The organism is Buchnera aphidicola (Macrosiphum gaurae), from assembly GCF_005080965.1.
Lineage (GTDB): Bacteria > Pseudomonadota > Gammaproteobacteria > Enterobacterales > Enterobacteriaceae > Buchnera > Buchnera aphidicola_S.
This window is the reverse complement of record NZ_CP034867.1, coordinates 1-57,671: the sequence shown is the minus strand read 5'-3', so window position 1 is coordinate 57,671 and position 57,671 is coordinate 1. Positions and strand designations below refer to the sequence as shown.

Here is a 57,671-nt window from a genome sequence, read left to right as displayed (position 1 = left end):
CTTGGTCTATATCACATAAAAAAATTAAATCTTCTTTAATTTTTACTACAACTCTTACTTTTAAAATAATTTCAAAAATATCTTTTTCTATTTTTTTAGCACTAGTATTTAAATTAAATTTAATATCGGGTGTCCAATTAATATGAAAAACATTTGGTGTATTTGGAGCTTCAAAAGAAGCGTCTTTTATATAAATACGTTGAATTTCAAAGAATTCTTGTTTTTTTTTTTCTTCTGACATAACTCATCCTAAAAAGTAATAAATACATATATCTTGATATTTTTTAATTTTTTTAATTTATTAAAAAATTATTCCGTAATTTTTTTAAGTTATTTATCTTTAGTAACAAGCGGAAGATGATCTGCGTTCCAACAATATATACCATTATTTAAAATATAAACATGTTTAAATCCATGTTTAAAGAATTCTTTAATGCACGAATTATCTCTATATGTTTCATATAATATAAGAATGATAGGAGAAAATTTATATATCTGTATTTCTTGAATCTCTCCTAAGAAAATATTTTTTAATGGAATATTAATAGAATTAATAATATGCCCTTCTTTAAAAGATTCTGGAGAACGAGTATCGATGACAATAGCTTTTTCTTTATTAATTAACTTAATTGCTTGAAAATTATTAATTATTTTAGATTGTAAAAATATATTTTTAATAACAAAAGAAATTAATGCAATAAGACACAACAACCATATACTGAAAAGTATGATATGTTCACTAATAAAAAATGCTATATTCTGCATAAATTATATTTCCTATATTTTATATTTTAAAAAATTATTAACTCAGCATTTAAATTATTTTTAAATGCTAGTTAATAAACACAAATAAAAAAAAAGTTTTATACTGATTAAAATATATTAAAAAATATTTAATCTTTTTTTTGCTTTTGTAATTTCTTCATAAACTTGATCTGGTGCTACACCACCCTTAGACAGTCTCTTTTCAAGACAGGATTCTAAGGTAATATTGTTATATATATCATTTTGAATCAGTGGACTATACATTTGAAATGTAGATAATTCTAAATTATTTAAAGATTTTTTTTCACTAATTGCTTTTAGTACTAATTGACCAGATATATTATGTGCCTCACGAAAAGTTACACCTTTTTTCACTAAATAATCTGCAATTTCTGTTGCATTAGAGTATCCTTCTTCTGCGGCTTTGCGACACGATTTATTTTTTATTTTAATATTATTTAATACTAATATTGCCATGCATAAACAATCATTCCATGTTTTTATTGCATCAAATAAACCTTCTTTATCCTCTTGCATATCTTTATTATAAGATAGAGGTAGAGATTTCAATATAACCAAAATAGAAATTAATGATCCATGAACACGACCACATTTAGCACGAATCAGTTCCAATGCATCTGGATTTTTTTTCTGAGGCATTAATGATGAACCTGATGTAATTAAATCCGATAACTCAATAAAATTAGCTTCACCAGAATTAAAAAAAATTATATCTTCAGAAAATCGTGATAAATGCATCATACTGATTGATGCAGATGATAATATTTCCACAACATAATCTCGATCGGAAACGCTATCAAGTGCATTATTAGTAGCAGAACTAAAACCCATAGATAAAGCAAGTTCTTCACGATTAATATTCCATGCGGTACCAGAAAGAGCACCAGATCCAAGCGGACTAATGTTCAATCGTTTTAAAACATCTTTCAAGCGACTAACATCTCGTCTTAACATTTCCACATAAGCCAAACACCAATAAGAAAAAGTAATAGGTTGAGCTCGTTGTAGATGAGTATATCCCGGCATGATAACACTATGATTAAATTCAGCAGTTATAATAAAACTCTTTTGTAGTTCAATTAGATTTTCTAATAGAACGTTAATTCTATTTCTGCACCATAATTTTAAATCAGTTGTGATCTGATCATTTCTACTTCGACCTGTATGTAACTTTTTACCTAATTTACCGATTTTATTAATCAGTTTTTCTTCTACCCAACTATGAATATCTTCGCAATTACTTTTAAGAATATTTTTAATGTTATTTTTAATTTCTATTAGTAATTCAAAAAGTGCAGATTCTATTATTGTTTGTTCTTTTTTGCTAATAATTCCACTTTTCATCAATGTTTTAGACCAAGCGATGGAAGCAGTGATATCTTCTTCTGCTAAAATATAATCAAAAGATAAAGATTTATTAAATTCTTTAAATAATTTATGAGATTCATTAATGAATCGTCCACCCCAAAGTGTCATATATTGTCTCTATAAAAAAACTGTAAAAAGAAAATTAAATGTAATATTTTATTATGAATGTGTTTTAACATTTTTTAAAAACTATTTTAATTTATTTCGTGCACGTATTCTTGAAGACAAGGAAAAAAGACGAATAAATCCGTCTGCATCAGATTGTTTGTAAACACCATCTTCACTAAAAGTAGCATATTCTTCAGAATACAATGAATTTGGAGATTTTTTCTGAATAGCTATTACAGTGCCTTTGTATAATTTTAATATAACTTCTCCATTTATTTCTGATGATAATGAGTCAGAAGCAGCTTGTATAGATTTGCGTATTGGGGAAAACCAACGTCCATCATAAATAATAGATGACATTTCTAAACCTATTTTTTCTCTCCATTTAAAACTTTCACGATCTAAAACTAATTGTTCAATTGCTTTTATCGCTGTAGTAATAATAGTACCACCAGGTGTTTCATAACAGCCTCTAGATTTCATTCCAATTAATCTATTCTCAACAATGTCAATTCTGCCAATACCATGTCTGGAACCTAAATTATTTAATTCCTCTACACATTGCAATGGATTTAATTTTTTATTATTGACAGATACTACTGAGCCTGATTTTAATATTAACGAAATATATTCAGGTTCTTCTGGTGCATCTTCTGGGTCTACTGTCCAATTCCAACAATCTGCATTAGATCGATTCCAAGGATTTTCAAGCAATCCTCCTTCTGTTGAAATATGCCAGGAATTCTCATCTTTGCTATATATTTTTTCTAATGTTGCAGTTGTAGGAATGTTTCTTGCATCTAAATATTTTAATAGTGATTCTCTTGAATTAAGATCCCATTCTCGCCATGGTGCTATTACATTTAAATCTGGAGCTAATGCAGCGTAAGCCATTTCAAATCGCACTTGATCATTTCCTTTTCCAGTAGCGCCATGACATAATGCATTTGCTCCAATATTTAATGCTAATTCTACTTGTTTTTTTGCAATAATAGGTCTAGCCATAGCCGTTCCTAATAAATAACTACCTTCATATAAAGCACCAGTTTTTAAAACAGGATAAACATAATCTTCTATAAATTCTTCTTTTAAATCAAAAACATGGCAACTAGATGCACCAGAATCTAGTGATTTTTTTTCAATACCATTTAAATCTTGTTTAGATTGTCCTATATCCGCAACAAAAGCAATAACTTCAAAATTATAATTTTCTCTGAGCCATGGAATAATAGCTGAAGTATCTAAACCACCAGAATATGCTAAAACAACTTTATTGTGTTTTTGTCTAATCATTTTTGAAATCCATTATATTTATTATAGAATTATATGCAGACTCGAGTCCCAATGTTTGTACCATTAAACAACAATTTTAAATCTTCTGTATTTTGCCAACTTGCTATATCTACAGGGCGATGCAAAACACGTGCAGCTTCTAAAGCTGCATTTACTTTAACAATCATACCATTGGTAATAATACCTTGTTTAATTAATCTTTGAGCTTTAATACTATTAATCTCTTTAATTCTTTGTCCTTTTCCATCTAGTATTGAACTTATGTCAGATAATAAAATTAAATGAGCTTGCAAAGTAGTGGCTAAAGCTGTTGCTGCTAAATCAGCATTGACATTCATTAACAAACCATCATTAGTAATTCCTATAGAACTAATAATTGGCAAAATACTTTCTTCACAAAGTTTTTTTAAAAATAATGGTGACCCTGGAAATGCTTTTCCAACATGACCCAAATCTTGATCTAACTTTTCTACATGTACACTTTTTCCATCTGCTAAACATAATCCAACAGCATTTATATTGTATTTTAAAGCCCATGCAAGTAAAGTTTTATTGGCAGTTCCAGCTAATGCACCTGTAATAATATTAATATGTTCAGATGGAGTAATACGTAGACCATTCTTTTTTTTAACTGGAAGAGAAAGTTTTTTCATTAAATCATCAATTAAACGACCTCCTCCATGAATTATTAACATATGACGTTTATAAGAATGCCGATAATGAACTAAAGCTTCAAATAGACGCATCATAGCATTATCACTTTCTAAAAGAACTCCACCTAATTTAATTACTAAAGGATTCATTATACATACTCATCATTAATTAAATAATTGATTCCGTTTCAGAAAAACCAAAACGAATATTAAAACACTGTACAGCTTGAGCAGCAGCACCTTTTAATAAGTTATCTTCCGCTGTTACAATTACTATATAATTATCTTTTACTACAAATCCAATGTCACAAAATGGTTGTTTTTCAACTGATTTAATACTTGGTAAATATTTTTTATATATACGCACTAAGGGTTTGTTCTCATAAAACTTATAAAAAATATTATATATATCTGCAGATTTAATATTATATTTTAGTTTGCATGTGATAGTAGCTATTATACCCCGAGAAAAAGAACCTAAATGTGGAATAAAAATCACTGGAATACCTAATTGCTCTATAATTTCAGGAGTATGACGATGAGTAAAAATATTATATGGTTGCAAACTCACTTCACAAAAACTATTCTTTACATTAGTCTTTCTGCCAGCACCACTTACACCACTGATAGCATTAATAATTGGTATATTGATATCACAAAGAACATTTTCTTCAATAAGAGGTTTTAACGCTAATTGAACACAAGTTGCATAACATCCGGGTACTGCAATTAGATTTGCTTGTTTAACTTTTTTCTCCTTCCATTCTGCTAATCCATAAACAGATTTTTTTAAAAGTTCTTCATATTGATGCACAAAACCATAATAATCTAAATATGATGTGCTTTTTTTAAACCTATAAGCACCAGAAAGATCAAAAACAATACAACCTAAAGATAAAAAAGAAGGCACGAGAACATGACTGACACAATGATCTGTTGCTAAAAAAACAGCATCAATATTTTTATCAATTAAAGTAGAATTTTCTATAGCTTCGAACCGTAGATCCATAACACCTGTAAATTGTTGATGAACATCTGAAAATAACTTGCCTATATCTAAACTATTATTTGAAACAAATATTTTTTTTATATTAACAAATCTATGACGATTCATATAGTTGACTAATTCTGCACCAGCATATCCACTAGCACCAACAATTAATATATTCAACATAAAATTAATAAACCTTAAACAAAGAATTACTATTTATAGATAGAATAATGTATTAAATTTTATAAAAAATACATTTTAAATTATTAATATATTGATCAATTATCTATTTGCGAATAAAATATTTTAAATTTCATTGACAAAATGTACTTAAAAAATTCTAATATGATAAAAAAAATATCTTCTTTTGTTGAGGTCTATAAATCACTGATAAAAATCCCTACAATTAGTAGTGAAAATAAAGCTCTTGATCACAGCAATAAAAATTTTATTGATTTATTATCTAATTATTTTTCTGATTTAAATTTTTCTATAAAAAACTATCAAATTTCATATACTAATAAATTCAATATGCTGGCTTCTATTGGTTCAGGAACTGGAGGAATTTTATTATCTGGACATTCAGATACAGTAGATTTTGATGAAAAAAAATGGACAAAAGATCCTTTTACATTAACTGAAACTAATGATAGATTTTATGGATTAGGAACAGTAGATATGAAAGGTTTTTTTGCTTTTATATTAGATGTAATATCTTCCATAAACATAAAAAAGATCATTAAGCCTATTTACATTCTTGCAACTGCTAATGAAGAAACAGATATGTCTGGAGCCAGACATTTTATAAAATCTACTGATATTAAACCAGATTGTATAATAATTGGAGAACCAACATCTTTAAAATTAATTAATGCACATAAGGGGCATGTGTCCTATTCAATTGAAGTTATTGGAAACACAGGACATTCTAGCAATCCCGATTATGGCGTTAACAGTATTGAAATTATGTACCATGTTATTCAAGCGTTATTACTTTTAAAAAAACATTTAAAACAAAAATATCGACATCAAGATTTTTCTATTCCATATCCAACTATGAATTTAGCTTCTATACATGGTGGGAATGCAATTAATCGAATTTGTTCTTCATGTGTATTAAATTTTGAAATACGACCTATACCAGGTTTGACTTTAACACAAATTGAAATTTTAATTGAAGAAAAATTAGCATTCATCAAAAAAAAATGGTCTGATAATCGTATTTTTATAAAAAAACTTTTTTTTTCTGTTCCTGCTTATGAATGTTCTCATCAAGATAATATTACTAAAACAATAGCAAAATTATGTCAATTAAATCGTACAACAGTAAATTACTGTACAGAAGCTCCTTTTCTTAAAACAATTGCACCTACCTTGATACTAGGGCCAGGTTCTATTGAACAAGCACATCAGCCAGATGAATATTTAGAAAAATTTTTTATTCAACCAACTAAAAATATTATTGGTAAATTAATACATAAATTTTGTTATTAAACTGAATTTTTTTATAAACCTAAAATATGACAAATGGCATAAGTGATATCAGATTGATTTAAGGTATAAAAATGAAAGTTTTTTACTCCTTCAAAGGATAGTTTTTTTACCATTTCTATTGCTATGCTAGAACCTATAATTTTCTGTGTAACTAAATCATCATCTAGACCGTGGAACATCTCAAACATCCATTTGGGAATTTTAATATTAGTCATTTTTGAAAAACGTTGTAATTGCTTAAAATTACAAATGGGCAAAATGCCAGGTATAATTTCAACATTTATTCCACTTTTAATGCAATTTTCTCGGAAACGCAAATAACTTTCAATATTAAAAAAAAACTGGGTAATTGCTCTATTCGCACCTGCATCAATTTTTTTTTTTAAATTAAGAATATCTAATTTAGAACTTTTTGATTCTGGATGTAGTTCGGGATAAGCAGCTACAGAAATATCAAAATCAGCAATTTTTTTCAATAAAATAACTAAATCTAAAGCATACATATTATGTTTATAATCTTTTTTTAACGTATCTCCTCTTAATGCAACAATACTTTTAATACCGTTATTCCAATAATTCTCTGCTATTTTTTTTAATTCAGAAGGTGTCGAATCAATACAAGTCAAATGCGCTGCTGTAATAATACCTGTTTTTTTGTATATCTTATTTACAATGTTAAATGTTTTTTCACGTTCCCCAGAATTTGCACCATAGGTAACAGAAAAAAATTTTGGTTTTAATTTACTCAGACGTGTTACTGAAGACCATAAATTTTCTTCTAAAGAAGAATTTTTAGGTGGAAAAAATTCAAAAGAACAGTGTATACTATTTCGAATATTTTTTAATTTTTGATTCATTATATCTTGATGATATTCGGAAAAAAAATTCATCTTTAAACTCCATTAACATAATGTTAAATAAAAAATTACTATATATGCTAAAAATTTTATAAAATAAACAAATAATATTATTGTGCAATATTCCATGTGTAAGAAAAAAGATCTTTCTAATCAATCATTAAAAGATTTAAACACATTTGCAATAGATGTAACAGCAAAAAAAATTATTTTTGTAAAATCAATTAAATCACTAATTAATATATCGGACATCTGCAAATTATCCAATATTCCTTATATAATTTTAGGAGAAGGAAGTAACATATTATTTTTAGAAAACTACAAAGGAATAGTAATTATTAATCGTATTAAGGGAATAAGAATAATAGAAAAAAAACACACTTGGTTATTATATGTTTTTTCGGGAGAAAAATGGCATGATTTAGTGAAATTAACTTTAAGTTTAGGGATTTTTGGGTTAGAAAATTTAGCATTAATTCCAGGTTGTATAGGATCTGCAGCAATTCAAAATATTGGTGCATACGGTTTAGAATTTAAAGATATATGTGAATATGTTGATGTATTATCTTTAAAGAATAATACTATAAAAAGAATTCATAAAGAATTTTGTAAATTTTCTTATCGAAATAGTATTTTTAAAAATCAATATAATCATGATTATGCTATTATTGGAGTCGGAATAAAACTATCAAAGACATGGAATCCAATAATTTTTTCTTCATTAGAAAACTATATTAAACCAATAAATATAACTGCATATAATATTTTTAATATAATATGTAAAATACGCAAAAAAAAAATTCCTGATCCAAAAAAAACTGGTAATGCCGGTAGTTTTTTTAAAAATCCTATTATTAAAGAAGAAAAAGCAGAAAAACTTAAATATTTATATAAGATACCATGTTATCCAGAAAAAAATGGTTTAGTAAAAATTTCTGGCGCTTGGTTAATTGAAAATTATAAATTTAATAATATCAAGATTGGTGATGCAAGTATTCACACAAAACAAAAACTAATTATTATTAATCGAAAAAATGCTACTCCTAAAGACATTATAAAATTATCAAAAATAATACATATATGTATTTTAAAAAAGTTTGGTGTACTCTTAGAACCAGAAATAGACTTTATTGGATCAGTTGGAAAAGTAAAAGCATCACATATTTTTAAATTTTAAAAAAAAATAAAAGTTGTATTGCTTGTAAAAAGCAAAATATTTTCCACAAGCAAGATTATTTTAATAAAAAACTTGCAATACGAATGAAAAATTATATAATATAATTTATTTAGAACTAATCTTTTTAATATTTCTTACGATTTTCAATAGAAAAGCCGGCTTAGCTCAGCAGGCAGAGCAACTGACTTGTAATCAGTAGGTCACCAGTTCAATTCCGGTAGCCGGCATAAAAATTATTTTTAGGTGGGATTCCCGAGCGGCCAAAGGGAGCAGACTGTAAATCTGACGTCATAGACTTCGAAGGTTCGAATCCTTCTCCCACCAACATGAAAATATAAATCCTATAAAATGCGGACATCGTATAATGGTTATTACCTTAGCCTTCCAAGCTGATGACGCGGGTTCGATTCCCGCTGTCCGCTAAAAAAATTAATATTGCTGATATGGCTCAGTAGGTAGAGCACACCCTTGGTAAGGGTGAGGTCCCCAGTTCAATTCTGGGTATCAGCATAACTAAACATTTTAATTAATTCAATTACATGTATGATCAAAATAATTTTTTAAAAAAATATTTTCAAATCATTTTCATAAATCTCACCTAATACTTTATTTTAAAATATTCTATATTTTGAAATTTCTATACTTACTTCATAACGAATTGATCTATTTTAAAAATAAATAGTTTATTTTAAGAGTTTTTAATTTTAAAAAATAACGAAAAATTTTTTATCTGAACAATATAATTTTTATAAATCCAAAAAAGAAAAAGACATTTAATTTATTAACATATTTTTTCTATATTATTTTATAATTTTAGGAGAAATTATGAATAAAAATAATTACAAGCGCCACAAATTTAAAATTTTAGAAAAAATAAAATGGTTATTTATATCTATATTTTTAATTTTATCTTTTTTTATTAATTGCTATTTTTATAAGAAAAAATTATTTATTCGCATATTGATTATATCTTTTTTAATTTTGTCTGCAATAGTAACTTTAATGTATACAAAAATAGGTAAAAACATATTTTCATATATAATTATGTCAAAAAAAGAGATGCAAAAAATAATATGGCCTAAATATAACGAAACTTTATATACTACATTAATTGTTATTTCTGTAACAATTATTATGTCTCTTCTTTTGTGGGGTGTAGATAGTATAATATTTCATTTAATAGCATTTATTATTAGTTTAAGGTTCTAAAAATGCATCAAAGTCAAAAAAAAAAATGGTATGTATTGCAAGCTTTTTCTGGATTCGAAAGTCGAGTAGCACAATCAATACGAGAATATGTAAAATTAAATGAAATGGGAGATTTATTCGGAGAGGTTATGGTACCTTCTCAAGAAGTTATTGAAATTCGAGGTGGACAACGTAGGAAAAGTGAATACAAATTTTTTCCTGGATATGTTTTAATCCAAATGACAATGACAGATTCAACTTGGCATTTAATTAGAAATATTCCAAGAGTTTTAGGATTTATAGGTGGAAAATCAGATAAACCTTCTCCTATTAGTGATAAAGAAGTAGAAATTATTGTTAATAGACTGCGTAAGATTGGTGACAAGCCAAGACCTAAAACCTTATTTGAACCAGGAGAAATGATTCGTGTTAATGATGGTCCTTTTTCAGATTTTAATGGTGTTGTAGAAGAAGTAGACTATGAAAAAAGCAGATTAAAAGTCTCCGTTTCCATTTTCGGAAGATCTACTCCGGTAGAACTAGATTTTAGGCAAGTTGAAAAAAATTAATAAACTGATAAATATTAATATAAAATGAGAAAAAAAATGGCTAAAAAAATACAATCATATATTAAATTACAAGTTTCAGCTGGTACAGCTAATCCTAGTCCACCAATCGGACCTGCTTTAGGTCAAAAAGGTGTTAATATTATGGAATTTTGTAAATTATTTAACAAAAAAACAGAAAATATAGAAAAAGGATTGCCAATACCAGTAATTATTACAGTTTATTCTGATCGTTCATTCACATTTATTACAAAAACACCTCCTGCTTCTATTCTGTTAAAAAAATTGTCTGGAATCAAAAAAGGTTCTAGTAAAACTAAATTAGAAAAAATAGGAAAAATTAAGCGTTCACAGATCAAGGAAATAGCAACTATCAAAAATAATGACATGACTGGTTCTAATATTGAAAATATGATGAGATCTATTGAAGGTACTGCTAAATCTATGGGTCTAATTATTGAGGAATAATAATGAACAAAACAGCCAAACGTATAGAAAACATCAAAAAAAATATTAATTTTGAAAAATTATACCACATTGATGATCTGATAAATTTCTTGAAAGAATCATCTAAAGTAAAATTTAATGAAAGTGTTGACATCGCTATTAATTTAGGAATAGATTCTAAAAAATCAGATCAAAATATTCGAGGTTCAGTAGTACTGCCAAATGGCATTGGACGTTTTATTCGCGTAGCTGTATTTACACAAGGAAATAATGTTGAAATAGCTAAAAATGCAGGTGCAGAATTAATAGGAATGGAAGATTTAGCTGAAAAAATAAAAAAAGAAGGTGTTAATTTTGATATTGTTATTGCTTCACCTGACGCGATGAAAGTCGTAACACAGTTAGGACAAATACTTGGTCCTCGCAATTTAATGCCTAATCCTAAATTAGGAACAGTAACTACGAATATCGCTAAAGCAATTAAAAATGCAAAAACAGGACAAGTACGCTATCGAAATGATAAAAATGGAATTATTCATGCTACAATTGGTCGAATTAATTTTAATAAAAACCAAATAAAAGAAAATGTTAATGTATTTTTAGAAGCTATAAAAAAATCAAAACCACCACATTCAAAGGGCATATATATAAAAAAAATAGTTTTGTCAACAACGATGGGTGTAGGATTAATTCTTGATCAATCTACTTTGTCTCCTTAACAAAATGATTTTCACTTTACGCTATAATAAAAATTATTTATAATGATATCCCTTTTTTGAATTATCAGCTAAATCTTTTTAGTTAAAAACACCTAAAAAATAATCTGATTCTAATGCCAAAATTTATTATTTAATAATTTTTTATAGTCATAGAGTGAAAAAAATAAAAATATATTTTACAAAAATCTTTTATTATAGTTAGTATTTTTATTTAAAATTAATTTAAATTATTTCTCTCTAGATCAATAAGGAGAATGCAATAAATGGCATTAAATCTTTATAATAAGAAATTAATTGTTTCCAAAATCAATAAAATTTCTAATACAGCATTATCAGCTGTTACTGCAGATTCTCAAGGTGTTTGCGTAAATAAAATAAATGAATTAAGAAAATCTGGACGTGAAATAGGAGTAAAAATGAGTATTGTTCAAAATACTCTACTCTCTTTAGCTATTAAAAATACTGTTTTTGAATGTTTAAAAAAAAAATTAAAAGGTTCTACTTTTATCGCTTATTCTATGATACATCCAGGTAGTGGTGCTAGATTATTTAAAGAGTTTTCAAAAAAAAACACCCATTTTAAAATTACAGGAGCAGCTTTTGAAGGTAAATTACTCTCGACTTTAGAAATAAATCAACTTGCAGATATGCCTACTTATAAAGAAGCAATTATTAAACTTTTATTAGTATTGAAGATATCAGTTGCCGGAAAACTTGTTTATACACTATCTGCTATAAAACAAAAAAAAGAAACCTCTTAAAGGTTATTATTTTTGATGTATTAATAACATCTAAAATAATTCTAATTGTTATTAGGAATTATTGTTATGTCTATTACTAAAGAACAAATTTTAGAAGCTGTATCAGAAATGTCTGTTATGAATGTCGTAGATCTTATTTCAGCAATGGAAGAAAAATTTGGAGTATCTGCTAGTATGTCTACTAATACTAACAACCAAAATGAAAAAGATTCACATGAAGAAAAAACAGAATTTGATATTTTTTTAAAAGTTATTGGACCAAACAAAGTATCAGTAATTAAAACTGTACGAAGTGCAACTGGATTGGGATTAAAAGAAGCTAAAGACTTAGTTGAATCTGCTCCAACAGTTTTAAAAGAAAATCTTAGTAAAGCAGATGCAGAATCACTTAAAAAAACATTGGAAGATGTGGGTGCCGAAATCGAAATTAAATAAAAATATTAAATTTTATAATTTAATTAATTTCAAAGCATGGCTGGTGATTTTGATTCACCAGCCTTTTTGATCAAAACATAATTCAAATAATCTTCTAAAAATATTTAATAAAAAAATTATAAAACATAATTCAAATTCTTAAAACAAAATTACAACTGTCTCCCCTTCAGATAAAAAGATAAATTAATTTTTAACTTATCTGTCAACGAGCTTAGGAACCCCATGGTTTACTCTTATACCGAAAAAAAACGCATTCGTAAAGATTTTGGAAAACGTCCTAAAGTTTTAGATATACCGTATCTACTTTCGATTCAATTAGATTCTTTTAAAAAATTTATTCAACCAGATTTAGAAGGTCAATACGGATTAGAAGCAGCATTTCGTTCTATATTTCCTATCCGTGGTTATAATGGAAATTCTGAACTTCAATATGTTAGTTATCGTTTAGGAGAAACAATATTTGATGTGAAAGAATGTCAAATAAGAGGTTCCACTTATTCAGCACCATTGAGAGTAAGATTACGCTTAGTTATCTATGAACGTGACATACTAGAAGCTACTGTTAAAGATATTAAAGAACAAGAAGTTTATATGGGTGAAATCCCTTTAATGACAAATAATGGAACATTTATAATTAATGGGACGGAAAGAGTAGTTGTCTCTCAATTACATCGTAGTCCTGGAGTGTTTTTTGATAGTGACAAAGGTAAAACACATTCTTCAGGAAAAGTCCTCTATAATGCCCGAATTATTCCTTATCGAGGATCTTGGTTAGATTTTGAATTTGATCCCAAAGATAATTTATTTGTTAGAATTGATAGACGTAGAAAATTACCAGTAAGTATTCTTTTACGTGCTCTTAATTATAATACAGAAGAAATATTAAATATCTTCTTTGAAAAAAATATTTTCAACATAGAAAATAATGAAATTAAATTAAACTTAGTACCTGAAAGACTTCGTGGTGAAACTGCATCATTTGAAATTAAAAAAAATGGAAGAATATATATCGAAAAAGGACGTCGTATTACTGCTAGACATATTCAAGAACTCAAAAGAAATAAAATTAAATCTATTGTAGTTCCTGTTGAATATATTTTAGGAAGAATTGTATCTAAAAACTATGTAGATCCAAAAACAGGCGAAATAATTATTTTATCTAACACAGAACTATCTTTAGAAATATTAGAAAAATTAAAAAAATCAGGTTTTCATTCTATTGAAACATTATTTACTAATGATTTAGATCATGGTCCATATATATCTGAAACACTACGAATAGATTCAGCTCACGATCGTATAAGTGCTTTAATAGAAATTTATCGAGTTATGAGACCTGGAGAACCACCTACTAAAGAAGCAACAGAAAACTTGTTTGAAAATTTATTTTTTTCTGAAGATAGGTATGATCTCTCTTCTGTTGGTAGAATGAAATTTAACAGATCTCTTTTGCGTAAAGAAATTGAAGGTTCAGGAACTTTAAATAAAGAAGATATTATAGATGTGATAAAAAAAATTATTGATATTCGTAATGGAAAAGGAGAAGTAGATGATATTGATCATTTAGGTAATAGACGTGTTAGATCTGTTGGTGAAATGGCAGAGAATCAATTTAGAATTGGTTTAGTGAGAGTAGAAAGAGCAGTTAAAGAAAGATTGTCTATCGGTGATTTAGACACTCTTATGCCACAAGATATGATTAATGCCAAACCAATATCAGCTGCTGTTAAAGAATTTTTTGGTTCTAGTCAATTATCACAATTTATGGATCAAAACAATCCTTTATCAGAAATCACACATAAAAGACGGATTTCAGCATTAGGTTTAGGTGGTTTAACTAGAGAAAGAGCAGGCTTTGAAGTGCGAGATGTTCATCCTACTCATTATGGACGCGTGTGTCCCATAGAAACACCAGAAGGTCCGAATATTGGATTGATTAATTCTTTATCCGTGTATGCTCAAACAAATTCATATGGATTTTTAGAAACACCTTATCGAAAAGTTAGAAACGGTTTAGTAACTGAAGAAATTCACTATCTATCTGCTATAGAAGAAGGTAATTATATTATTGCACAAGCCAATACTAACATTGACAAAACTGGTTTCTTTACTGACGATTTAGTAACTTGTCGACATAAAGGTGAATCTAGTTTATTTAATCGTGATCAAGTAAATTATATGGATGTTTCTACTCAGCAGATTGTATCTGTTGGTGCATCTTTAATTCCTTTTCTTGAACATGACGATGCAAATAGAGCATTAATGGGTGCTAATATGCAACGTCAGGCAGTACCTACTCTTAAAGCAGATAAACCTTTAATTGGAACAGGAATGGAACGAGCAGTAGCAGTAGATTCTGGTGTTACGGCAGTAGCTAAAAGAAGTGGTTTTGTTCAATATGTAGATGCTTCACGTATCGTAATCAAAATCAATGAAAAAGAAATGCGCTCAGGAGAAGCCGGAATAGATATCTACAATTTAACTAAATATACTCGATCAAATCAAAACACTTGCATAAATCAAAAACCCTGTGTCAATTTAGGTGAAAAAATTAAGAAAGGTGATGTTCTAGCAGATGGACCGTCTACTGATTTAGGAGAACTTGCATTAGGACAAAATATGCGTGTAGCATTTATGCCTTGGAATGGATACAATTTTGAAGATTCAATTCTAGTATCAGAAAGAGTTGTTCAAGAAGACTGTTTTACTACAATTCATATTCAAGAATTATCATGTATATCACGAGATACTAAATTAGGAGCGGAAGAAATTAGTTCAGATATACCTAATGTAGGTGAAGCTGCGTTATGCAAGTTAGATGAATCAGGCATTGTTTATATTGGTGCAGAAGTAACTGGAGGAGACATACTAGTCGGCAAAGTAACTCCGAAAGGAGAAACTCAATTAACACCAGAAGAAAAATTATTACGTGCTATTTTTGGAGAAAAAGCATCAGATGTAAAAGATTCTTCATTACGAGTTCCTAATGGAGTATCAGGGACCGTAATAGACGTGCAAATATTCACAAGAGATGGTGTAAAAAAAGATAAACGAGCTTTAGAAATTGAAGACATGCAAATTAAAAAAATTAAAAAAGACTTAACTGAAGAGTTTAAAATATTTGAATTAAGTTTATTCACTCATATTAAAAAAACTTTTAAATCTTTAAATATTGAAACAGAACAACTTCATGCACTACCTTTTGAAAAATGGTTTTCTATAGAAATTAAACAAAAAGACAAAAAAAAAGAAGTAGACAAACTTGCAAAACAACACAGTGAATTAAAAGAAGAATTCAATAAAAAAATTGAAATAAAACGTCGAAAAATCACACAAGGTGACGATCTTGCTCCAGGTGTTTTAAAAATAGTTAAGGTATATTTAGCAGTTAAACGTCAAATTCAACCTGGCGATAAAATGGCAGGAAGACATGGCAATAAAGGAGTAATTTCTAAAATTAATCCTATTGAAGATATGCCTTATGATAAAAATGGTATACCAGTCGATATTGTTTTAAATCCATTAGGCGTCCCATCTCGTATGAATATTGGACAAATATTAGAAACTCATTTAGGCATGGCAGCAAAAGGTATTGGTGATAAAATCAATCATATGCTTAAAACACAAGAAAAAATATCTAATTTACGTACATTTATCCAAAAAGCTTTTAACTTAGGAGATAACTTGCGTCAAAAAGTAAATTTAGATACATTTTCAAATGAAGAAATATTACATTTAGCTGAAAATTTAAAAAATGGTATGCCTATTTCTACACCAGTATTTGATGGTGCACAGGAAAATGAAATAAAAAAAATGTTAAAATTTGCAGGTTTACCTACTTCTGGACAAATCACACTTTTCGATGGAAGAACAGGAGAAGAATTTGAAAGACCTGTTACTGTTGGTTATATGTACATGTTAAAATTAAATCATTTAGTAGATGATAAAATGCATGCTCGTTCTACTGGATCTTATAGTTTAGTAACTCAACAACCACTAGGTGGAAAAGCTCAGTTTGGTGGACAACGTTTTGGTGAAATGGAAGTTTGGGCATTAGAAGCGTACGGAGCTTCCTATACATTGCAAGAAATGTTAACTGTTAAATCCGATGACGTAAATGGAAGAACTAAAATGTACAAAAATATTGTAGACGGAAATCATCAAATGGAACCTGGAATGCCGGAGTCTTTTAATGTACTTTTAAAAGAAATTCGATCATTAGGAATTAACATTGAACTAGAAAGCGAATAACAATATCAGAAATATAATAAAAAATATTTATATATTTATTACCTTAAAAGTTTAACTCCAACGAGAGCTAATGCGTGAAAGATTTACTAAAATTTCTAAAATCTCAAACTAAAAATGAAGATTTTGATGCTATTAAAATCTCATTAGCTTCACCTGATATGATTAGATCTTGGTCATTTGGGGAAGTTAAAAAACCTGAAACTATTAATTATCGTACATTTAAACCAGAACGAGATGGATTGTTTTGTGCACGTATTTTTGGTCCAGTAAAAGATTATGAATGTTTATGTGGTAAATATAAGAGATTAAAACATCGAGGTGTAATTTGTGAAAAATGTGGAGTTGAAGTCACACAAAGCAAAGTTAGACGTGAAAGAATGGGTCATATAGAACTTTCTTCACCCACAGCTCATATTTGGTTTTTAAAATCTTTGCCATCACGAATAGGTTTATTGTTAGATATGCCTTTGAGAGATATTGAAAGAGTACTATATTTTGAATCTTATGTTGTTATCGAAACAGGTATGACTAATCTCGAAAAACGTCAAATTTTAACTGAAGAACAATATCTAGATTCGCTAGAAGAATTTGGAGATGAATTCTATGCTACAATGGGAGCAGAAGCAATTCAATTTCTATTAAAAGATATTAATTTAGTTCAAGAATGTAATAAATTGCGTATAGAATTAAATGAAACTAATTCTGAAACTAAAAGAAAAAAACTAACTAAAAGAATCAAATTATTAGAATCTTTTATTCATTCTCATAATAAACCTGAATGGATGATTCTAAATGTATTACCAGTGTTACCACCTGATCTTAGACCATTAGTACCATTAGATGGAGGAAGATTTGCAACATCAGATTTAAACGATTTATATCGCCGAGTTATTAATAGAAATAATCGTCTTAAACGTTTATTAGATCTAGCTGCTCCAGATATAATTGTACGTAATGAAAAAAGAATGCTACAAGAAGCAGTAGATGCATTACTAGATAACGGTAGAAGAGGAAGGGCTATAACAGGATCGAACAAAAGACCTCTTAAATCATTAGCTGATATGATTAAGGGAAAACAAGGCCGATTTCGACAAAATCTTCTAGGAAAACGTGTAGATTATTCTGGTCGTTCAGTAATCACTGTAGGACCTTATCTTCACTTACATCAATGTGGTTTACCTAAAAAAATGGCATTAGAACTTTTTAAACCATTTATATATGGAAAATTAGAAGTTCGTGGTTTAGCAACTACCATTAAAGCAGCGAAAAAAATGGTAGAAAGAGAAGAAGCAGTAGTATGGGATATTTTAGATGAAGTAATTCGTGAACATCCAGTTCTTTTGAATCGAGCACCTACTTTACATAGGTTGGGAATACAAGCATTTGAACCAGTTCTTATAGAAGGAAAAGCAATTCAACTCCACCCGCTAGTGTGTGCAGCTTATAACGCCGATTTTGATGGAGATCAAATGGCTGTACATGTTCCATTGACTCTAGAATCACAATTAGAATCTAGGGCTTTAATGATGTCAACTAATAATATTTTATCCCCAGCTAATGGAGAACCAATTATTGTACCTTCTCAGGATGTTGTTTTAGGGTTGTATTATATGACTCGTGAAAAAATAAACGGAAAAGGTGAAGGGATGTTATTAAATGGTTCTAATGAAGCGGAAAAAGTTTATCGTTTAGGCGTTGCAGAACTACATTCGATAGTAAGGGTACGAATAATAGAATATCAAAAAAATGAAGATCAAAGTTTTAGCACAACAAAAAAAATTGTCACTACTACTATAGGGCGAGCAATTTTATGGATGATTATTCCTAAAGGACTACCCTTTAGTATTATTAACCATACTTTAGGCAAAAAAGATATTTCAAAAATGCTTAATACTTGTTATCGTATTTTAGGACTTAAATCTACTGTATTTTTTGCTGATCAAATTATGTATACTGGTTTCGCTTATGCAGCAAGATCAGGATCCTCAGTTGGTATTGATGATATGGTGATACCAGAAAAAAAAGCAAATATTATTCATGAAGCAGAAATAGAAGTAGCTGAAATACAAGAACAATTTCAATCTGGATTAGTCACAGCAGGTGAAAGATATAATAAAGTTATTGATATTTGGGCAGCAGCTAATGAGAGAGTAGCTAAAGCTATGATGGAAAACTTATCTACAGAGTCTGTTACCAACAAGAAAGGTGAAAAACAAAAACAAATATCTTTTAATAGTATATTTATGATGGCTGATTCCGGAGCACGTGGTTCTGCTGCACAAATTCGTCAATTAGCTGGTATGAGAGGATTAATGGCAAAACCTGATGGTTCTATTATTGAAACACCGATTACAGCTAATTTTCGAGAAGGTTTAAATGTTTTGCAATACTTTATTTCTACACATGGAGCACGTAAAGGATTAGCAGATACAGCACTAAAAACTGCTAACTCTGGCTATTTAACTCGTCGTTTAGTAGACGTAGCACAAGATTTAGTTGTAACACAAGATGATTGTCGAACACATGAAGGAATTTTAATGACTCCGTTAATTGAAGGAGGTGATGTAAAAGAACCATTACGAGAACGTGTTTTAGGTAGAATTACCGCAGAAAACATTATGATTCCGAATACTCAAAATACATTAATTAAAAGAAACACATTATTAAATGAACAATTATGTGATCTTTTAGAATATAATTCTATAGACAATGTTAAAGTAAGATCCGTAGTAAATTGTGAAACTGATTTTGGTGTTTGCGCTTATTGTTATGGTCGAGATTTAGCTCGAGGAAATTTAGTAAATAAAGGAGAGGCCATCGGTGTAATCGCTGCTCAATCTATAGGAGAACCAGGTACACAGCTGACTATGAGAACCTTCCACATTGGAGGTGCAGCGTCAAGAGCTGCAGCAGAATCTAGTATTCAAATAAAAAATCACGGTATTATAAATCTCAATAATGCGAAATCTGTAACTAATTCTAGCGGTAAAATAGTTATTACTTCAAGAAATGTAGAACTTAATATTATTGATAATTTTGGAAGAACGAAGGAAAGCTATAAAGTTCCTTATGGAGCTATTATGGCTAAAGGAGATGGTGAAAAAGTCAACTCCGGCGAAACTGTTGCTAAATGGGATCCACATACCATGCCAGTTATTACTGAAGTTAATGGTTTCGTTCGTTTTCTAGATATGATTGATGGTCAAAGTATTACAAGACAAGCAGATGAATTGACCGGTTTATCTTCTATAGTAATATTAGATACAGCCGAAAGAATGTCGATTGGAAAAGATTTAAGACCAGCATTAAAAATTGTTGACTGTAATGGAAAAGATGTTCTTATTTCAGGAACAGACATGCCTGCACAATATTTTTTACCGGGAAAAGCTATTGTGCAACTTAATGATGGAGTCCAAATTAGTTCTGGTGATACATTAGCGCGCGTACCACAAGAATCTGGAGGTACTAAAGATATAACTGGTGGACTACCAAGAGTTGCAGATTTATTTGAAGCTAGACGTCCGAAAGAATTAGCAATTTTAGCAGAAATAAGTGGTATTATATCTTTTGGGAAAGAAACTAAGGGAAAAAGAAGATTAGTTATTACACCAGTAAATGGTAACGATTCCTATGAAGAAATGATTCCAAAATGGAGACAATTAAATGTCTTTGAAGGAGAAAGGGTGGAAAGAGGAGATGTGGTATCTGATGGACCAGAATCACCACATGACATCCTTCGATTAAGAGGAGTTCAAGCTGTAACTAGATATATTGTCAACGAAGTACAGGAAGTATACCGTCTACAAGGTGTAAAAATTAATGATAAACATATTGAAGTAATCATAAGACAAATGCTGCGGAAAGCTACTATAATTAAATCAGGAGATTCTGATTTTTTAGAAGGTGAACAAGTTGAATTTTCTCGTATAAAAATTTCAAATCGAATATTAGAGAAAAAAAAGAAAATAACAGCTACTTTTTCAAGAGATTTATTGGGAATTACTAAAGCATCACTTGCAACAGAATCTTTTATATCTGCAGCTTCTTTTCAAGAAACGACAAGAGTATTAACTGAATCTGCAGTAGCAGGAAAAAAAGATGAATTAAGAGGATTAAAAGAAAATGTAATTGTTGGTCGTTTAATTCCTGCTGGAACGGGATATGCATATCATAAAGAACGTTTTAATCGTCGTCAAAAAAAACATAACAGTCCAACAGTTAGTAGTTCTCAAATCAGCGCTGAAGAAGCTTCTGCTAGTCTTTCAGAATTATTAAATTCTACTCTTATAGAAAAATAAATGATCTTTAATATTTTTATATATCTAAATTATGGCTGCTCTTAAAAGCAGCCACAGTAGAAATATAATAATTTCATATTATTGTATGAATATATTAAACTAGTTTATAAAAATAATCATTTTTTTAAAAAATTATTGAATTTAATAAGAATATACAAGACAATTTTAAAACAAAATACAGAATTATTTAATTTTATTATTTTTTAAAAAATAATTTTTTTAAAATAAATATATAGTTTTCATGTAATCTCTTTATTAATAATATTCAGATATATTAAATATTTAAATTTCTTTCAGAAATGAATTTGTAAACTAATTCTTCTTTCTTTTTATATTGTTTTTAATAAATATAAAAATTTTTAATTAATAAAAAATTATATAATATAAAAGAAATATAATTCTTCTTTCATATAAAAAACGCACATAAAAACTTACTATAAAAAAAATAGTTTTAATATAAATTTTTCCATCTAAATTTATAAAAATAATATCTAAATAAATTATTAATTTTTACATTTAAATAAAAAAAGGAAAAATAATGAATAAAACTCAATTAATCGATATTATTTCTAAGAAATCTAATTTATCTAAAATACAAGCGAAATTGACTTTAGAAACGACATTGTCAACTATTATTGATTCTTTAAAAAAAGGCGAATCTGTACAAATAGTTGGATTTGGTACTTTTAAAGTTAATTTAAGATCATCTCGTATAGGACGAAACCCTCAAACAGGAAAAGAAATACATATCCCCGCGACTAAAGTTACTAGTTTTACATCTGGCAAAACATTAAAAAATGCAATTAAATGATTGTAACTCACAACACATTTCAAGGGGCATAATGCCCCTCACTAAATAAATATTCTATTAATAATCATTTTAATAAAAATAATTATATATTTAAAATAATCTGAATATAAAAAAATATTTAATTTTTTTAAAAATAAGAAAATATATTATGCCATCTAATCATCTTATAAAAAATGCATTAATTAGTGTTTCTGATAAAACAGATATTTTAGAAATAGCAAAAACATTAATAAAAAATAAAATCAATTTATTTTCTACAGGAGGAACTGCTCAGATCTTAAAAAAAAATAATATACTTGTTACTGAAATTTCAGATTATACAAAATTTCCCGAAATAATGGATGGACGAATTAAAACATTACATCCCAAAGTTATGGGTGGTATTTTAAGAAGAAAAGACAAAGACAAGAAAATTATGAAATTATATGATATTTGTCCAATAGATATCGTTATCGTAAACTTTTATCCATTTGAAAAAATAAAAAATATAAACAAAAATAACATAGATGATATTATCAATAATATTGATATAGGTGGACCGACACTTGTACGCGCTTCTGCAAAAAATTATAAGAATGTTATAATCATAGTAGATATCCGTGATTTTCAATTTATTATTAATTCTATTAATAATAATACCATGAATAGCGAAAAAAGATTTTTTTTAGCATCTAAAGCATTTGAATACACATTGTCTTATGAAAAAATTATTTCACAATATTTTACAAAAAAAAATAGTTTTCACAAAAATGACAAAAATAATTTTTTTCCTCAAGAAATAAACTTTTCTTTTATAAAAAAACAAGACTTAAGATATGGAGAAAATTATCATCAAAAAGCATCTTTTTATATAGAAAAACATATATTCCAATCCGGAACAATTAGCACAGCACATCAAATTCAAGGAAAAACTTTATCATATAATAATATATCAGATTCCGATATAGCATTAGAATGCGTAAAAGAATTTAGTAAACCCGCGTGTGTTATTGTAAAACATGGAAATCCTTGTGGTGTAGCAGTAAGTAATAATATTTTAAAATCATATTTATTAGCATACCATGCTGATCCTATTTCAGCATTTGGAGGCGTAATTGCTTTTAACTATATACTCGATGAAAAAACTGCTCAAAAAATTATTGATCAACAATTTGTTGAAGTTATTATTATTCCTGAAATAAGTGATTTAGCACTAAAAATATTAGAAAAAAAACAAAATATAAGAGTACTTGTTACTGGGAAGTTACAAAAAAATAAAATGGGTCTAGATTTAAAAAAAATTACTAATGGATTAATTGTACAAGAACATGATTCTTATAATACAAATTATAAATCATGGAATTTTGTTACAAAAAGAAACCCAAAAACAACAGAACTAAAAGATGCTATTTTCTGTTGGAAAGTCGCTAAATTTGTAAAATCTAATGCAATCGTATATGGTCGTGATCAAGTTACTATTGCAATAGGAGCTGGTCAAATGAGCAGGATTTATTCGACTAAATTAGCTAATATAAAAGCGAAAGATCACGGTTTTAATGTTATTGGTGCAACTATGGCTTCCGATGCTTTTTTCCCTTTTCGAGATGGAATAGACAGTGCTGCCTCTGTTGGTATTAGTTGTATAATTCAACCAGGAGGTTCAATACGCGATAAAGAAACCATTCAAGCAGCAAATGAATATAATATAGCAATGATTTTTACTAATAAGCGTCATTTCAAACATTAATTGTTTTTTGATTTACAAAGGATGTAATAATTTATAACAATTAAATCATCATTTAGATTTTTTGAAATAATCTAAAAGATGATTTAATAACAAGATTATATTCCAAAAATCAAAAATAAATAGATTTAATTAAGATCACTTTCTTTAATTTTTTCTCTTAATTTTTTCGTTGCTTTAACCATATTTTTCAAAGCTAGCATTGTTTCGTTCCAATTTCTTGTTTTTAAACCGCAATCTGGATTTACCCACAGACGTTTTACAGGAATATATTTCATTGCTTTATTTAAAAGAATAGTAATTAATTTGGCATTTGGTATATTAGGAGAATGAATGTCGTACACTCCCGGACCAACTTCATTAGGATAGCTAAATTCTTTGAATGATTCTAGCAATTCCATATCTGAACGAGCTGTTTCAATTGTAATTACATCAGCATCTAATAACGCAATAGAGTTTATTATATCATTAAATTCACAATAGCACATATGTGTATGAATTTGTGTGGTGTTTTTAACTCCTGAAGAACTTAATCGAAATACGTCAACAGCCCAAGATAAATATTCATACCAAGAACTTTTTCGTAAAGGCAAACCTTCTCGTAATGCCGGTTCATCAATTTGAATTATTTCTATTTTTTGTTTTTCTAAATCTAAAACTTCATCATATAATGCCAAAGAAATTTGTGTTGCAATTTTTTTCAATGAAATATCTTCTCTAGGAAAAGACCATAATAAAATTGTAACTGGTCCTGTTAACATCCCTTTAACTGGTTTTTTAGTTAAAGATTGAGCATATTTAGACCATTCTATGGTAATTGGTTTTGGACGGCTAATATCTCCAATAATAATAGGCGGTTTTACACAACGTGAACCATAACTCTGTACCCATCCGTTATCTGTAAATACAAAACCATCTAAATGTTCACTAAAATATTCTACCATATCATTTCTTTCAGCTTCACCATGAACTAAAACATCTATACCTAATTCTTCTTGTATTCTTATAACTTTTTTAATATGTATTTTAATGCCTTTTGTATATTCTTCGTTAGTTATTAATCCTAATTTAAAATTACGACGTAATTTTCTTATATCAATAGTTTGAGGAAAAGAACCGATGGTAGTAATAGGTAAAATAGGTAAATTAAATTTTTTATTCTGTTCTATAGCACGAATTTTATAAGAATTTAAACGTTTATATGTATTCATTGAAAGATTAGATAAACGGTTTTCTACTTCAATTTTATGTACTCTTTTAGAAAATTTACGTTCATGAATAGGCAAACTCCATTTCGTAATTGCATTAATATCATTATTATTCAAAGCATTTGATAATAACCCTAACTCTATACATTTTTGTACAGAAAAAGAAAACCATTCTTTTACTTCTTTATCTAATTTTTTTTCTTTTTCTAAATCAATTGGTGTATGTAAAAGAGAACAGGATGAACCAATTAGTATTCTTGTATGATTTTTTGCAATTAATTTAATAATTTTAAACCATTTTAAAAGATCAGAACGCCAAATATTTCGACCATTAATCACACCTAAAGACAAGATCCATTCTGATGATATTTTAGAAACAAAATCCGTTAAATTATACTTTCCAAAAATCAAATCAATATGAATACCTTGAACTGGTAAATCACGAATAAATTCTATATTGTGTTCAATACTATCAAAATATGTTGTAAGTAATAGTTTTGTGATTCCAAATAGTTCTTTATAAACGTAAAAATAAGCATCTTTCCATTTTTTAGGTAATTCAAAAACCAATGTAGGTTCATCAATTTGAACAAGATCAACACCACGTTTAAATAATTCAGTTAAAACATATTTATATATTGGAATTATATCTTTTAAAAGATCAAGACGATTAAAATTTTCCCCTTTTACTTTTCCTAACCAAAGATATGTAAGTGGACCTAAAAGTATAGGTTTAACTCTATATCCTAATAATAACGCTTCATCAACTTCATCTAGAATTTGTGTCCAAGAAAATTTTAAAACTTTATTTTTATAGAATTCAGGTACAATATAATGATAATTAGTATTAAACCATTTAGTCATTTCTGAAGCTGAAACATCTGGAGCACAACCTCTTGCAATACGAAATAAACAATCTAAATCAATAGAATTAGTGATATTATTATGTCTTTCTGGAATATTTCCTAACATCATACTAGTTGTTAATACATGATCATACCAAGCAAAATCTCCAACTGGGATATAGTCAATTCCAGACTCTTTTTGTTTTTGCCAGTGTTTTTTTCTCAACTCGCGACCAACTGATAACAAATCTTTAAGTGCAAGTTCACCAGACCAATATTTTTCTTGGGCTTTTTTTAATTCACGATTCAAACCTATTCTTGGAAAACCAAGAGTATGATTTAAAATTGTCATTTTAAATACCTTATGTTTTATAAATGAGATTTTTAGTGTAAAAATAATTTATAATTGCTTTATATAAAATATATATTCTATAATTCTAGTATTAAAGAAAATTATCAAGCTTAAATACTTAATTCTTGATATGAAGGAATCTCATGATTGAAATAAAACATCTTCGAACATTACAAGCGTTAAAAAATAATGGTTCATTAAGTGCAGCGGCAATTCAACTACATCAAACACAATCAGCAATATCACATCAATGTAACCAATTAGAAAAAAAAATAGGATTTAAATTATTTATTCGAAAAACTAATCCTATAATATTTACAATTAAGGGTAAAATTTTACTTAAATTATCTGAAGAAATATTACCAAAAATACAAACAGCAATACAATCATGTACAGAATCTCATTGTATGAGAATTCGATTAGCAATTGAATGTCATAGCTGTATTCAATGGTTAACTCCAGTACTAAAAGTTTTTCAAAAAAAATATCCAAAAATAGACATAGATTTTTATTCTGAGATGAATTTTAATCCTCAAACATTTTTACAACAAGGCAAGCTCGATATTGTACTTACTTCAGAAGTATTACCTCGAAGTAATTTATTTTATATGCCAATATTTGATTTTGAAGTACGTCTAGTGTTATCTCCTAATCATCCTCTTGTGTTAAAAGAAAATAATATCATACCTCAAGATCTTGCATCTGAAATATTAATGACTTATCCTATTCAAAGACGTAGACTAGACATATGGAAATATTTTTTACAACCATCTGGAATTATACCTATTTTTAAAAATGTTAATAACACATTACTTTTAATTCAAATGGTATCAGCACAAATGGGAATTGCTGCACTACCACATTGGGTGGTAGAGAACTTTGAACGTCAAGGTTTGATCGTAACAAAAAGAATAGGAGATGGAATATGGGCACGATTATATGCAGCTATACGTAATGGTGAACAAAAAGAACTAGTTATCCAAAATTTTGTTCATTCTATTCGTTTGCACGTCTCTACTCATTTGCAGTTTATTCGTAGTATATTAAGAAAAAATATTTTTATTAAAAAATGTTAATTTTTTATTAAACTTATGATATATTTTCATGATTTTCTATAAAATTTTTATTTAAACATCTCGCAACACCATCATTATTATTACTGCCAATAATTTCAATATGGGGTAATATGTCTTTTAAACGTGAATCTGCGTTTTGCATAATATATGCTTTTCCAGCAATAGTTAACATATCTTGATCATTCATTCCATCACCAAAAGCAATACAATTATTTAAAGAAATGCCTAGCAAATTAGATATTAATTTCAATCCATAACCTTTTGAAGTAGTTCCGGATACAATTTCAAGACAACCTGGTACTGAAAAATTGATATGAATTTTACTACCATAAAAGTCAGTAATTTTCTTTTTAAGAACATATAATTTCTGAAAATTTCTACTTGTAAAAAAAATTTTACTAATATTATTAAAATCTAAATGGTCTGGATGAAAATATTCATATTTTAACGATGAAAGAGCAGGACAAAATTTATTATCTATTTTATTGTTATTTATATACCATTTATTATTTTGATATACTTGTGTGATAATTTCTGGATCTAAATATTCTATTCTACAAAGTGTCGAAGCAATATTTATTTCTAAATTATCACTAAATATTAGTTCATCATCTAAATTATAAATTTTAGCACCATTTGAAGTAATCATAAAAATCTTTATTTTTAAACTATCTCTAATTTCCATGACATCTATATAATGACGACCTGAAGCAAAAACAAAATAAAAATTTTTTTCTATTAATAATCGTATAATCTCTGCAGTATATTTTGTTATTTTGTTCTCTGAAGAAAGCAAGGTACCGTCTAAATCTACTGCAATAATATAAGTCATAAAAAAACCTTAAAAAATATAATATATTTTATTATAAAAACATATTATATATACATAAATTAATATATAAACATTTTATTTATAAGATTAATACATTAAAAACATTTTATTTAATAACATATTGCAAAAAGGGTATTTATGTTAATACAAGATATAATTGTAGTAATACTTGCTGCTGGGAAAGGAACCAGAATGAAATCTAATCATCCTAAAGTATTACATTGTTTAGGAAATAAAACAATTTTAGAACATGTAATACAAACTGCACAATCTATAAAACCTAAAAGAATTATACTAGTTTACAATTCTCAAAAAAAAATTAAATTTTCTAATGCGCATAATATTCCAATTGAATGGGTCATACAAGAAAAACCACAAGGAACTGGACAAGCTATACTGCTCGCAATAAAAAAAATTTCAGATAATGAAAATATACTAGTTCTATATGGTGATGTACCATTTATTTCACTTGAATCAATAAAAAAACTACAAACATCTAAAAAAAAATCAAAAATCAGTTTATTAACTGCAAAAATAAAAAATCCTAATGGATATGGACGTATTTTAAGAAAAAAAGGAAAAGTTATCGGCATAATAGAAGAAAAAGATGCAAATAATAAACAAAAAAATATTAAAGAAGTATATTCAGGAGTTTTTATAGCAAAAAGAAGAAATTTAAAAAGATGGTTAGAAAAAATTGATAAAAAAAATAACAAACAAGAATTTTATGCGACAAATATTGTCTCTTTAGCTTATCTTGAAGGTAGTTTTATTACAACAGTACAACCATCAAATCATGAAGAAATATTAGGTATAAATAATAAATTACAATTATCTATTTTAGAAAATATTTTTCAAAAAAAACAAATTAAAAACTTACTTGCTAATGGAGTCATAATAAAAGATCCATCTCATTTTTTTCTTAGAGGAACATTACAACACGGTCAAAATATTGAAATAGATACAGGTGTTATTCTGGAATATCATGTTATTTTAGGTGATAATGTTAAAATTGGTCCTGGTTGTATTATTAAAAATAGTATTATTGATAGTCAAACTAACATTCAAGCATATACAATTATAGAAAATGCTAAAATAGGAAAAAATTGCATCATAGGTCCATTTGCTCATTTACGTTCAAATACTTTATTAGATGAAAATGTTCATATAGGTAATTTTGTTGAAATTAAAGATAGTTTTATAAAAAAACAATCTAAAGTAAAACACTTAAGTTATCTTGGTGATTCTGAAATTGGTTCGAAAGTAAATGTTGGAGCTGGTAGTATAACATGTAATTATGATGGGATAAATAAATTTAAAACTATTATTGGTGATAATGTTTTAGTAGGTTCTAATACACAATTAGTTGCACCTATAAAAATTGTAAAAAATACAACTATTGCAGCAGGAACTACCTTAACTAAAGATGTGAACACACCTTGTTTAGTTTATAATGCTAAAGAACAAAAATACAAAAAAAATTGGACGCGACCTCATAAAATCAATCAAAAATAATTTTTATAATTTATCAGACTAATATATTTACTTTTAAAATAAAATATTTTAATAAAAAATAAAAGGTATCAATATGTGTGGTATTGTTGCTGCAGTAACACAACGTAATGTTGCTAATTTTCTTGTCGACAGCATTAAAAAACTAGAATATCGAGGATATGATTCTTCAGGATTAGCTGTGATAGATAATGAAAACAATATTATTCGAATTCGTTGTGTTGGAAAAGTTAATGAACTTATAAAAAAAACAAACAAAAAAAAAATACTTGGTAATATTGGTGTAGCTCATACTCGATGGGCTACTCATGGGAAAGTTTCAAAAGAAAATACTCATCCACATATTTCTTCAAATATTGTTGTTGTACATAATGGAATTATTGAGAATAATTCTATATTACGTCTTTTTTTACAAAAAAAAGGATATATATTCTCTTCTGATACTGATACAGAAGTAATTGCACATTTATTACACTGGGAACAAAATAAAAAACAAAATTCTCTGAAAAAAGTTATACAAAATAGCATAAAACAGTTAGATGGTAATTATAGTATGGTTGTAATTGACAAAAATAATCCTTCAAAATTGATAGCTGCACGTTCTGGAAGCCCGTTAATTATAGGATTAGGAATAGAAGAAAATTTTATATCTTCTGATCAAATCGCATTATTACATGTAACAAAACGTTTTATATACTTAGAAGAAGGTGATATTGCGATTGTTAAAAAAAAAGAAATTAATATTTTCAATAAAGACAATTTTTTTATTAAACGAAAAGAAATCATATCCAATTCAGAATATAAATCAGTAAAAAAAGGAAAGTATCGTCATTATATGGAAAAAGAAATATATGAACAGCCTAAATCAATTCGCAACACTTTAAAAAATCGTTTAAAAAATAAAAATAAAGTATATTTTTCTGAATTAGCATCAGAAGCAAATGATGTATTTTGTAATACAGAAAACATTCAAATAGTTGCATGTGGTACATCATATAATGCGGCAATGGTTTCTAAACATTGGTTTGAATCACTTGCGAATATTCCTTGTGATGTTGAAATTGCATCTGAATTTTCTTCAAGAAAATTAACTGTAAGAAAAAAAAGTTTACTAATTACTTTATCACAATCAGGTGAAACTGCGGACACATTATTAGCATTAAGATATTCCAAAAAACTTGGATATCTAGGAAACTTAACCATATGTAATATGGAAAGTTCATCTTTAGTGAAAGAATCTGATTTCTATATACTAACTAAAGCAGGCTTAGAAATAGGAGTAGCTTCAACAAAATCTTTTACAACTCAACTAACTGTTTTACTTATGTTGGTCGCTAAAATAATAAATGTAAAAGAAGAAAACACCAGCATATCAAAAAAAATTGTACAAACTTTGAATTTGTTACCTGTTAGAATTGAAAAAATTTTAAAAAAAAATTACATAATAAAAAACGTGGCTAATATATTAGCTAACAAAAAAAATATACTGTATCTTGGACGAGGTAATCAATATCCAATTGCAATGGAAGGAGCTTTGAAATTAAAAGAAATTGCTTATATTCATGCTGAAGCATATCCATCTGGAGAACTTAAGCACGGTCCTCTTGCACTCATTGATAAAAATATACCGGTTATTATGATCGCTCCTAAAAATTCATTATTAGAGAAAAATAAGAAGAACATTAAAGAGATATGTTCTAGAGGAGGTTTAATTTATGTTTTTTCAGATCAAGAATTTGATCATGAAGATAATATGAATATTATAAAACTTCCATATGTAGAAGAACTAATAGCACCTATTTTTTATATAATACCTTTGCAGTTACTTGCTTATTACATTGCATTAAAAAAAGGAAAAGACATTGATCAACCGAGACATCTTGCAAAATCAGTAACAGTAGAATAAAATTTATATAAAAAAATATCTATTAAATTTAAAAAAGAGTATGAGTCTTCGATTTAATAACACTCAATCTCATACTCTATATAAACATTTTTAATAAAACTAAATTATATAATGTCAAAAATCACGTCTTTATCTAATCTTCTATAGCTATTTTTAATTTTTTCATTGCATTTTTTTCTAATTGTCGAACCCGTTCAGCAGAAATACCGTAATTATTTGCTATAGTTTGCAAAGTGTTTTTTTTAGTTTTATCTAGCCAACGCGCATAAATAATATGACGACTACGTTCATCTAATCTTAAAAGCGCATTACTCAGTTTATTTACAGCATGTTCTTCCCAATTGTCTTGCTCCACACTACTAGCAAAATTTGATTTTTTATCTTGCAAATATTGTATAGAAGAGCTATTTATTTTACCATCAAAATCTTCTTCTGGTAATGGATTGAAAGTAATATCTTGAGCAGACATACGAGATTCCATTTCTCTTACATCTCTACTGCTTACTCCTAATTCTCTAGCAACTATTTGAATTTCTTCTTCATTAAACCAACCCAATCTTTTTTTAGTTTTTCTCAAATTAAAAAATAGTTTTCTTTGAGATTTAGTAGTTGCAACCTTAACGATACGCCAATTACGTAAAACATATTCATGTATTTCAGATTTAATCCAATGGACAGCAAAAGAAACAAGACGAACTCCTATTTCTGGGTTGAATCTACGCACTGCTTTCATTAATCCGATATTACCTTCTTGTATAAGATCAGCTTGAAGTAAACCGTATCCTGAATAGTTGCGTGAAATATGGATTACAAAACGGAGATGGGATAAAATCAAAGTTTTTGCGGCATCTAAATCGCTATTATAACGTAATCGTTTAGTGAGTATTTTTTCTTCTTCGATGGATAGCATCGGCCATAAGTTAGCTATTCTAATATAAGCATCTAAATTACTTGGTGGTGTTACAGATAAAATCTGTACTTTGTTAATCATTTTAATTCCCGCATCAATGAATTATATATACTGAATTATTAACATGTGGGACACATCTATAATACTTCAATTAAAAATATAAATCAAAGATTTATATAAAATAATTCATCTATTCTTAATAATTTCTTTAAATTAATATTTAATAATATTTTCTTTTTTATGTGAATATAGACTCAATAAATTCTTGACTATTAAAGACACCTAAGTCCTGTGTTTTTTCACCAATTCCAATATAACGAATAGGAATTTTAAATTGATCAGCTAAAGAAAAAACAACTCCTCCTTTCGCTGTTCCATCTAATTTTGTAATGATAATTCCGGTTAAATCTAATGATTTATGAAACATTTCTGTTTGTTGTATTGTATTTTGTCCATTACAAGAATCCACAATTAATATTTTTTCATGCGGTGCAGAAACATCTATTTTTTTAATTACTCTAACTATTTTTTTTAGTTCTTCCATTAGATGTAATTTATTATGTAATCTACCAGCTGTATCAATAATTAAAACATCTATTTTTTTTGATTTTGCTGATTTTACTGCATCAAATATCACTGCTGCAGGATCTGCACCAGAACGCTGTGCTACTACTGGTATGTTATTTAATTTTGCTAGTACTTGTAATTGTTCTATACCTGCAGCTCTAAACGTATCTGCAGCAGCTAACATTATCGATTTTCCTTCTAGTTTATATTTCTGTGCTAGTTTAGCAACTGTTGTAGTCTTTCCTGTACCATTAACTCCTACTACTAAAATTATAAAAGGAGTATGATTAGATATTTCTAAAGGTGCTTCTACTTTTTTTAAAATGTTATACATATTTTTTTTCAATAAAAAATACAGTTTTTCAGAATTTTTTAAATCCTTACGATTAACATCTTTAATTAAATTACTAATAATTCGATTAGTGGTGTTAATTCCAATATCAGCAAGTAACATCTTTTCTTCTAATTCTTCGAAAAGCACACTATCAATTTTTTTAGATAAAAAAATATGACTAATTCCCTCTCCAAGAAATTTTTGTGTTTTTTTTAAACTTTGTTTTAAACGTGAAAAAAAACTTTTTTTTGTATTCTGTCTGTTTTCTAGATTATTACTAGAATTTTTTAATATTTCTATATTATCTTTTTTAATTAATATAGGTTCTGAAGCATATTCTGCTTTACTGTTAAAACTATTTTTTTCTTCTTGATTATTTTTTATTACATCTGTTGTTTTCTTTTTTTTTATTTTAGAACTTAACCAAGAAAAAAAACCATTTTTTCTTTTATCTACCATATTATTTACCTTGTAGTTTGTAAATAAAAATTATATTTTTTAAAATTAAGTATTAAAAAATATTTATTTAATTTTTTATTAATATTAATATTTAAATAAATTATATCACTAACATAAATATTCTAACAAAATGAATAATTCTTTTTTTAAAAAAAACGGCAAAATTTATATTATTTCTGGAAAACTTAAAGGAAGAAAAATATCTTTTAATAATATCTCAAATTTACGTCCTACTACTAATCAAATAAGAGAAACACTATTTGAATGGTTATCTAAATATATTAAAAACTCTCGATGTCTTGATTGTTTTGCAGGTAGTGGCGCATTAGGAATAGAAGCTATATCTCGGTATGCTACATGTGCAACTTTTCTGGAAATAGAAAAAAAAACATTTTTTAATTTAAAAAAAAATATAAAAGCATTAAAAATATGTAATGCAGAGATTATACGTACTAATACATTCGATTGGTTAAAAAAATCTAGAAAACCATATGATATAATCTTTATTGATCCTCCTTATTATAAAGATTTAGTCAAAAAAACTATTGATTTATTAGAAAATAAAAAATGGATTAAAAAAAATTCTTTTATTTATATAGAACAAGAAAAACAAAAATCTCTAACATTACCAAACAACTGGGTTTTATATAAAAAAAAAATTACAAATAAAATACAATGTTACCTATATTTTTTTAATATATAAAACCAATAAAATGATAATATTTTGTGTTAAAAAATTTAATAATATACAATATATAAATTCTTAAAAATTAAAATAGGAAAAAATATTTATGAAAGTTTTAGTTTCTGATAATGTATCTCTTGATTTATTTTGTAAAAATCCGATACAAAATTTAGAAAAATCTAAAAAAGGAATTATGGCGGTACTAAAAAATAATTCCCCTATTTTTTATGTAATTACACCTGATTTATTAAAAAAAATGTTTGATCTTAATGATTGCTTATTGAACCAAAATACAATACAACAAAAATTTATAAAAAAATTTTCGATGCATCCAAAATGGACTCCTGACAAAGATTTTATTCGTCAAGCAGCATTATGGGGAATTATATTAACTGAAGAAATATCGGAATCTGAACTTGCATCTTTTATTTCCTATTGGCAAGCAGAAGGTTGTTTCTTTCATCATATACAATGGCAACAAAAATTAGCTAGAAGTTTACAAAAAAGCAGATCTATTATTTATACATCACAAAAAAAACGAGATATTACATATATTCCAACACCTGATCAAACTATACCAAATGGATTTAGAGGTAAATAATGACATTTTATACTGAATTCTTCAAACGTCTTCAACGTCTTATGCCTAAAAACATTACACCTAAATTTGATAATGATGCAGCGTTGTTAGCTTGGAACCAAGAACAAGGAAGATTATCTTCTGAATCTATACTACGCGAAAATAAAGCAATGAAAATGCAACGTGTTCTAGGTAGATCTGGTATTAGAGAACTATATATGAACTGCTCATTTGATAATTATAAAATTGAACATGATGGCCAAAAAAAAGTCTTGAAAGCTTCAAAACGATACGCAGAAGAATTCAACGAAAATATCGCTAGTTTTATTTTTTCGGGAAAACCTGGAACAGGAAAAAATCATTTAGCATCCGCTATAGGCAATTACCTAATATTACATGGAAAAAGTATTTTACTTGTAACAGTAGCAGACCTGATGTCTAATATGAAAGGAACATTTAGCGGTACTAGTAATATTACTGAGGAAAATTTATTGCATAATCTCAGTAGTGTTGATTTATTGATGATTGATGAAATTGGCATGCAAACTGAATCTCGTTATGAAAAAGTGATCATCAATCAAATAGTTGATAGAAGATCGTCATCTAAACGTTCTACGGGCATGTTATCTAATTTAGACCATAAAGGAATGAAAAGCTTACTAGGTGAAAGAGTCATAGATAGAATGCGTTTAGGAAACAGTTTATGGCTAACTTTTGAATGGGATAGTTACAGACAATATGTTAATGGGAATGAATATTAACACAACACAGAAGAAAACTTCTTATTTTATTCTAGATACATATTCACCTGATCTCGTATCCACTTTAATTAATGAACCGACTTGAATAAATAAAGGTACTTTTACAATGGCACCAGTACTTAATGTGGCTAATTTAGTACCACTCGTATTGATGGTGTCGCCTTTAATAGTTACTTGTACATCTATAACTTTAAGATTAACAAAATTGTTAGGTGTGATTGAAATTGGTTGATTATTCCATAAAGTCACAGTACACGTGTCTTGTTCTAATAACCATTTTTTATGAATCCCGATTATTTTTTCTTCTATTGATAATTCCTCAAAAGTATTATTGTCTATAAAATACCAAAAACAACCATCATTATATAAATAAGATAATACATATTCTGTAATATCAGCTACTTCTAAAAAATCAGTAGATTTAAACGTCTTTTCTATAAGTTGGTTTGTTAATAGCTTGCGTAGTTTTACACGAACAAAAGACTGCCCTTTTCCAGGTTTCACAAATTCACTAGATTCTATCAAACACGGTTCAGACTCAAAAATAATTTTACAACCTAAACGAAAATTATTAGTATGATAAACTCTCATGAAACCTCTATTTTTATAAAGAAATTACTGCTTTTATATAAAATTATTAATTTATATTAATAAAAAAAAATTACATTTTAAATAAAATATTTTTATTATGTATAACACGTTTTGTTTGAAAGTTTCAAAGTATAAGAAAAATTTGTATAAAAATAACGAATAAGTCGAGGCTATAAATAATTTTTAAAAAGTTAGTAATTAATTAAAAATTTTTACAAAAAAGAATTTTATATAAAAAAATATATAAATAAAAGTAACATGAATATTATTAATTGTAAAAAAAATATATTATGAATGATAAATGTAATGTTTAAAATTTTTTTTTATATAAGAATAAAATAAATGAAATAAATATAGTGGAATATATACATAAAATCAAAAATTATATAAGACATTCTTTTAAATTAAAATTATACAATAAACAATATTATAAATTATAACAAAAACTAATACTAAAATTTTGAATCACAATGAAATGTATAATGAGAAAAAATAAATGGTCATTCAGATATTAATTAACTATATTTTAAAAAATATAAATTTGTGTTATAAATTAAATACAAATATCAAATTAAAATAACTTTTAATTATTCAATTAAAAATTTTTGTATTTAATAAAAGTAAAAAGCTTTCCTCAGAATGATTATTCTGAGGAAAGATGCTTTTAAATTGATTTAAACTGTTTTATTTAACAAAATAAATTTTTTTATTACATCATGCCGCCCATACCGCCCATTCCTCCTGCAGGAGAAGAATTGGCGTCAGAAGATTTATCTTCTTTTGGTAAATCGGTTACCATACATTCTGTTGTTATCATTAAACCAGCAACAGAAGCAGCATATTGTAAAGCAGAACGTGTAACTTTAGTAGGGTCTAATATACCAAAATCTATCATGTCACCATATTCATCCGTAGCAGCGTTGTAACCATAGTTACCTTTTCCATCTTTAACATTGTTAGTGACTACAGAAGGTTCTTCACCAGAATTAGAAACAATTTGACGTAAAGGAGCTTCCATTGCACGTAAGGCAACACGAATACCTACGTTTTGATCTTCATTTTGACCACGTAAATTAGATATTTTTCCTGCTACGCGTACTAATGCAACACCACCACCCGCAACTACGCCTTCTTCTACAGCTGCGCGAGTAGCATGTAAAGCGTCTTCAACACGAGCTTTCTTTTCTTTCATTTCTACTTCTGTAGCTGCACCTACTTTAAGTACTGCAACTCCTCCTGATAACTTAGCTAAACGCTCATTTAGTTTTTCTTTATCATAATCAGAAGTAGCTTCTTGAACTTCTTGACGAATTTGACTAATACGACTTTGAATAGAATGTTTTTCTCCTACACCACCAATTATGGTTGTAGTATCTTTACTAATAACAACGCGTTTTGCTTGTCCTAAATCTTCTAAAGTAGATTTTTCTATTTCCATCGCTAATTCTTCAGAAATAACAGAACCGCCAGTAAGAATTGAAATATCCTGTAACATTGCTTTCCGACGATCGCCAAATCCAGGAGCTTTTACTGCAGCTACTTTTACAATTCCTCTCATAGAATTCACTACTAATGTAGCTAAAGCTTCACCTTCTAGATCTTCTGAAATAATTAATAATGGTTTTCCTGATTTTGCAACAGATTCTAATATTGGTAACATTTCACGAACATTAGATATTTTTTTATCAGCCATTAAAATATATGGATTTTCTAATTCAACAATGCCTGTTTCTGGTTTATTAATAAAATATGGAGATAAATAACCTCGATCAAATTGCATACCTTTAACGACTTCGAGTTCATCCTGAAGACCAGTACCCTCTTCTACTGTAATTACTCCATCATTACCAACTTTTTCCATTGCTTCTGCAATTAAAGAACCAACTTTTTCATCTGCATTTGCAGATATAGTTCCAACTTGCGTAATTGCTTTAGAATCAGAACATGGTACAGATAAATTTTTTAACTCTTCTACAGCACTAATAACAGCTTTATCAATTCCACGTTTAAGATCCATTGGATTCATTCCAGCTGCTACTGCTTTTAAACCTTCGTTTACTATAGATTGTGCTAATAATGTTGCTGTTGTAGTACCGTCACCTGCTGCATCATTTGCTTTTGATGCAACTTCTTTTACCATTTGAGCTCCCATGTTTTCGAATTTATCTTCTAATTCAATTTCACGAGCCACTGATACACCATCTTTAGTAATACTAGGTGCTCCAAAAGATTTATCTAGAACAACATTCCTACCTTTTGGCCCTAAAGTTACTTTAACTGCATCTGCTAAAACATTAACTCCACGAAGCATTTTTATTCGGGCTTCATTTCCGAACTTCACATCTTTAGCGGCCATTTGACATTCCCTTAAATAAATTTTTCAATGGATATAGCATATAGTTTACTACTCAACAATTGCTAAAATGTCACTTTCAGTCAAAATTAATAATTCTTCATTATCAATTTTTTCAGTTTTTGCACCATAACCTTCATTAAAAATAACAGTATCACCAACTTTAACATCTAATGGCTTAATTTCTCCATTATCTAAAACACGACCTTTTCCTACAGCAGTCACTGTACCTCGAGTCGATTTTCCTGCGGCAGAACCTGTAAGTACAATACCGCCTGCAGATTTCAGTTCAACTTCTTGACGTTTAACAAGCACACGATCATGCAATGGACGAATTTTCATATGATAATGCTCCTGTGAATAATCTTCCTTAATTATTTTAAAAATTATTTTTAAATTTAATACGTTCTCTTATAAATATAGGGATCTTTATTAAAACTTTCAAGGGTAAAAATTATTTTTTTATTGTTTTATTTATTAAAATTTTTTTTTCAAAATTTAAAAATAAATTATTAATTAATATAAATAAAAAAATAATTATAGTTTTTTAATGATAAAAACATTGACAATCTTTTATATTTGATGATTTAATATAAAAAAAGCCCGGATAGCTCAGTCGGTAGAGCAGGGGACTGAAAATCCCCGTGTCGGTGGTTCAATTCCGCCTCCGGGCATATTATAATAAATTACATTTTATTTACCAATACAAAAGCTAGAAAAAATATCTTTTAATAAATCTTCAGAAGTAAACCGACCTGTTATTTCACCTAAAAATCTATTCATAATGTTTAAAGATTCTGCTAACAATTCAATATTTTTAGAAATTTTCCAATTATTTTCAGCGAATAAGAACTCATTATATGCTAAATCTAACTGTTTAATATGACGACGACGAGCAATAAAAACACTTTCTTTTTTTATATTTTTTTCAATTTTTGTGATATGTTCACGTAATATATTAATACCTTGACCTGTATGTGCTGATATACTTATAAATGAGAAACCATCTATATTTTTTATACCAAACTCATCTTGTACTAAGTCATTTTTATTTAAAATAAACGTTATTGGGATACTATCATCAAAAATATTTTTTTTGAATTCATCACATATTTCTTTTCTTTTTCGCTCATTCAATGTTTTATCAATAACAAAAAGAATATGATCAGATTTTCTAATTGCCTCCCAAGCACGCATAATTCCAATGTTTTCCACTTTATTTTTTGTATTTCTTAAACCAGCCGTATCAATTAATTCAAATACCACACCATTGATGCTAATATGCTCATAAAGAAGATCTCGTGTAGTTCCAGGTACATCAGTTACTATGGCTCTATCAGAATGCGATAAAATATTTAATAAACTTGATTTTCCTGAATTAGGAAGACCTGCAATTACTATTTTTTTTCCTTCTCTTAACAAACTCCCGTCTAAAATTATATGTTTTAATTTTGCAAACTTGTCATGTAATTTTCTGAATTTTACATCAATTATATTTTTAATATTAATATTAATTTCTTCTTCTGAAAAATCTATACTAGATTCTATATTAATACGCAATTTAATGATTAAATTTATTAGTTCTGTAATAAAAAAAGAAAAATTTCCTTGTAATGAATGTAATGAAGCTCGAATAGATAATTCTGTTTCCGAATTAATTAAATCATCTATAGACTCAGCTTGAATTAAATCCATTTTTCCGTTTAAAAAAGCACGCTCGGAAAATTCTCCGGGTTTAGCCATTCTGATATTTTTAATAGATAAAATTCTTTTTATTAATAAATCAATTATTACTGGACTACCATGTCCTTGTAATTCTAATACATCTTCACCTGTAAATGAAGAAGGAGCAGGAAACCACAAAGATATACCTTTATCTAATACTTTTCCCTTTTTGTCCAAAAAATTTGAATAAGTAGCAAATCTTGCTAGGGGCAATTTTCCTAAAATTTCTATAGCAACTGTCTTTGCTTGAACACCAGATATTCTTAATATTCCAACAGCACTCTTTCCAGGACATGTAACTTGAGCAACAATAGTTTCATTATAAATCATAAAATATTTTCTTCGTATAGATTCAAAATTAAAACACGTTTAAAAAATGATTATTTAAAAAATTTATCTATTTTTTTCTAATTTAGATAAGATGAACTTTTGTTGTATAATAGTAACTAAATTGCTGATTATATAATATAAAACTAATCCTGAAGGAAACCATAAAAAAAATACTGTAAAAATTACAGGCATAAAACTCATAATCTTTTTTTGAAATGGATCAGAAATGTGATTAGTAGACGATGTCTTTTGAATAAGAAACATTGTTAAACCCATTATAATAGGCAAAACATAATATGGATCCTGACTCGATAAATCATGAATCCATAATAAAAAAGGAGCATGACGTAATTCAACAGATCCTATAAGCATATAATAAAGAGATAAAAAAATTGGCATTTGAATAAAAATAGGTAAAAATCCACCCAAGGGATTTATTTTTTCTTTTTTATATAAAAGCATCATTTCTTGACTAATACGTTGTTTATCATTAGAAAATTTTTCTTTTATCTCTTTTATTTTGGGTTGTAATGCACGCATTTTTGCCATGGAAATATATTGTGCCTTCGTTAAAGGATAAGTTATAGCCCTCATAATAAAGGTAATTAAAATAATAGAAAAACCCCAATTCCCTACAATATTATATAACATAGTTAATAATTTAAACAATGGCTGAGATAAAAACCAAAGCCAACCATAATCAACTGTTAAATCTAAATTTGGTGCAACAGATTTCATTTCATTTTGTATTTCAGGACCAATCCATAGTTTTGACTTTATAATAGATCTGGTATTAGGTGAGATATTAATTGAAGGAGACTTATATCCAATTGCAGCAACATCATGATCTAGACTCGATGTATATATTGTATTTTGACCTAAATTTTGAGGAATCCAAGCAACTGCAAAATACTGTTGCAACATTGCAATCCATCCATTTTCAGTCATAATATGCAAGTTTTTATTATTAGAAATCATATCAAATTTATATTTTTCATATTTATTATCCATGCTTGAATAAGCAGCTCCACGAAAAGTTTGAAGAGCAAAATTACTACTATAAATATTGCGTTTTTTAGGTAGATTAATTGTTTGTTTTATCTGTCCAAACATATTTACTTTTAAATTTTTTTTACTTGAATTATAAATATCATATTCTATTTCCACATCATATCTGTCAGGTTTAAGAATAAAGGTTTTGATATAAATCACACCATTTTTGCTTACCCATTTTATAGGGACACGTAATTCTTTTGTATTATCTTCTAATGAAAAAAATTTTTTATTAGAAAAATATAATGGTCTATTATGATTTACTGAATTATCAGGACCATCTTTTCCAATGAGTCCACTTTGTGCCTGATAAATAAAATCAGATGTAGTTTCAAGTAATTTAAAAGGTTTAGATGAATGTAATTTATCTTTATATGCAAGTAAAGATGCTTCTTCTATGTCTCCACCATACATATTAACAACTAAACTAATTACATTATTTTTAATAAAAATTTGCTTTTCATTTTTTTTTGTATCAATAAAATGAAACATAGGAACTGTTTTTTCATTTGTTTTATTATTTAAAAATGATTGACTTTGCCATGCTTGCCAAAGTAAAAAAGAAACAAATAAAAAAGCAAAAATAAAAAAATTACGTTGTACTTCCATAATTAATATTCACTTTTATCTTTAATATTTAAAGGTGAATGATTTTATTCACCTATGTCTAAAGGATATTATTTTAATTAACATAGAATCATTAAAATGATATTGAAACTAAATAATAAACTTAAAATATACAGAATAAAAAATTTTATACTATATTTATATCTAAATAATTTCTATTGAATAAAAATTAAATTATCTGTAATAATTCGCCCACAAACTGTTCAGCATATCTATTATGTTCTTATTATTTAAATAAAGAATATTTTTTTTCGCTATTACTACAAAATCCATGCAAAGTAATTTGTATTGCATTAAACGGAAAGTTTCTCGAACTAATCGTTTAATTAAATTTCGATTATGAGCATATTTAATATTTTTTCGGGGAATGCTAAGACCCAATCTAGGATGTTCCAATAAATTCAAACGTCCTAAGATACTTATTTCTAAAGTATTTTTTTTTTAAAAGGTTTTCTAAAAACATCTTGAAAATTTATAGAATGAGATAATCGTAGTTTTTTTTTAAAGAAATGATTAAACACAATATTAACCTGCTATTTACTAGAAACAGTTAAACGAGTTCTTAATTTAGCACGTCTTCGTGATAAAATATAACGACCATTTTTTGTTGCCATACGAATTCTAAATCCATGTGAACGATTACGTTTTAATACTGATGGTTGAAAAGTTCGTTTCATTTTAATATTTACCTGGCTATTTTATATTAAATATAATTTATAAGATTAACTCTTACTAAGAGTAATTATTCTCAATGATATAGTCAATGAACTTTATTAAAATCATTGATTATAGAAAATAATTAATAATAATATTTACTCATTAAAATACGTTCAACATTGACCTATCTAAAAAAATATTTTTAATTTTGTATTCTGTTATGATAACTATATTTTATTTTATAAATATAATAGTAGATCTAAAAATCACTTCGTTAGATAAAAAAATATCTCAAAAATATATTATATCCTTTTCGTTATACTCACCAATCTTAGATTGTATAGCTTTTAATGTAAAAAAATATAATTTTATATAAAAATTTATATAAAATTAAAACGATATATATCACAGTAAAAATATAAAAAAACAATAACTTTCAAATTTTATTTTTATTAATTGTGTCCGCTTGGAGTCTACCGTGTCACTTTGTCTTTGGAAACAGTGTCTTGACCGGTTACAGAATGAGCTATCAACTACAGAGTTTAGTATGTGGATACGCTCTCTGAAGGCCAAACTAAACAATAACATTTTAGAAATATACGCCCCAAATAAATTTGTTTTAGATTGGGTAAAAGATAAATACTTAATTCACTTTAAAAAAATACTGCAAGATGTTTGCGGTTCTAATTCTCCATTAATAAAATTTGAAATATATCAAATTTATAAAGAAAAAAAACTAAAAAAAAATATTTCGAAAAATTCTTTTAATAAAAAACTAATCTGGTCTAAGATTCCAGCATGTAAAAATTTTCCTTATCGTTCTAATATTAATAAAAAACATAATTTTGAAAATTTTATAGAAGGAAAATCTAATCAACTAGCACGATCTGTAGCATTTCAAGCAGCAAAAAACCCTGGAAATTCTTACAACCCATTATTCTTATATGGTGCGACAGGATTAGGAAAAACTCATTTGCTACATGCTATAGGAAATGAAATTTTAGCATATAAATATGATATTAAAATCATTTTTATGAATTCCGAACGTTTTGTGCAAGACATGGTAAAAGCATTAAAAAACAATGCTATTGAAAAATTCAAATTATATTATCGTTCTGTTGATGCATTATTAATGGATGATATTCAATTTTTTGCGCATAAAGAACGTTCACAAGAAGAATTCTTTCATACATTTAATGCTTTATTAGAAGGTAATCAACAAATCATCTTAACTTCTGACCGTTATCCTAAAGAAATTAATGGAGTTGAAGATCGTCTTAAATCAAGATTTAGTTGGGGTCTTACTGTTGCTATAGATCCTCCAGAAATAGAAACAAGAGTCGCTATTCTTATAAAAAAAGCTGATGAAAATAATGTTTCATTATCTAATGAAGTAGCTTTCTTTATTGCTAAAAATTTACGTTCTAATGTACGAGAATTAGAAGGTGCTCTTAATCGAGTTATTGTTAACTCTCGTTTTACTCATCGTGCTATTACTGTAGATTTTGTTCGTGAGGCACTTCGAGATATACTAGCTCTACAAAAAAAACTGATTACTATTGATAATATTCAAAAAACAGTTGCAGAATATTATAAAATTAAAGTTACTGATCTATTATCGAAAAAACGTTCACGTTCAATAGCTCGTCCAAGACAAATGGCAATGGCAATGATAAAAAAATTAACTAATCATAGTTTACCTGAAATTGGAGATGCTTTTAGCGGTAGAGATCATACAACAGTACTACATGCATGTCGTAAAATCGAACAATTGCGAGAAGAAAGTAACGATATTAAAAAAGATTTTTTTAATTTAATCAGAACTCTATCAGTGTAATCATATATGAAATTTATTATAAAAAAAAATATTTTAATTAAACATTTACAAAAAATAAATCGTTTACTCATAAAAAATAATTCTTTTCCTATTTTAGAAAATATATTAATTAGTGTAAAGAATGGAATTTTATCATTAACAGCTACCAATTTAGAAATAGAATTAATTACTATTATTAAATTATCTACAGACTACATAGCAGGTACGACAACAATTTCAGGCCGAAAACTTTTAGATATTTGTCGAAATTCATTAGATTTATCAAACATACAAATGCAACTACATAAAAACAAAATGCATATTATTTCTGATAATAGTAATTATATATTAACTACTTTGCCTTCTGATAACTTTCCAAATACTCATGACTTTCATCATGTTACAGAGTTTTTTATATCTTCAAACGTTTTAAAAAAAATGATAGAAAAAACTCAATTTTCTATGGGTAAACAAGATGTACGATATTATCTTAATGGCATGTTATTAGAAATAATAGATAAATCACTTTATACAGTCGCTACAGATGGTTATCGTCTCGGAATTTCAAAAACTCTTCTAGAAGAAAATACAGTTCCTTTTTCAATAGTTATTCCAAGAAAGGGAATTATTGAATTATATAGATTATTAAACATTCAAACACAACTAATACGCATTTTAGTTGGAAAAAATAACATTAGAATATATATAGAAGATCTTATTTTTACTGCACAATTAATTGAAGGACAATATCCTGATTATAAGAGTGTTTTGCTTCAAAAAAAAAATAATTGTATTACCTTTAATTCTAAATTATTGAAACAATCATTATTACGTGCTGCTATTTTATCACATGAAAAATTTTGTGGAGTAGAAATTCATATCAGAAATGGTCAATTTAAAGTATTATCTGACAATCAAGAAGAAGAAATAGCAGAAGATACGTTCAATATAAACTATACTGGAAAAGAAATAGAAATATCAATTAATGTTTATTATATACTAGAAATATTGAATTCTATTACTAGTGAAAATATTATTTTATTTTTAAATAATTCCAATAATTCAATACAAATAGAAGCAGAAGATGATGATTCAACATTATATGTTGTAATGTTATTAAAACGTTAAGTATTGTATATATTACATATCAAATATAAAAAAATGATTCAGAATAATATCAATATCATTTCTTTTTTTTATTAATATAAAATTAATAATTGATTATTATTTTGATCAAAAAGATTATAGGAAAAATTATGAAGAATACATATAACTCCTCTAATATTAAAATTTTAAGAGGATTAGATGCTGTTCGTAAAAGACCAGGCATGTATATTGGAGACACAGATGATGGTAGCGGATTACATCATATGGTTTTTGAAATAGTCGACAATTCTATAGATGAAGCGTTATCAGGTTATTGCAAAGAAATAATAGTAACTATTCATTCAGATAATTCAGTTTCTGTAAAAGATAATGGTAGAGGTATACCTACAGATATTCATCCTGAAGAAAATATTTCAGCTGCAGAAGTAATCATGACAGTCTTACATTCAGGTGGAAAATTTGATAATTCCTCATATCAAATATCAGGAGGATTACATGGTGTAGGAATATCGGTTGTTAACGCTTTGTCAGAAAAATTAGAATTGATAATTTATAAAAATAAAAAAAAATATCAACAAATATATAGAAATGGCAAACCAGAAAATCCTCTTTCTGTTATTGGAGTAACTGATATAACAGGCACATATATAAGATTCTGGCCAAGTTATAAAACCTTTACTAATAATATTAAATTTCAATATGAAATTCTATCTAAACGTTTACGCGAGCTATCTTTTCTTAATTCAAATATTGCTATTTATTTAGAAGATAAAAGAACTAATATTAAAAATTGCTACCACTATAAAGGAGGTATTAAAGCATTTATTAAATTCTTAAATAAAAAAAAAATACCTATTCACTCACACATATTCTATTTTCAAGCTACAAAAGATCAAATAGAGCTGGAAATTGCTATGCAATGGAGCAATTCTCATCAAGAAAATATATTGTGTTTTACAAACAACATACCCCAAAAAGATGGTGGAACGCATTTAGCTGGTTTTCGTTCTGGTATGACACGAACATTAAATCTTCATATAGAAAGAGAAGGATATAATAAAAAAAATAAAACTACTATAATAGGTGAAGATGTACGCGAAGGATTAACAGCTATTATATCGATCAAAATACCTGATCCGAAATTTTCATCTCAAACTAAAGATAAGTTAGTCTCTTCTGAAGCAAGATCAATTATAGAATCATTAATCAATGAAAATCTGATTGAATATCTTTTAGAAAATCCTTCTGATTCAAAATCTATTATTCAAAAAATTATTAATACTGCTAAAATTAGAGATGCAGCACGACGAGCTAGAGAAATCAATAAAAGAAAAAACATATTAGATCTAGGTGCTTTACCTGGCAAATTATCTGACTGTCAAGAAAACGATCCTAAATTTTCTGAAATTTATTTAGTAGAAGGCGATTCAGCAGGTGGATCCGCTAAACAAGGAAGAAATAGAAAAAATCAAGCTATTCTTCCTCTTAAAGGGAAAATATTAAATGTTGAAAAAGCAAAATTCGATAAAATGATTCTTTCTCAAGAAGTCGCTTCTCTTATCACTGCATTAGGATGCGGAATTGGTAAAAATGAATACAATATAGATAAATTAAGGTATCACTATATTATTATAATGACTGATGCTGATGTAGATGGTGCACATATCCGTACACTTCTCTTAACTTTTTTTTATCGTCAATTACCTGAATTGATTGAAAAAGGATATATTTACATTGCACAACCTCCATTATATAAATTAAAAAAAGGAAAAAAAGAAAAATACATCAAAAACGACACTGAGATGAACAAATATCAAATTAAAAATGCTTTAAAAGATCTTGTCTTAAAAAGTAAAAACAATTCTGATATTAATGAAAATCTAAAAAAATTTAAAAAAATCATATCCGAATATCATTTTATGCAAATTTTTATGGAAAAAAGTAAACATTATTTTCCAAAATTAGTTTTTAACGAACTCATTTATCATACTCATTTATCTAATTTAAAAGACATCAAAATAGTAGAAGAATGGATAAGAAAACTAGCAGAAAATTTGAATAAAAATGATAAAAGTAATAATTATTATTCAACAGAAATTAAAAAAAATCATGATCAAAATATATTTGAACCTACTATAAAAATATCTAGATATGCATACCGTAAAAAATATGAATTTAAAGAAGCATTTTTAAAGAGCAAAGAATATTTATTAATTACTAATTTAGGCGAGAAATTTAAAAAATATTTTTCCAATGAAGTTTTAGTAGAAAAATCGGGACATTGCTATAAAATAGATAATATAAAAAATACCTTGGAGTGGTTAATCAAACAATCTAAACGCGGTGTATTTATACAAAGATATAAAGGATTAGGAGAAATGAATCCAGAACAATTATGGAATACAACAATGAATCCTGAAACTAGAAATATGCTTCAGGTAACTTTTAAGGATGCAGTTTCTGCTAATAATTTATTTAACACTCTTATGGGAGATTCAGTAGAACCTAGAAGAAAATTTATAGAAAAAAACGCTTTAAAAGCAGGAAATATTGATGTTTAAAAATATTTTAAATATTTAAAAAATAAATTTTTCAAAATATTTGCGGCAGGAAAACACCAGCCGCGAAAGATTGTTTTTCATTTCAATTTATCCATCATTTCCAGTACTCTTAATTTTGCAATTTCTTTAGAAATTTGCAATAAAGTATCATCTCTATTAATTTTTATATCTTTGTTTTTAATATACTTTTCAGCATTTTTCTTTGTTTTTAAAATACGGTTGCGGTCTAAATCAACACCATGAATAACAACATCTGCTAAAATAGATACAATAGAAGGTTGAACTTCTAATATACCTCCTGATATATAAAGACATTCTTCTTTTTTATCTAATTTATGAGAAATATATACTATTCCAGGTTTAATTATACTTAATAATTGAGTGTGTCCTGGATAAATTCCGAGTTCTCCCTCACTTCCAGAAACTCGTATTTTTTTTACAATACCAGAAAATATACGTTTTTTTACGCTCACTATATCTAAATAAAAATCCATAAAACATCCTATTTTTATTTTAAAAATTACATTTTTTTTGCTTTTTCTACCACTTCCTCAATAGAACCTACCATATAAAATGCTTGTTCTGGTAAAGAATCAAATTCACCTTCTATAATCCCCTTAAAAGCACGAATATTATCTTTCAGTGAAACATATTTACCTGGAGAACCAGTAAAGACTTCTGCAACAAAAAACGGCTGAGATAAAAATTTCTGTATTTTTCGTGCTCGTGATACTAATAATTTATCTTTTTCTGCAAGCTCATCCATACCTAAAATCGCAATAATATCTTTTAATTCTTGATACCTTTGCAATATTGACTGTACGCCTAATGCGGTTTCATAATGTTCGTCTCCTACAATATAAGGATCTAGTTGACGACTTGTTGAATTCAATGGATCAATAGCAGGATAAATTCCCAATGATGCTATTTGACGACTCAATGTAACTGTAGAATCTAAATGTGCAAATGTTGTTGCTGGCGAAGGATCTGTTAAATCATCAGCAGGAACATATACAGCTTGAACAGAAGTGATTGAACCTTTTTTTGTAGATGTAATTCTTTCTTGAAGAAGACCCATTTCTTCCGCTAAAGTGGGTTGATAACCTACTGCAGATGGCATACGACCAAGTAAGGCAGAAACTTCTGTACCTGCTAATGTATAACGATATATATTATCAATAAATAATAAGACATCTTTTCCTTCATCACGAAATTTTTCTGCAATAGTAAGACCTGTAAAAGCAACTCGTAATCTATTCCCTGGTGGTTCATTCATTTGTCCATACACAAGAGAAACTTTATCTAAAACTTTAGAATCATTCATTTCATGATAAAAATCATTTCCTTCTCGAGTTCTTTCACCCACTCCTGTAAAAACTGAATAACCAGAATGTTCTACAGCAATATTCCGAATTAGTTCCATCATATTAACTGTTTTTCCTACACCTGCCCCTCCAAATAAACCAACTTTTCCACCTTTTGAAAAAGGGCAAATCAAATCAATAACTTTTATTCCAGTTTCTAATATTTCTCTAGAACTAGCTTGTTCTTTATAAATTGGAGGTGAACGATGAATTTCCCAATATTCAATTTTAGAAACATCTTTATTTTTTAATACTCCTTTATTATCTATTGTTTCACCTAATACGTTGATTATACGTCCTAGTGTTGCTTCTCCTACAGGAACTTTTATGTAGTGTCCAAGATCAGTAACAACTAAACCTCTTTTTAAACCATTAGAAGAACCCATAGCAATAGTGCGCACAACACCTGCACCTAATTGTTGTTGTACTTCTAAAATTAGTTTATATTGCTTATTTTTAACTTCTAAGGCGTTATATATTTTCGGCACTGAATCTTGATTAAATTCTACATCGACTACAGCACCAATAATTTGGATAATTTTTCCAGTAGCCATTATTTTAAAACCTCTACTAATTTTAATCCATTGAAACTGCTGATGCACCCGAAACAATTTCAGTTAATTCTTGAGTAATATTAGCCTGACGAACTTTATTGTAGACTAACTGTAATTCTTGAATACGATTACCACTATTATCTGAAGCTGTTTTCATGGCAATCATACGAGCAGCTTGTTCACTTGCTATATTTTCTAAAATACTTTGATATACTTGAGATTCCACATATCGCTTAAATAATACATCTAAAATTAATTTTGACTCCGGTTCGTATAAATAATCCCAACTATTACTTCTTATATGATCAATATTTTTTTGAGAAAATGGCAATAACTGCGTAACTCTAGGATGCTGTAACATTTTATTCTGAAATTTATTATAAGCAATAAAAATTTTATCAATACGTTTATGTTCATATGCTTTTAATATAATTTCAACAGAATTAATTAATTCTTCTAATTGAGGATTTTCTCCTAAATTAGCCACTTTTGCAAGAATATTGCTTTTAAATAGTTTAAATACAGACAAACTTTTTAAACCAAATAATATTAAATCACATGGAATATTTATTTTAGTAAATTCTTGAATTTTAAATAGTACTTGTTTAAAAAGATTAGTATTCAAACTTCCGCACAATCCCCTATCAGTAGATATTACAATTATGCCGATACGTTTAATTTTTCTTTTTTCTAAATAACAATGTTTATATTCTAAACTCCCTTGTGTAACATGATCAATAACTCTTTTAATAATATCAGAATATGGTCGACCAAATTTCATTCTTTCTTCAGTTTTCCTCATTTTAGAAACTGCAACCATTTCCATCGCTTTAGTAATTTTTTTCGTATTAATAACACTAATAATTTGATTTCTTATTTCTTTTGTACTAGTCACTATTTTCTCTTTTTAACTTATTAATTATATTTTTTTAAAATTTGTCTTTTTTAAAATTAGTAATTAATTTTATAAATTCTTTTTCTATAGAAATGTTAAAATCGCCTGTTTTATTAATTCTTTTTATTAAATCAGAATAATGGTTTCTAGCATATATCAATATTTCTCTTTCAAATCTAATTATTTGGTCTATAGAAATATCATCAAGAAAATTATTTTCTGCAACAAATAGTATCAAACCTTGTTCAGCTATAGAAATAGGTGAATACTGTTTTTGTTTTAATAATTCCGTAATCTTCTGACCATAATCTAATTGTTTTCTAGTCGCATCATCTAAATCAGATGCAAATTGTGAAAATGCTGCAAGTTCTTGATATTGTGCTAATGCTGTACGAATCCCAGAAGATAATTTTTTAATTATGATACTTTGTGCAGAACTTCCTACCCGAGAAACTGATATACCAGGATTTACAGCTGGACGAATACCTGAATTAAACAAATTTGATTCTAAAAAAATTTGACCATCAGTAATAGAAATTACATTAGTAGGAACAAAAGCAGAAACGTCTCCAGATTGTGTTTCAATAATAGGTAAAGCTGTAATTGAACCTGTTTTTCCAACAATTTTATTTTTAGTTATCTTTTGAACATATTCTACAGAAATCCGAGATGCTCTTTCTAATAAACGAGAATGAAGATAAAATATATCTCCTGGAAATGCTTCTCTACCAGGTGGCCTACGCAATAATAAAGAAATTTGACGATAAGCTATTGCATGTTTTGAAAGATCGTCATAAACAATTAAAGCATCTTCCCCTCGATTTCGAAAAAATTCTGCCATTGCACAACCAGAATATGGAGCTAAATATTGTAAGGATGCTGCTTCTGCAGCAGAAGCTACTACTATAATTGTATTAAATAAAGAATCATTTTCTTCTAATTTTTTCACTACATTAATAATAGTAGAAAGTTTTTGTCCAATAGCAACATAAACACATTTAATACCTGACTTTTTCTGATTAATGATTGTATCTATTGCAAGTGCTGTTTTTCCTGTTTGTCTATCACCAATAATCAGCTCACGTTGTCCACGACCAATAGGAATCATTGCGTCAATAACTTTATAACCTGTTTGTATTGGCTCATTAATCGACTGTCGATCAATTACGCCTGGTGCATCTGCTTCTACTGGAAAATAACAATCATTTTTTATAGCATTTTTCCCATCAATAGGAATGCCTAATGCATTTACTACTCGACCTAAGAAATTATAACCGACTGGGACTTCTAGTATTTTCCCTGTGCACTGTACTTTAGTTCCTTCAGTAATATGAGTATAAGGTCCCATGACGACAGCACCGATTGTATCTCTTTCTATATTTAAAGCAATCGCATATTCATTGTTAGGCAATAAAATCATTTCTCCTAACATGACATCAGAAAGACCATTTATTCTTAAAATACCATCACTTACAGAAATAATAGAACCTTCAGTATAAGATTGATTAAAAACTTCAAATTGAGCTATTCTTTCTTTAATTAACTTACTAATTTCTGTGGAATTTAATCTCATTTATTATTTTTCTCTTAAAAATTCAAAGCATCAGATAATTGTTTAAGATGGTTTTGACCAGATAAATCAAAAACAGTATCATCTACTTTGATAATCATACCATCAAGTATATCAGGTTCCACTTTACATATTAATTTAGCTTTTCTTAAAAAGAACTGTTCTAATATTTTTTTTATTTTAATAATCTGTTTTTCTTTTAAAAAAAATGCTGATCTTAACTCAATAATTATAACTTTTTTATAACACGCTTCTAATTTTAGAAATTGTTCGAGTATATTATTTAATATTTTAAGACGTTGATTTTCAGCTAATAATTTTATTAAATTTCTTGCATTTTTATTAATCACATCGCTACTAATTGTAATAAATATTAATGACAAATATTGAGGTGAAAGCGAACCTGATAAAAAATTTCTAACTTTTTTATAAGAAGCAATCATTTTAATAAAAATCAAAATATTTTTCCATTCTTCAATTTTATTATTTTCTATAGCAGTTTCAAAAATTGCTTGAGCGTAAGGTCTAGAAACAGTATCTATTGCTGACATTAATTTTTCACCTGTGATAAAGAAACAATTAATTGATCTAATAAATTTTGATTATCATCTTTGGAAATATTTTTTTTAATAATTTTTTCTGCTATGGCAAGAGATAAATCTACTACTTCTTTATGTAAATTTTTACGTGCATGCATAGTAGAAATTTCGATTTCTGACTGAGCATTTAAAAGAATCTTTTTAGTTTCTTCTAAAGCTTTTTTTCTTGCTTCCTCTAAAATTAACGTTTTTTGTTTATTTGCTTCATTCAAAATATTTGATGCTTTTTGTTTAGCCTCAATAATATCTTGCTGTATTTTTTTTTCAAGAACACATAATTCATCCTGAGCTTTTTTTGAATTAATCAATGATTCTTCAATTTCTTTTTGTCTAGTTTCGATAGTTAAAATAATAGGAGGCCAAATATATTTCATACAAAACCAGACAAATAAAACAAATGAAATAGCTTGTCCAAGAATTGTCGCATTAAGATTCACAATAATGCACCTTTTATATCAAAATAAAAATTAATCTTTACGTCATCTAAAAAACGTAAAGATTTTATTATAGTAATCTAATATAATATATTTTTTAAAAAGAAAATCACAATAAAAAATTATGAAACAGCAAAAAGCATATATAAACCTAACCCTACAGCGATCATGGGAATAGCATCAACTAATCCCATAACAACAAAAAACTGTGTTCTTAATAATGGAACTAAATCAGGTTGTCTAGCAGCTCCTTCTAAAAATTTACTACCTAAAATTCCAATGCCGATTGCTGCTCCAATTGATGCTAATCCAACCATTATAGCTACTGCTATATAAAGCATGTCAACATTTAAATTTTCCATTAGAAACTCCGGTTTTTAATAAAATCACGATAGATCTTAATCTCGATGAGATTGAGAAGCCATTGATAAATATACAATAGTTAATACCATGAAAATAAAAGCCTGCAGTGAAATTATTAAAATATGAAAAATAGCCCATGGTACATTTAAAAAACATTGCGACCACCATGGAAGTAAACCTGCAATTAAAATAAAAATCATTTCACCTGCGTACATGTTTCCAAACAATCGTAATCCTAAAGAAATCGGTTTAGAAAGCAATGATACAAATTCTAATATAAAATTAAAAATAAAAAATACAGGATGGTTAAAAGGTTGCAAAGTAAGTTCTTTTAAAAAACCCATACATCCTTTTATTTTAATAGTATAAAATAAAATTAAAATAAAAACCCCAAGTGACATTGACAATGTAATATTAATATCAGCAGAAGGTACAATTCGAATAGCTGGTAAATCAAACGCTTTTGCAGAAATAAATGGAATAAAATCAATTGGTACTAAATCCATTAAATTCATTAAAAGAACCCAAACAAATACTGTTAATGATAAAGGTGCAATAAGAGAATTTTTACCTTGATACATGCTTTTTACATTTGAATTTACAAATTCAAAAATTAATTCAATTGCAGTTTGTAATTTATTTGGTACACCTTTAGTGATTTTTTTTCCTACTATATAAAAAATACTTAAAAAAAAACTACCAAGAACAAGAGAAAAAATCATTGAATCAATATTTAAAGTCCAATAATGAGAAGAAGAAGCACCTGGTTTAACAATTTGAAAATAACGCAAATCTATCTGTAAATGATTTAAATGATGACTAATATATTTTTGAGGATCAGATATCTTTTCTAAAATCATAGTGTTCTCTCATCTTTTTATAATTTTAAAAAAAATTATACAATAACAAAAATAAATTCAGCAAATGATTACTATTTCAGGATTTGAATAGATTTGAAAAATTATTATGTATTTTAAATTACTTAAAATCAAATTTTAATTTTTAAAACTTACAATAAAATTGATTAAAAAATACACATCAAATAATTATATACTATAAAATTTTTTTATAAGATTCTTTTTTTAAATAAATTAATAAAATCGATATAGCAGCTGGTGTAATACCTGAAATTCTTGATGCTTGACCAATAGAAATAGGTTTATAATCATTTAATTTTTTAACCACCTCAGAAGATAAACCCTTTATTTTATTATAATCACAAGTAGGTGGCAAGAAAGTATTTTCATTTTTTAAATGTCGTTCAATTTCCTCTGATTGTCGCTTAATATAACCAGCATATTTAATTTCATTTTCTATCTGTTCTACAGCTTCTAAATCAGAAATACCTCTTTCAAATATTTTTAAATTCTGTAAATTACTATATGTAACTTCCGGTCGTTTTAACAATTCAACTATACTTGTTTCTTTAATTAAATTAATATTACATACTTGATTTAAAGTATCAGCATCAGAAGATAAAGGACATATTTTCATCTTTTTTAAACGATTCATTTCTGTTTTAATATTTAATAATTTTTCATTATAACGTATCCATCTCAAATCGTTTATTAAACCAAATTTATGACCAATTTCAGTTAAACGTAAATCTGCATTATCTTCTCTTAACGTTAAGCGATATTCCGCACGTGAGGTAAACATTCGATATGGTTCTTTCGTTCCTTGAGTTGTAAGATCATCTATCAAAACGCCTAAATAAGCTTGATCACGTCTAGGGAACCAACCTTGAGAATTCATAGAATTTAATGCTGCATTTAAACCTGCTAATAATCCTTGTGAAGCCGCTTCTTCATAACCAGTAGTACCATTAATTTGACCGGCAAAAAATAATCCTTTAATTAATTTGCTTTCCAAAGTTAAATTCAAATCTTTTGGATCAAAAAAATCATATTCAATAGCATATCCCGGACTTATAATTTCAGATCTTTCCAAACCTTTTATAGAATTCACTATTTTTTTTTGAATTTCTAATGGAAGACTAGTTGAAATACCATTAGGATATATTTTAATACTAGATAATCCTTCAGGTTCTAAAAATATTTGATGTGATTTTCTATCAGGAAAACGTACAACTTTATCTTCAATAGAAGGGCAATAACGAGGTCCTAAACCCTTCAAAAAACCTTTATATATTGGACTCTTATCTAAATTTTTACGTATTATGTCATGTGTCTTTTCATTAGTATGGGTAAGATAACATGGTATCTGTTTAGGATGATGTGAAGGATCTCCCATAAATGAAAAAACTGGAACAGGAACATCACCGTGTTGAATAAATAAATCATCAAAATTAATACTATTAAGATCTATTCGAGGTGGTGTTCCAGTCTTTAATCGATTGACTTGTAAAGATAATTCTCTCAAACGAATAGATAAATCTATAGAAGATTTTTCCCCCATTCTACCAGCAGAATAACTATTTAATCCTATATGTATTTTACCACCTAAAAAAGTACCTGTTGCCAATACGACTGATCTTGAATAAAAATTAATTTCATTTTGTGTTAATACACCAACAACAGTATAATTTTTGAAAATTAAATCTTTAACTTCTTCTTCCAAAATCAATAAATTATTTTGTTTTTTTAATATTCTTTTTACAGTTTGATGATACAAGAATCTATCGGCTTGAGCCCTAGTTGATCTTACAGCAGGACCTTTACTAGAATTTAAAATTCTAAATTGAATACCTGAATAATCAATAGCTTCAGCCATTACCCCACCTAATGCATCTATTTCTTTTACTAAATGACTTTTTCCTATTCCACCAATGGCTGGATTACATGATAATACACCTAAATCCGTAATTTTTTGAGTTAACAATAATGTTTTACAACCCATTCTCGCTGCAGCCATCGCAGCCTCAGTACCGGCATGTCCTGCCCCAATAACAATCACATCAAAATTTTTTAAATTCAACATATAAAAAACCTTTTTAAGTTTAAAGATATTTAAACAGTATTCATATTTTATTTAAGATAACACATGTTAATCTTAAAAATAAGATCTTAAAAGAAAGATCTTTTTTCTTTTCTTTAAGATTTAAATTCAAAAGATAAAAAAAAGAGTATTAATTATTATTATTATTAGCAAAGACAAAA

General features: G+C 27.3%; 48 protein-coding genes and 5 tRNA genes (1 of these 53 running past the window's edge). 26 read left to right on the top strand and 27 right to left on the bottom strand.

From position 1 onward, the window contains the following. From secB to argC, 6 genes are all read right to left on the bottom strand, one after another. Window positions 1-241, bottom strand: partial view of a protein-export chaperone SecB gene (gene secB / locus D9V72_RS00265; protein ID WP_158354437.1) — the 5' portion only. It extends 215 nt beyond the left edge of the window; 241 of the gene's 456 nt are visible here — the first part of the coding sequence; its start codon is at window positions 239-241; the stop codon falls past the left edge of the window. 89 nt (window positions 242-330) lie between these two features. Further along, on the bottom strand, window positions 331-765 hold the full coding sequence (locus tag D9V72_RS00260) for a rhodanese-like domain-containing protein (RefSeq protein ID WP_158354435.1): 435 nt from the start codon (window positions 763-765) through the stop codon (window positions 331-333). Window positions 766-882: 117 nt separating this feature from the next. Then, a complete protein-coding gene (argH, locus tag D9V72_RS00255; protein WP_158354433.1) occupies window positions 883-2,262 on the bottom strand; it encodes an argininosuccinate lyase in 1,380 nt (459 codons plus the stop codon). An 81-nt stretch (window positions 2,263-2,343) separates the two neighbouring features. Beyond that, window positions 2,344-3,555 (bottom strand): argininosuccinate synthase, encoded by a 1,212-nt coding sequence (locus D9V72_RS00250; RefSeq protein WP_158354430.1) that lies wholly within the window; start codon window positions 3,553-3,555, stop codon window positions 2,344-2,346. Between the two features lie 29 nt (window positions 3,556-3,584). Beyond that, complete coding sequence (gene argB / locus D9V72_RS00245) at window positions 3,585-4,358, bottom strand: acetylglutamate kinase (protein WP_158354428.1); 774 nt, start codon at window positions 4,356-4,358, stop codon at window positions 3,585-3,587. Between the two features lie 19 nt (window positions 4,359-4,377). Next, on the bottom strand, window positions 4,378-5,382 hold the full coding sequence (argC, locus tag D9V72_RS00240) for an N-acetyl-gamma-glutamyl-phosphate reductase (protein WP_158354426.1): 1,005 nt from the start codon (window positions 5,380-5,382) through the stop codon (window positions 4,378-4,380). A gap of 162 nt (window positions 5,383-5,544) precedes the next feature. Between argC and argE the strand changes: the two genes are divergently transcribed. Further along, complete coding sequence (gene argE / locus D9V72_RS00235; RefSeq protein ID WP_158355411.1) at window positions 5,545-6,693, top strand: acetylornithine deacetylase; 1,149 nt, start codon at window positions 5,545-5,547, stop codon at window positions 6,691-6,693. An 11-nt stretch (window positions 6,694-6,704) separates the two neighbouring features. Here argE and metF read toward each other — a convergent pair whose 3' ends face one another. Further along, entirely contained in the window at window positions 6,705-7,583 is an 879-nt protein-coding gene (metF, locus tag D9V72_RS00230) for a methylenetetrahydrofolate reductase (RefSeq protein ID WP_158354424.1), read from the bottom strand. A gap of 94 nt (window positions 7,584-7,677) precedes the next feature. Between metF and murB the strand changes: the two genes are divergently transcribed. The 15 genes from murB (at window position 7,678) to purH (ending at window position 23,929) form a co-directional block, all read left to right on the top strand. Beyond that, the gene (gene murB / locus D9V72_RS00225; protein ID WP_158354422.1) at window positions 7,678-8,727 is read left to right on the top strand and encodes a UDP-N-acetylmuramate dehydrogenase; all 1,050 of its coding nucleotides are present in this window, start codon (window positions 7,678-7,680) and stop codon (window positions 8,725-8,727) included. A 154-nt stretch (window positions 8,728-8,881) separates the two neighbouring features. Continuing rightward, window positions 8,882-8,954: transfer RNA gene (locus tag D9V72_RS00220), tRNA-Thr, on the top strand. 15 nt (window positions 8,955-8,969) lie between these two features. After that, window positions 8,970-9,051, top strand: a tRNA-Tyr gene (locus D9V72_RS00215). 26 nt (window positions 9,052-9,077) lie between these two features. Continuing rightward, window positions 9,078-9,149 (top strand) — tRNA-Gly (locus tag D9V72_RS00210). 15 nt (window positions 9,150-9,164) lie between these two features. Further along, window positions 9,165-9,237 (top strand) — tRNA-Thr (locus D9V72_RS00205). Between the two features lie 315 nt (window positions 9,238-9,552). Further along, window positions 9,553-9,936 carry a preprotein translocase subunit SecE gene (gene secE, locus D9V72_RS00200; RefSeq protein WP_158354420.1) on the top strand — a complete coding sequence of 128 codons (384 nt, stop codon included), beginning with the start codon at window positions 9,553-9,555 and terminating at the stop codon, window positions 9,934-9,936. Between the two features lie 2 nt (window positions 9,937-9,938). Beyond that, window positions 9,939-10,484, top strand: a complete 546-nt coding sequence (gene nusG / locus D9V72_RS00195; protein WP_158354419.1) for a transcription termination/antitermination protein NusG — start codon at window positions 9,939-9,941, stop codon at window positions 10,482-10,484. Window positions 10,485-10,520: 36 nt separating this feature from the next. Then, window positions 10,521-10,949 (top strand): 50S ribosomal protein L11, encoded by a 429-nt coding sequence (gene rplK, locus D9V72_RS00190; protein WP_158354416.1) that lies wholly within the window; start codon window positions 10,521-10,523, stop codon window positions 10,947-10,949. A 2-nt stretch (window positions 10,950-10,951) separates the two neighbouring features. Then, window positions 10,952-11,647 (top strand): 50S ribosomal protein L1, encoded by a 696-nt coding sequence (gene rplA / locus D9V72_RS00185; protein ID WP_158354414.1) that lies wholly within the window; start codon window positions 10,952-10,954, stop codon window positions 11,645-11,647. A 263-nt stretch (window positions 11,648-11,910) separates the two neighbouring features. Next, window positions 11,911-12,408, top strand: coding sequence for a 50S ribosomal protein L10 (rplJ, locus tag D9V72_RS00180; protein WP_158354412.1), 498 nt, complete (start codon window positions 11,911-11,913; stop codon window positions 12,406-12,408). A 66-nt stretch (window positions 12,409-12,474) separates the two neighbouring features. Next, complete coding sequence (gene rplL / locus D9V72_RS00175; protein WP_158354410.1) at window positions 12,475-12,843, top strand: 50S ribosomal protein L7/L12; 369 nt, start codon at window positions 12,475-12,477, stop codon at window positions 12,841-12,843. A gap of 222 nt (window positions 12,844-13,065) precedes the next feature. After that, the gene (rpoB, locus tag D9V72_RS00170) at window positions 13,066-17,094 is read left to right on the top strand and encodes a DNA-directed RNA polymerase subunit beta (RefSeq protein ID WP_158354408.1); all 4,029 of its coding nucleotides are present in this window, start codon (window positions 13,066-13,068) and stop codon (window positions 17,092-17,094) included. Between the two features lie 74 nt (window positions 17,095-17,168). Then, window positions 17,169-21,392 carry a DNA-directed RNA polymerase subunit beta' gene (gene rpoC, locus D9V72_RS00165; RefSeq protein ID WP_158354406.1) on the top strand — a complete coding sequence of 1,408 codons (4,224 nt, stop codon included), beginning with the start codon at window positions 17,169-17,171 and terminating at the stop codon, window positions 21,390-21,392. Window positions 21,393-21,930: 538 nt separating this feature from the next. Continuing rightward, complete coding sequence (locus D9V72_RS00160; RefSeq protein WP_158354404.1) at window positions 21,931-22,203, top strand: HU family DNA-binding protein; 273 nt, start codon at window positions 21,931-21,933, stop codon at window positions 22,201-22,203. 148 nt (window positions 22,204-22,351) lie between these two features. Next, window positions 22,352-23,929, top strand: a complete 1,578-nt coding sequence (gene purH, locus D9V72_RS00155) for a bifunctional phosphoribosylaminoimidazolecarboxamide formyltransferase/IMP cyclohydrolase (RefSeq protein WP_158354402.1) — start codon at window positions 22,352-22,354, stop codon at window positions 23,927-23,929. A gap of 125 nt (window positions 23,930-24,054) precedes the next feature. On the opposite strand, the gene metE is transcribed toward purH, so the two are convergent. Next, entirely contained in the window at window positions 24,055-26,331 is a 2,277-nt protein-coding gene (gene metE, locus D9V72_RS00150) for a 5-methyltetrahydropteroyltriglutamate--homocysteine S-methyltransferase (RefSeq protein ID WP_158354400.1), read from the bottom strand. Window positions 26,332-26,474: 143 nt separating this feature from the next. Between metE and metR the strand changes: the two genes are divergently transcribed. Continuing rightward, a complete protein-coding gene (metR, locus tag D9V72_RS00145; RefSeq protein ID WP_158354398.1) occupies window positions 26,475-27,407 on the top strand; it encodes an HTH-type transcriptional regulator MetR in 933 nt (310 codons plus the stop codon). A gap of 13 nt (window positions 27,408-27,420) precedes the next feature. Here the strand turns inward: metR and D9V72_RS00140 are convergent, their stop codons facing one another. Continuing rightward, on the bottom strand, window positions 27,421-28,239 hold the full coding sequence (locus D9V72_RS00140; protein ID WP_158354396.1) for a Cof-type HAD-IIB family hydrolase: 819 nt from the start codon (window positions 28,237-28,239) through the stop codon (window positions 27,421-27,423). Window positions 28,240-28,377: 138 nt separating this feature from the next. Between D9V72_RS00140 and glmU the strand changes: the two genes are divergently transcribed. Next, window positions 28,378-29,754 (top strand): bifunctional UDP-N-acetylglucosamine diphosphorylase/glucosamine-1-phosphate N-acetyltransferase GlmU, encoded by a 1,377-nt coding sequence (gene glmU, locus D9V72_RS00135; protein ID WP_158354394.1) that lies wholly within the window; start codon window positions 28,378-28,380, stop codon window positions 29,752-29,754. A gap of 73 nt (window positions 29,755-29,827) precedes the next feature. Further along, window positions 29,828-31,657, top strand: a complete 1,830-nt coding sequence (gene glmS, locus D9V72_RS00130) for a glutamine--fructose-6-phosphate transaminase (isomerizing) (protein WP_158354392.1) — start codon at window positions 29,828-29,830, stop codon at window positions 31,655-31,657. 133 nt (window positions 31,658-31,790) lie between these two features. Here the strand turns inward: glmS and rpoH are convergent, their stop codons facing one another. Beyond that, the gene (rpoH, locus tag D9V72_RS00125; RefSeq protein WP_158354390.1) at window positions 31,791-32,648 is read right to left on the bottom strand and encodes an RNA polymerase sigma factor RpoH; all 858 of its coding nucleotides are present in this window, start codon (window positions 32,646-32,648) and stop codon (window positions 31,791-31,793) included. A gap of 157 nt (window positions 32,649-32,805) precedes the next feature. After that, window positions 32,806-33,927, bottom strand: a complete 1,122-nt coding sequence (gene ftsY / locus D9V72_RS00120; RefSeq protein WP_158354388.1) for a signal recognition particle-docking protein FtsY — start codon at window positions 33,925-33,927, stop codon at window positions 32,806-32,808. Between the two features lie 130 nt (window positions 33,928-34,057). Here ftsY and rsmD point away from each other — a divergent pair, with 130 nt between their 5' ends. The 3 genes from rsmD to dnaC all read left to right on the top strand — a co-directional run bounded on the left by rsmD (window position 34,058) and on the right by dnaC (window position 35,953). Beyond that, window positions 34,058-34,630 (top strand): 16S rRNA (guanine(966)-N(2))-methyltransferase RsmD, encoded by a 573-nt coding sequence (rsmD, locus tag D9V72_RS00115; protein WP_158354386.1) that lies wholly within the window; start codon window positions 34,058-34,060, stop codon window positions 34,628-34,630. Window positions 34,631-34,718: 88 nt separating this feature from the next. Continuing rightward, the gene (gene dnaT, locus D9V72_RS00110) at window positions 34,719-35,213 is read left to right on the top strand and encodes a primosomal protein DnaT (protein WP_158354384.1); all 495 of its coding nucleotides are present in this window, start codon (window positions 34,719-34,721) and stop codon (window positions 35,211-35,213) included. Continuing rightward, complete coding sequence (dnaC, locus tag D9V72_RS00105) at window positions 35,213-35,953, top strand: DNA replication protein DnaC (protein WP_158354382.1); 741 nt, start codon at window positions 35,213-35,215, stop codon at window positions 35,951-35,953. The genes dnaT and dnaC overlap by 1 nt, the downstream gene beginning before the upstream one ends. 21 nt (window positions 35,954-35,974) lie before the next feature. Here dnaC and efp read toward each other — a convergent pair whose 3' ends face one another. The 3 genes from efp to D9V72_RS00090 all read right to left on the bottom strand — a co-directional run bounded on the left by efp (window position 35,975) and on the right by D9V72_RS00090 (window position 39,239). Next, window positions 35,975-36,544, bottom strand: coding sequence for an elongation factor P (gene efp, locus D9V72_RS00100; protein ID WP_158354380.1), 570 nt, complete (start codon window positions 36,542-36,544; stop codon window positions 35,975-35,977). 709 nt (window positions 36,545-37,253) lie between these two features. After that, complete coding sequence (gene groL / locus D9V72_RS00095) at window positions 37,254-38,900, bottom strand: chaperonin GroEL (protein ID WP_158354378.1); 1,647 nt, start codon at window positions 38,898-38,900, stop codon at window positions 37,254-37,256. Between the two features lie 48 nt (window positions 38,901-38,948). Continuing rightward, window positions 38,949-39,239, bottom strand: a complete 291-nt coding sequence (locus tag D9V72_RS00090) for a co-chaperone GroES (RefSeq protein WP_158340371.1) — start codon at window positions 39,237-39,239, stop codon at window positions 38,949-38,951. A 259-nt stretch (window positions 39,240-39,498) separates the two neighbouring features. Here D9V72_RS00090 and D9V72_RS00085 point away from each other — a divergent pair. Then, window positions 39,499-39,571, top strand: a tRNA-Phe gene (locus D9V72_RS00085). A gap of 19 nt (window positions 39,572-39,590) precedes the next feature. Here D9V72_RS00085 and mnmE read toward each other — a convergent pair. From mnmE to rpmH, 4 genes are all read right to left on the bottom strand, one after another. Then, on the bottom strand, window positions 39,591-40,952 hold the full coding sequence (mnmE, locus tag D9V72_RS00080) for a tRNA uridine-5-carboxymethylaminomethyl(34) synthesis GTPase MnmE (protein WP_158354376.1): 1,362 nt from the start codon (window positions 40,950-40,952) through the stop codon (window positions 39,591-39,593). Between the two features lie 63 nt (window positions 40,953-41,015). Beyond that, window positions 41,016-42,614, bottom strand: a complete 1,599-nt coding sequence (yidC, locus tag D9V72_RS00075) for a membrane protein insertase YidC (RefSeq protein ID WP_158354374.1) — start codon at window positions 42,612-42,614, stop codon at window positions 41,016-41,018. A 192-nt stretch (window positions 42,615-42,806) separates the two neighbouring features. Beyond that, a complete protein-coding gene (gene rnpA / locus D9V72_RS03210) occupies window positions 42,807-43,013 on the bottom strand; it encodes a ribonuclease P protein component (RefSeq protein ID WP_410051775.1) in 207 nt (68 codons plus the stop codon). 152 nt (window positions 43,014-43,165) lie between these two features. Continuing rightward, entirely contained in the window at window positions 43,166-43,309 is a 144-nt protein-coding gene (gene rpmH / locus D9V72_RS00065; RefSeq protein WP_025368677.1) for a 50S ribosomal protein L34, read from the bottom strand. A gap of 458 nt (window positions 43,310-43,767) precedes the next feature. Between rpmH and dnaA the strand changes: the two genes are divergently transcribed. The 3 genes from dnaA to gyrB all read left to right on the top strand — a co-directional run bounded on the left by dnaA (window position 43,768) and on the right by gyrB (window position 48,773). Next, a complete protein-coding gene (gene dnaA, locus D9V72_RS00060) occupies window positions 43,768-45,126 on the top strand; it encodes a chromosomal replication initiator protein DnaA (protein WP_158354372.1) in 1,359 nt (452 codons plus the stop codon). A gap of 6 nt (window positions 45,127-45,132) precedes the next feature. Continuing rightward, entirely contained in the window at window positions 45,133-46,233 is a 1,101-nt protein-coding gene (dnaN, locus tag D9V72_RS00055; RefSeq protein WP_158354370.1) for a DNA polymerase III subunit beta, read from the top strand. Window positions 46,234-46,361: 128 nt separating this feature from the next. Then, window positions 46,362-48,773 (top strand): DNA topoisomerase (ATP-hydrolyzing) subunit B, encoded by a 2,412-nt coding sequence (gyrB, locus tag D9V72_RS00050; RefSeq protein ID WP_158354368.1) that lies wholly within the window; start codon window positions 46,362-46,364, stop codon window positions 48,771-48,773. 77 nt (window positions 48,774-48,850) lie between these two features. On the opposite strand, the gene D9V72_RS00045 is transcribed toward gyrB, so the two are convergent. From D9V72_RS00045 to mnmG, 9 genes are all read right to left on the bottom strand, one after another. After that, a complete protein-coding gene (locus tag D9V72_RS00045; RefSeq protein WP_158354366.1) occupies window positions 48,851-49,267 on the bottom strand; it encodes a F0F1 ATP synthase subunit epsilon in 417 nt (138 codons plus the stop codon). Between the two features lie 26 nt (window positions 49,268-49,293). Further along, window positions 49,294-50,691: a F0F1 ATP synthase subunit beta gene (atpD, locus tag D9V72_RS00040; protein WP_158354364.1), complete on the bottom strand. Its 1,398-nt coding sequence runs from the start codon at window positions 50,689-50,691 to the stop codon at window positions 49,294-49,296. Window positions 50,692-50,713: 22 nt separating this feature from the next. After that, window positions 50,714-51,586 (bottom strand): F0F1 ATP synthase subunit gamma, encoded by an 873-nt coding sequence (gene atpG / locus D9V72_RS00035; protein ID WP_158354362.1) that lies wholly within the window; start codon window positions 51,584-51,586, stop codon window positions 50,714-50,716. 34 nt (window positions 51,587-51,620) lie between these two features. Then, on the bottom strand, window positions 51,621-53,159 hold the full coding sequence (gene atpA / locus D9V72_RS00030) for a F0F1 ATP synthase subunit alpha (protein WP_158354360.1): 1,539 nt from the start codon (window positions 53,157-53,159) through the stop codon (window positions 51,621-51,623). Window positions 53,160-53,173: 14 nt separating this feature from the next. Further along, the gene (locus D9V72_RS00025; protein WP_158354357.1) at window positions 53,174-53,707 is read right to left on the bottom strand and encodes a F0F1 ATP synthase subunit delta; all 534 of its coding nucleotides are present in this window, start codon (window positions 53,705-53,707) and stop codon (window positions 53,174-53,176) included. Then, window positions 53,707-54,192, bottom strand: a complete 486-nt coding sequence (locus D9V72_RS00020; protein ID WP_158354355.1) for a F0F1 ATP synthase subunit B — start codon at window positions 54,190-54,192, stop codon at window positions 53,707-53,709. Before D9V72_RS00020 ends, D9V72_RS00025 begins: the two co-directional genes overlap by 1 nt. A 119-nt stretch (window positions 54,193-54,311) precedes the next feature. Next, the gene (gene atpE / locus D9V72_RS00015) at window positions 54,312-54,551 is read right to left on the bottom strand and encodes a F0F1 ATP synthase subunit C (RefSeq protein ID WP_158354353.1); all 240 of its coding nucleotides are present in this window, start codon (window positions 54,549-54,551) and stop codon (window positions 54,312-54,314) included. Window positions 54,552-54,587: 36 nt separating this feature from the next. Continuing rightward, window positions 54,588-55,412, bottom strand: coding sequence for a F0F1 ATP synthase subunit A (gene atpB, locus D9V72_RS00010; protein WP_158354351.1), 825 nt, complete (start codon window positions 55,410-55,412; stop codon window positions 54,588-54,590). 193 nt (window positions 55,413-55,605) lie between these two features. Further along, window positions 55,606-57,492: a tRNA uridine-5-carboxymethylaminomethyl(34) synthesis enzyme MnmG gene (mnmG, locus tag D9V72_RS00005; protein WP_158354348.1), complete on the bottom strand. Its 1,887-nt coding sequence runs from the start codon at window positions 57,490-57,492 to the stop codon at window positions 55,606-55,608. Between the last annotated feature and the right edge of the window lie 179 nt (window positions 57,493-57,671).

Excerpts from the sequence above, each read along its gene's own strand:
- atpA (WP_158354360.1), bottom strand. The coding sequence starts at position 53,159 with ATGAGATTAAATTCCACAGAAATTAGTAAGTTAATTAAAGAAAGAATA.
- groL (WP_158354378.1), bottom strand. The coding sequence starts at position 38,900 with ATGGCCGCTAAAGATGTGAAGTTCGGAAATGAAGCCCGAATAAAAATG.
- D9V72_RS00045 (WP_158354366.1), bottom strand. The coding sequence starts at position 49,267 with ATGGATTTTTATTTAGATATAGTGAGCGTAAAAAAACGTATATTTTCT.
- D9V72_RS00025 (WP_158354357.1), bottom strand. The coding sequence starts at position 53,707 with ATGTCAGCAATAGATACTGTTTCTAGACCTTACGCTCAAGCAATTTTT.
- rplA (WP_158354414.1), top strand. The coding sequence starts at position 10,952 with ATGAACAAAACAGCCAAACGTATAGAAAACATCAAAAAAAATATTAAT.
- rplL (WP_158354410.1), top strand. The coding sequence starts at position 12,475 with ATGTCTATTACTAAAGAACAAATTTTAGAAGCTGTATCAGAAATGTCT.
- D9V72_RS00160 (WP_158354404.1), top strand. The coding sequence starts at position 21,931 with ATGAATAAAACTCAATTAATCGATATTATTTCTAAGAAATCTAATTTA.
- rplJ (WP_158354412.1), top strand. The coding sequence starts at position 11,911 with ATGGCATTAAATCTTTATAATAAGAAATTAATTGTTTCCAAAATCAAT.
- mnmE (WP_158354376.1), bottom strand. The coding sequence starts at position 40,952 with ATGATTTATAATGAAACTATTGTTGCTCAAGTTACATGTCCTGGAAAG.
- atpE (WP_158354353.1), bottom strand. The coding sequence starts at position 54,551 with ATGGAAAATTTAAATGTTGACATGCTTTATATAGCAGTAGCTATAATG.
- mnmG (WP_158354348.1), bottom strand. The coding sequence starts at position 57,492 with ATGTTGAATTTAAAAAATTTTGATGTGATTGTTATTGGGGCAGGACAT.
- murB (WP_158354422.1), top strand. The coding sequence starts at position 7,678 with ATGTGTAAGAAAAAAGATCTTTCTAATCAATCATTAAAAGATTTAAAC.
- rpoH (WP_158354390.1), bottom strand. The coding sequence starts at position 32,648 with ATGATTAACAAAGTACAGATTTTATCTGTAACACCACCAAGTAATTTA.
- glmU (WP_158354394.1), top strand. The coding sequence starts at position 28,378 with ATGTTAATACAAGATATAATTGTAGTAATACTTGCTGCTGGGAAAGGA.
- D9V72_RS00090 (WP_158340371.1), bottom strand. The coding sequence starts at position 39,239 with ATGAAAATTCGTCCATTGCATGATCGTGTGCTTGTTAAACGTCAAGAA.
- argB (WP_158354428.1), bottom strand. The coding sequence starts at position 4,358 with ATGAATCCTTTAGTAATTAAATTAGGTGGAGTTCTTTTAGAAAGTGAT.
- glmS (WP_158354392.1), top strand. The coding sequence starts at position 29,828 with ATGTGTGGTATTGTTGCTGCAGTAACACAACGTAATGTTGCTAATTTT.
- rsmD (WP_158354386.1), top strand. The coding sequence starts at position 34,058 with ATGAATAATTCTTTTTTTAAAAAAAACGGCAAAATTTATATTATTTCT.
- gyrB (WP_158354368.1), top strand. The coding sequence starts at position 46,362 with ATGAAGAATACATATAACTCCTCTAATATTAAAATTTTAAGAGGATTA.
- rplK (WP_158354416.1), top strand. The coding sequence starts at position 10,521 with ATGGCTAAAAAAATACAATCATATATTAAATTACAAGTTTCAGCTGGT.
- D9V72_RS00260 (WP_158354435.1), bottom strand. The coding sequence starts at position 765 with ATGCAGAATATAGCATTTTTTATTAGTGAACATATCATACTTTTCAGT.
- nusG (WP_158354419.1), top strand. The coding sequence starts at position 9,939 with ATGCATCAAAGTCAAAAAAAAAAATGGTATGTATTGCAAGCTTTTTCT.
- atpB (WP_158354351.1), bottom strand. The coding sequence starts at position 55,412 with ATGATTTTAGAAAAGATATCTGATCCTCAAAAATATATTAGTCATCAT.
- efp (WP_158354380.1), bottom strand. The coding sequence starts at position 36,544 with ATGAGAGTTTATCATACTAATAATTTTCGTTTAGGTTGTAAAATTATT.
- secE (WP_158354420.1), top strand. The coding sequence starts at position 9,553 with ATGAATAAAAATAATTACAAGCGCCACAAATTTAAAATTTTAGAAAAA.
- rpoB (WP_158354408.1), top strand. The coding sequence starts at position 13,066 with ATGGTTTACTCTTATACCGAAAAAAAACGCATTCGTAAAGATTTTGGA.
- metF (WP_158354424.1), bottom strand. The coding sequence starts at position 7,583 with ATGAATTTTTTTTCCGAATATCATCAAGATATAATGAATCAAAAATTA.
- dnaC (WP_158354382.1), top strand. The coding sequence starts at position 35,213 with ATGACATTTTATACTGAATTCTTCAAACGTCTTCAACGTCTTATGCCT.
- D9V72_RS00250 (WP_158354430.1), bottom strand. The coding sequence starts at position 3,555 with ATGATTAGACAAAAACACAATAAAGTTGTTTTAGCATATTCTGGTGGT.
- metE (WP_158354400.1), bottom strand. The coding sequence starts at position 26,331 with ATGACAATTTTAAATCATACTCTTGGTTTTCCAAGAATAGGTTTGAAT.
- purH (WP_158354402.1), top strand. The coding sequence starts at position 22,352 with ATGCCATCTAATCATCTTATAAAAAATGCATTAATTAGTGTTTCTGAT.
- atpD (WP_158354364.1), bottom strand. The coding sequence starts at position 50,691 with ATGGCTACTGGAAAAATTATCCAAATTATTGGTGCTGTAGTCGATGTA.
- argC (WP_158354426.1), bottom strand. The coding sequence starts at position 5,382 with ATGTTGAATATATTAATTGTTGGTGCTAGTGGATATGCTGGTGCAGAA.
- ftsY (WP_158354388.1), bottom strand. The coding sequence starts at position 33,927 with ATGGTAGATAAAAGAAAAAATGGTTTTTTTTCTTGGTTAAGTTCTAAA.
- argH (WP_158354433.1), bottom strand. The coding sequence starts at position 2,262 with ATGACACTTTGGGGTGGACGATTCATTAATGAATCTCATAAATTATTT.
- dnaN (WP_158354370.1), top strand. The coding sequence starts at position 45,133 with ATGAAATTTATTATAAAAAAAAATATTTTAATTAAACATTTACAAAAA.
- dnaT (WP_158354384.1), top strand. The coding sequence starts at position 34,719 with ATGAAAGTTTTAGTTTCTGATAATGTATCTCTTGATTTATTTTGTAAA.
- yidC (WP_158354374.1), bottom strand. The coding sequence starts at position 42,614 with ATGGAAGTACAACGTAATTTTTTTATTTTTGCTTTTTTATTTGTTTCT.
- metR (WP_158354398.1), top strand. The coding sequence starts at position 26,475 with ATGATTGAAATAAAACATCTTCGAACATTACAAGCGTTAAAAAATAAT.
- D9V72_RS00140 (WP_158354396.1), bottom strand. The coding sequence starts at position 28,239 with ATGACTTATATTATTGCAGTAGATTTAGACGGTACCTTGCTTTCTTCA.
- rpmH (WP_025368677.1), bottom strand. The coding sequence starts at position 43,309 with ATGAAACGAACTTTTCAACCATCAGTATTAAAACGTAATCGTTCACAT.
- argE (WP_158355411.1), top strand. The coding sequence starts at position 5,545 with ATGATAAAAAAAATATCTTCTTTTGTTGAGGTCTATAAATCACTGATA.